The sequence below is a fragment of the uncultured Selenomonas sp. genome (assembly GCF_963528755.1).
Taxonomy (GTDB): domain Bacteria; phylum Bacillota; class Negativicutes; order Selenomonadales; family Selenomonadaceae; genus Selenomonas.
The window spans coordinates 173015-230685 of sequence record NZ_CAURXA010000005.1; the positions used below are offsets into that span (position 1 = coordinate 173015).

At 58.0% G+C, this 57671-nt stretch carries 47 protein-coding genes and 1 tRNA gene (2 of these 48 running past the window's edge); 43 read left to right on the plus strand and 5 right to left on the minus strand.

The genetic code is table 11. The annotated features are described in order from the left end of the window. From RWS31_RS07575 to ilvB, 23 genes are all read left to right on the plus strand, one after another. Window positions 1-362, plus strand: partial view of an NAD(P)/FAD-dependent oxidoreductase gene (locus RWS31_RS07575; RefSeq protein ID WP_314597231.1) — the final stretch only. 901 nt of this gene lie to the left of the window's left edge; only the last 362 of its 1263 coding nucleotides appear in the window; its start codon lies off the left edge, out of view; the stop codon is at window positions 360-362. A gap of 27 nt (window positions 363-389) precedes the next feature. Then, entirely contained in the window at window positions 390-1706 is a 1317-nt protein-coding gene (gene aroA / locus RWS31_RS07580) for a 3-phosphoshikimate 1-carboxyvinyltransferase (protein WP_314597234.1), read from the plus strand. Next, window positions 1703-2368, plus strand: coding sequence for a (d)CMP kinase (gene cmk / locus RWS31_RS07585; RefSeq protein ID WP_314597236.1), 666 nt, complete (start codon window positions 1703-1705; stop codon window positions 2366-2368). The genes aroA and cmk overlap by 4 nt, the downstream gene beginning before the upstream one ends. After that, window positions 2365-2970, plus strand: a complete 606-nt coding sequence (locus tag RWS31_RS07590) for a lysophospholipid acyltransferase family protein (protein ID WP_314597238.1) — start codon at window positions 2365-2367, stop codon at window positions 2968-2970. Before cmk ends, RWS31_RS07590 begins: the two co-directional genes overlap by 4 nt. An 83-nt stretch (window positions 2971-3053) precedes the next feature. Beyond that, the gene (ispH, locus tag RWS31_RS07595; protein WP_314597240.1) at window positions 3054-3884 is read left to right on the plus strand and encodes a 4-hydroxy-3-methylbut-2-enyl diphosphate reductase; all 831 of its coding nucleotides are present in this window, start codon (window positions 3054-3056) and stop codon (window positions 3882-3884) included. Then, window positions 3881-5002: a 30S ribosomal protein S1 gene (gene rpsA / locus RWS31_RS07600; RefSeq protein WP_198003329.1), complete on the plus strand. Its 1122-nt coding sequence runs from the start codon at window positions 3881-3883 to the stop codon at window positions 5000-5002. The genes ispH and rpsA overlap by 4 nt, the downstream gene beginning before the upstream one ends. A gap of 111 nt (window positions 5003-5113) precedes the next feature. Continuing rightward, window positions 5114-6526, plus strand: a complete 1413-nt coding sequence (locus RWS31_RS07605; protein WP_314597242.1) for a DUF512 domain-containing protein — start codon at window positions 5114-5116, stop codon at window positions 6524-6526. After that, complete coding sequence (gene der, locus RWS31_RS07610; protein ID WP_314597244.1) at window positions 6523-7851, plus strand: ribosome biogenesis GTPase Der; 1329 nt, start codon at window positions 6523-6525, stop codon at window positions 7849-7851. Before RWS31_RS07605 ends, der begins: the two co-directional genes overlap by 4 nt. Continuing rightward, a complete protein-coding gene (plsY, locus tag RWS31_RS07615; RefSeq protein ID WP_314597246.1) occupies window positions 7848-8438 on the plus strand; it encodes a glycerol-3-phosphate 1-O-acyltransferase PlsY in 591 nt (196 codons plus the stop codon). Before der ends, plsY begins: the two co-directional genes overlap by 4 nt. A gap of 111 nt (window positions 8439-8549) precedes the next feature. Continuing rightward, the gene (locus RWS31_RS07620; protein ID WP_314597247.1) at window positions 8550-9023 is read left to right on the plus strand and encodes an ACT domain-containing protein; all 474 of its coding nucleotides are present in this window, start codon (window positions 8550-8552) and stop codon (window positions 9021-9023) included. A 14-nt stretch (window positions 9024-9037) separates the two neighbouring features. Next, a complete protein-coding gene (locus RWS31_RS07625; protein WP_314597249.1) occupies window positions 9038-10342 on the plus strand; it encodes a homoserine dehydrogenase in 1305 nt (434 codons plus the stop codon). Next, window positions 10336-11259: a homoserine kinase gene (gene thrB / locus RWS31_RS07630; RefSeq protein ID WP_314597251.1), complete on the plus strand. Its 924-nt coding sequence runs from the start codon at window positions 10336-10338 to the stop codon at window positions 11257-11259. Before RWS31_RS07625 ends, thrB begins: the two co-directional genes overlap by 7 nt. A gap of 34 nt (window positions 11260-11293) precedes the next feature. Continuing rightward, window positions 11294-12520, plus strand: coding sequence for an HD domain-containing protein (locus RWS31_RS07635; protein ID WP_314597253.1), 1227 nt, complete (start codon window positions 11294-11296; stop codon window positions 12518-12520). A gap of 141 nt (window positions 12521-12661) precedes the next feature. Continuing rightward, window positions 12662-13201, plus strand: a complete 540-nt coding sequence (locus RWS31_RS07640) for a gamma carbonic anhydrase family protein (RefSeq protein WP_264919142.1) — start codon at window positions 12662-12664, stop codon at window positions 13199-13201. A 14-nt stretch (window positions 13202-13215) separates the two neighbouring features. Continuing rightward, the gene (gene ndk / locus RWS31_RS07645) at window positions 13216-13635 is read left to right on the plus strand and encodes a nucleoside-diphosphate kinase (RefSeq protein WP_013740821.1); all 420 of its coding nucleotides are present in this window, start codon (window positions 13216-13218) and stop codon (window positions 13633-13635) included. A gap of 52 nt (window positions 13636-13687) precedes the next feature. Further along, window positions 13688-14188, plus strand: a complete 501-nt coding sequence (locus RWS31_RS07650; RefSeq protein WP_314597255.1) for a cob(I)yrinic acid a,c-diamide adenosyltransferase — start codon at window positions 13688-13690, stop codon at window positions 14186-14188. Window positions 14189-14339: 151 nt separating this feature from the next. Further along, a complete protein-coding gene (fusA, locus tag RWS31_RS07655; protein WP_314597257.1) occupies window positions 14340-16418 on the plus strand; it encodes an elongation factor G in 2079 nt (692 codons plus the stop codon). A gap of 85 nt (window positions 16419-16503) precedes the next feature. Further along, a complete protein-coding gene (ilvN, locus tag RWS31_RS07660; RefSeq protein WP_314597259.1) occupies window positions 16504-17034 on the plus strand; it encodes an acetolactate synthase small subunit in 531 nt (176 codons plus the stop codon). Further along, window positions 17015-18028, plus strand: a complete 1014-nt coding sequence (gene ilvC / locus RWS31_RS07665) for a ketol-acid reductoisomerase (RefSeq protein WP_314597260.1) — start codon at window positions 17015-17017, stop codon at window positions 18026-18028. Before ilvN ends, ilvC begins: the two co-directional genes overlap by 20 nt. 101 nt (window positions 18029-18129) lie before the next feature. Continuing rightward, the gene (gene leuC / locus RWS31_RS07670) at window positions 18130-19392 is read left to right on the plus strand and encodes a 3-isopropylmalate dehydratase large subunit (RefSeq protein WP_314597263.1); all 1263 of its coding nucleotides are present in this window, start codon (window positions 18130-18132) and stop codon (window positions 19390-19392) included. Between the two features lies 1 nt (window position 19393). Then, window positions 19394-19888, plus strand: a complete 495-nt coding sequence (locus RWS31_RS07675; RefSeq protein ID WP_006192243.1) for a 3-isopropylmalate dehydratase small subunit — start codon at window positions 19394-19396, stop codon at window positions 19886-19888. Continuing rightward, window positions 19888-20955, plus strand: a complete 1068-nt coding sequence (gene leuB / locus RWS31_RS07680; protein ID WP_314597265.1) for a 3-isopropylmalate dehydrogenase — start codon at window positions 19888-19890, stop codon at window positions 20953-20955. The genes RWS31_RS07675 and leuB overlap by 1 nt, the downstream gene beginning before the upstream one ends. Window positions 20956-20982: 27 nt before the next feature. After that, window positions 20983-22644: a biosynthetic-type acetolactate synthase large subunit gene (gene ilvB / locus RWS31_RS07685; protein WP_314597267.1), complete on the plus strand. Its 1662-nt coding sequence runs from the start codon at window positions 20983-20985 to the stop codon at window positions 22642-22644. A gap of 239 nt (window positions 22645-22883) precedes the next feature. Here the strand turns inward: ilvB and RWS31_RS07690 are convergent. The 3 genes from RWS31_RS07690 to dat form a co-directional block, all read right to left on the minus strand. Further along, window positions 22884-22960: transfer RNA gene (locus tag RWS31_RS07690), tRNA-Pro, on the minus strand. 208 nt (window positions 22961-23168) lie between these two features. After that, window positions 23169-24563: a pyruvate carboxylase subunit B gene (locus tag RWS31_RS07695; protein ID WP_314597269.1), complete on the minus strand. Its 1395-nt coding sequence runs from the start codon at window positions 24561-24563 to the stop codon at window positions 23169-23171. 187 nt (window positions 24564-24750) lie between these two features. Next, window positions 24751-25653: a D-amino-acid transaminase gene (gene dat / locus RWS31_RS07700; protein WP_314597271.1), complete on the minus strand. Its 903-nt coding sequence runs from the start codon at window positions 25651-25653 to the stop codon at window positions 24751-24753. Window positions 25654-25825: 172 nt separating this feature from the next. Between dat and RWS31_RS07705 the strand changes: the two genes are divergently transcribed. From RWS31_RS07705 to rpoC, 9 genes are all read left to right on the plus strand, one after another. Next, the gene (locus RWS31_RS07705) at window positions 25826-26095 is read left to right on the plus strand and encodes an ACT domain-containing protein (RefSeq protein ID WP_006190881.1); all 270 of its coding nucleotides are present in this window, start codon (window positions 25826-25828) and stop codon (window positions 26093-26095) included. A 41-nt stretch (window positions 26096-26136) separates the two neighbouring features. Continuing rightward, entirely contained in the window at window positions 26137-27498 is a 1362-nt protein-coding gene (locus tag RWS31_RS07710; RefSeq protein ID WP_314597273.1) for a PFL family protein, read from the plus strand. Between the two features lie 7 nt (window positions 27499-27505). Continuing rightward, window positions 27506-28135, plus strand: a complete 630-nt coding sequence (nth, locus tag RWS31_RS07715; protein ID WP_314597274.1) for an endonuclease III — start codon at window positions 27506-27508, stop codon at window positions 28133-28135. Between the two features lie 21 nt (window positions 28136-28156). Next, window positions 28157-28630: an N-acetyltransferase gene (locus RWS31_RS07720; RefSeq protein WP_314597276.1), complete on the plus strand. Its 474-nt coding sequence runs from the start codon at window positions 28157-28159 to the stop codon at window positions 28628-28630. Window positions 28631-28649: 19 nt separating this feature from the next. Continuing rightward, entirely contained in the window at window positions 28650-29663 is a 1014-nt protein-coding gene (gene aroF, locus RWS31_RS07725; protein WP_314597277.1) for a 3-deoxy-7-phosphoheptulonate synthase, read from the plus strand. Continuing rightward, window positions 29660-30547 carry a prephenate dehydrogenase/arogenate dehydrogenase family protein gene (locus RWS31_RS07730; RefSeq protein WP_314597279.1) on the plus strand — a complete coding sequence of 296 codons (888 nt, stop codon included), beginning with the start codon at window positions 29660-29662 and terminating at the stop codon, window positions 30545-30547. The genes aroF and RWS31_RS07730 overlap by 4 nt, the downstream gene beginning before the upstream one ends. Before the next feature lie 15 nt (window positions 30548-30562). After that, a complete protein-coding gene (locus RWS31_RS07735) occupies window positions 30563-31000 on the plus strand; it encodes a UPF0158 family protein (RefSeq protein ID WP_314597281.1) in 438 nt (145 codons plus the stop codon). A 329-nt stretch (window positions 31001-31329) separates the two neighbouring features. Next, a complete protein-coding gene (gene rpoB / locus RWS31_RS07740; protein ID WP_314597284.1) occupies window positions 31330-35067 on the plus strand; it encodes a DNA-directed RNA polymerase subunit beta in 3738 nt (1245 codons plus the stop codon). A gap of 17 nt (window positions 35068-35084) precedes the next feature. After that, the gene (rpoC, locus tag RWS31_RS07745) at window positions 35085-39167 is read left to right on the plus strand and encodes a DNA-directed RNA polymerase subunit beta' (protein WP_314597286.1); all 4083 of its coding nucleotides are present in this window, start codon (window positions 35085-35087) and stop codon (window positions 39165-39167) included. A 73-nt stretch (window positions 39168-39240) separates the two neighbouring features. Here the strand turns inward: rpoC and RWS31_RS07750 are convergent, their stop codons facing one another. Together RWS31_RS07750 and RWS31_RS07755 are read right to left on the minus strand one after the other, a co-directional pair. Further along, window positions 39241-40479: an aspartate aminotransferase family protein gene (locus RWS31_RS07750; RefSeq protein WP_314597353.1), complete on the minus strand. Its 1239-nt coding sequence runs from the start codon at window positions 40477-40479 to the stop codon at window positions 39241-39243. A gap of 112 nt (window positions 40480-40591) precedes the next feature. After that, complete coding sequence (locus tag RWS31_RS07755) at window positions 40592-42541, minus strand: U32 family peptidase (protein ID WP_314597288.1); 1950 nt, start codon at window positions 42539-42541, stop codon at window positions 40592-40594. Window positions 42542-42798: 257 nt separating this feature from the next. Here RWS31_RS07755 and pheS point away from each other — a divergent pair, with 257 nt between their 5' ends. The 11 genes from pheS to typA all read left to right on the plus strand — a co-directional run. After that, complete coding sequence (gene pheS / locus RWS31_RS07760; RefSeq protein ID WP_314597290.1) at window positions 42799-43827, plus strand: phenylalanine--tRNA ligase subunit alpha; 1029 nt, start codon at window positions 42799-42801, stop codon at window positions 43825-43827. Between the two features lie 17 nt (window positions 43828-43844). Further along, window positions 43845-46277, plus strand: a complete 2433-nt coding sequence (gene pheT, locus RWS31_RS07765; RefSeq protein ID WP_314597292.1) for a phenylalanine--tRNA ligase subunit beta — start codon at window positions 43845-43847, stop codon at window positions 46275-46277. Between the two features lie 19 nt (window positions 46278-46296). Then, window positions 46297-46545 carry a cell division protein ZapA gene (locus RWS31_RS07770; protein ID WP_314597294.1) on the plus strand — a complete coding sequence of 83 codons (249 nt, stop codon included), beginning with the start codon at window positions 46297-46299 and terminating at the stop codon, window positions 46543-46545. A gap of 179 nt (window positions 46546-46724) precedes the next feature. After that, a complete protein-coding gene (gene cobI, locus RWS31_RS07775) occupies window positions 46725-47426 on the plus strand; it encodes a precorrin-2 C(20)-methyltransferase (RefSeq protein WP_314597296.1) in 702 nt (233 codons plus the stop codon). 14 nt (window positions 47427-47440) lie between these two features. After that, window positions 47441-48397: an ABC transporter substrate-binding protein gene (locus RWS31_RS07780; protein WP_314597298.1), complete on the plus strand. Its 957-nt coding sequence runs from the start codon at window positions 47441-47443 to the stop codon at window positions 48395-48397. Further along, window positions 48394-49404, plus strand: a complete 1011-nt coding sequence (locus tag RWS31_RS07785; protein ID WP_314597300.1) for an iron ABC transporter permease — start codon at window positions 48394-48396, stop codon at window positions 49402-49404. Before RWS31_RS07780 ends, RWS31_RS07785 begins: the two co-directional genes overlap by 4 nt. Continuing rightward, window positions 49404-50186 carry an ABC transporter ATP-binding protein gene (locus RWS31_RS07790; protein ID WP_314597302.1) on the plus strand — a complete coding sequence of 261 codons (783 nt, stop codon included), beginning with the start codon at window positions 49404-49406 and terminating at the stop codon, window positions 50184-50186. The genes RWS31_RS07785 and RWS31_RS07790 overlap by 1 nt, the downstream gene beginning before the upstream one ends. 110 nt (window positions 50187-50296) lie before the next feature. Then, window positions 50297-51202: a LysR family transcriptional regulator gene (locus tag RWS31_RS07795; RefSeq protein WP_314597304.1), complete on the plus strand. Its 906-nt coding sequence runs from the start codon at window positions 50297-50299 to the stop codon at window positions 51200-51202. Between the two features lie 34 nt (window positions 51203-51236). After that, window positions 51237-54782 (plus strand): chromosome segregation protein SMC, encoded by a 3546-nt coding sequence (gene smc / locus RWS31_RS07800; protein ID WP_314597306.1) that lies wholly within the window; start codon window positions 51237-51239, stop codon window positions 54780-54782. A 28-nt stretch (window positions 54783-54810) separates the two neighbouring features. After that, window positions 54811-55734 carry a signal recognition particle-docking protein FtsY gene (ftsY, locus tag RWS31_RS07805; protein ID WP_314597308.1) on the plus strand — a complete coding sequence of 308 codons (924 nt, stop codon included), beginning with the start codon at window positions 54811-54813 and terminating at the stop codon, window positions 55732-55734. A 123-nt stretch (window positions 55735-55857) separates the two neighbouring features. Then, window positions 55858-57671 carry the 5' portion of a translational GTPase TypA gene (typA, locus tag RWS31_RS07810; RefSeq protein ID WP_314597310.1) on the plus strand. 4 nt of this gene lie beyond the right edge of the window, so 1814 of the gene's 1818 nt are visible here — the first part of the coding sequence; its start codon is at window positions 55858-55860; its stop codon lies beyond the right edge, outside the window.

Sequence of the window (57671 nt, forward strand, 5' to 3'; positions counted from 1 at the left end):
ATCTTTTGCCCGGGAAACTCATCGCGCCCGTGCTCGATGCGGCGTACCTGTCTCCCGAAAAGTTCGTGCACGACTTGCGGCGTGAAGAGCGCATGAGAATCTCCGAGGTGATCAAGCATCTCGTGCTCACGATCGAGAAGACGCGGCCTCTCGCCGAGGCCATCGTGACGGCGGGCGGCGTCTCGACGAAGGAGATCGATCCCAAGACGATGGAATCAAAGCTTGTGCCGGGTCTTTATTTTGCCGGCGAGGTCGTCGATGTCGACGGCTTCACGGGCGGATACAACTTGCAGGCGGCGTTTTCCATGGGGGCGGCAGCGGGACGCTGGAGCGCCGCCCGTGTGGGACAGGCAGAAGTTTGAAAGCATGATTTTGAGGGGAAGATGTATATGGCTGAAGGAAAAGAAATCCGTCCGGCAAAGAGGGGGTTGACGGGGAAGATCCGCGTGCCCGGGGACAAGTCCGTTTCACATCGCAGCGTGATGTTTTCTGCCATAGCGAAAGGAAAGGTGCGCGTCCGAAACTTCCTCGAAGCGGCGGACTGCCTTTCGACGGCGGCGTGCATGAGGGCGCTCGGCGCAGGCGTCGAGCGGCAGGCGGACGGCTCCTTCCTCGTCACGGGCGTCGGTCTGCATGGCTTGAAAGAGCCGCAGGGCGTCCTCGATGCGGGAAATTCCGGCACGACGCTGCGTCTTCTACTGGGGATTCTTGCGGCGCAGCCGTTCTTCTCGGCGCTCTCGGGCGATGCGTCGCTCTCGCGCCGTCCCATGGGGCGCGTCGTCGAGCCGCTCACGCGCATGGGCGCGACGATCCGAGGACGCGGTGCGAATCGCTTCCTGCCGCTCGCTGTACTGCCGCATGAGGGATCGCTTCGCGCGATGGACTACGAGAGTCCCGTCGCGAGTGCGCAGGTGAAGTCGGCGGTGCTTCTTGCGGGTCTTTATGCGGAAAGAGAGACTTGTCTAACGGAGCCGGCGCTTTCGCGCGACCATACGGAACGCATGCTCAGCGCATTCGGTGCAAGGATTGAGCGCGAGGGGACGAAGGTGACGATCGAGCCGGCCGACGAACTGTTTGCGCCAGAGGAAATCGTTGTGCCCGGCGACATCAGTTCCGCTGCGTACTGGCTCGTCGCAGCGTCTCTCATCGAGGGCAGCGACATCATCCTGCAGGATGTTGGCGTCAATCCGACGCGCACGGGCATTCTCGATGTATTGTCCGACATGGGTGCGAACATCACGATCGACAACGAGCGTGAGAGCGGCGGCGAGGCGCTCGCTGACATCCGCGTGCGGACGGCGTCGCTTCGTGGTACATCGTTTGGTGGCGAGATCATTCCGTGTCTCATCGACGAGATCCCGATCCTCGCTGTCGCGGCTCTTTTTGCAGACGGCGACACTGTGATTTCAGGCGCGGCGGAACTGCGCGTCAAGGAGACTGATCGACTTGCAGCGGTGACGACAGAGCTCAATCGTCTCGCCTCGGGTGCTGTCGAGGCGAAGGAGGACGGTATGGTCATCCATGGCGGGCGCACGCTTTCGCCCGCTTCCTGCCGCACCTACGATGATCATCGCATGGCGATGTCGCTCGCCGTGGCAGGCGCCGCAGGAGTGGGCGTGACGCTCGATGCGCCATCCTGCGTCAATATCTCATATCCGTCTTTTTATCAGACGTTGGATGGACTTGTGCAACAGGGGGAAAGATGATGGCAAAGAAACTCGTGGTGGCGATCGACGGGCCGGCGGGTGCGGGCAAGAGCACGGTAGCTCAGCTCGCGGCGAAGGAACTGGGCTACACTTACATCGACACGGGCGCGATGTACCGTGCCGTCGCGTGGAAGGCACTCAAGGCAGGAGAGCCTCTAACGGATGAGAAGATTCTCACAGCCGTCGCCGACATCGCGGTCAGTCTGCGCTATGATGGGAAGCGGACGCAGGTTTTCGTCGACGGTGAAGAGGTTACGAACGAAATCCGCACGCCTGCGGTCAGCGCCGTCGTATCGCAAGTGGCGCGCTTGGGTCCCGTGCGCGAGAAGATGGTCGAGCAGCAAAGGCGCATGGCAGATGCGGGCGGCGTGCTCATGGACGGCAGGGACATCGCCACGCACGTTCTGCCGAATGCTGATGTGAAGATTTTCCTCACGGCCTCCTTGGCAGAGCGTGCGAAACGTCGCTGGAAGGAGATGAAGGAAAAGGGCTACGACATGACGCTCGCAGAGCTTGAAACAGACATCGCACGGCGCGACAAGGCGGACAGCGAGCGTGAGATCTCGCCGCTCGTGCAGGCGCCGGATGCAGAGCTGCTCGATACGACGGGCATGGACATCGCCGCTGTCGTGCGTGCTATCGTAGAAAGGTGCGGCAAATGATTTACGCTCTATTGAAAATCAGTTTTGCCATGCTCTTTTCCATTGTTTTTCGTGCCAAGATTGAGGGTAGAGAAAACATGCCGAAAGAAGGGCCTGTGATCTTGGCGGCGAATCACATGAGCAACTGGGATCCGCCGCTCTTGGCGACGTTTCTTGCGCGCCCCGTCAGCTACATGGCGAAGCAGGAACTTTTCTTCAATTTCATCGCGGATTATATCTTAAGGAGCTGTCATTCGTTTCCCGTAAAGCGCGGTGCAGCAGATCGGGGCGCGATCAAGGCGGCTCTCGCCGAACTCAAGAAAGGACATTGCCTCGGTGTTTTCCCGCAAGGAACACGCAGCCGCCATGGGGAGAGGAAGAAGGCGGAACCTGGCGTCGCGCTGCTCGCGGCCATGGCAAAAGCTCCCGTTGTGCCGGCCGCTATCATCGGCACTGATCGTGTTTTTGCCAATGGCGGCTTCCTGCCGAAGCTTCGCGTCATTTACGGAAAACCCCTGATTTTTCAAGGAGAAAAGCAGGATAAGCAGGCGCTGCAGGATTTTTCGCAAAAAATAATGGATGAAATTTACGCAATGATAAAAAATGATAGCATAAGCGATTGATTTTATGCTATAATATAGAATAGATTGCAGAAATGGGGAGAAACTGCCTTTCTGCGATACATTGGATATTTGGTGGTAGATATATGGAAGTATTTCTGGCAGAATCCCTCGGCTTCTGCTATGGCGTGAAGCGTGCGATCAAACTTGCGCGTGAACAAGCCGCACCTGACGGGACTTCCTGTACGCTCGGTCCCATCATTCACAATCCTCAGATGGTTTCGCGTCTGGCGGAGGAAGGCGTCGGCATGGTCAATGCCTTGCCCGAATTGGAGAAGGGGACGGTCATCATACGCTCGCACGGGGTTGGCCCTCTCGTCTATGATGAAGCGAAGGAGCGCGGGCTTTCTCTCGTCGATGCGACGTGTCCGCATGTGAAGAAGGCACAGTCCACGGCGCATGAGCTTTTTCAAGAAGGGTATTCTGTCGTTATCGTAGGGGAGAAATTTCATCCGGAGGTCAGGAGCATCTTCGAATGGGCAGGCGGCGATGCCGTCATCGTGGATTCCGTCGAGGGAGCCGAAGCTGTCGCACCGTGTGCGCGCTTGGGCATCGTCGCGCAGACGACATTTTCCGGCGCGAAGTTCAAGGAAATCGTGCTCCATCTGTTGGACAAGTCGAACGACGTTCGTATCGTCCGCACGATCTGCACGGCTACGGATCAGCGTCAGGAGGCGGCGGTCAAGCTTGCGCAGCAAGTTGATCTGATGCTCGTCATCGGCGGCAAGAACAGTGCGAACACGACGCGCCTCGCGCAGTTGTGCGCCAAGGAATGCCAAACCTATCATATCGAGACTGCGGCGGAGCTGCAGGACGAATGGTTTGATAAAATCAAAAAAATTGGTATTACAGCTGGGGCTTCAACTCCGGACTGGATTATCAAGGAGGTATATCAAAAGTGCAAGAACAGGACATGAAGAGTTTGCTTGAGGCTGAAGAGGAGTCCATGCAGGAGGTAAGGGAACACGATGTCGTGAAGGCTACGGTCGTCGCTGTCGACGATGGTCAGGCTTATGTCAACATTGCTGGCCTCAAGGCGGATATTCCCATCTCGAAGAGGGAGCTTGCCTCACCTGAGCCGGATTCCGCCAAGGATGTCGTGAAGGTCGACGACGAGATCGAGGTCTTCGTCGTGAGCCTCGGCGGTGAGAATGGCGCTACGGTTTCCAAGGTTCGCGCTGACCGCATGGTCGCATGGAAGGAGATCGAGGCGCTGAAAGAAGAAGGAAAGACTGTGCAGGCGCAGGTCACGCAGGTCGTCAAGGGTGGTCTCGTCGCATCCGTTAACGGTCTGCGAGGCTTCATTCCCGCGTCGCAGATGGAGCTTCACTTCGTCAAGGATCTTTCCATCTATGTCGGCCAGACGGTGGAAGCTCTGCCGATCGAGATCGACATCCGCAAGCAGCGTCTCGTTCTTTCGCGCCGCAGCCTCCTGGAGGAAGAGCGCGAGAAGAAGCAGGAAGAGGTCTTCTCGAAGCTTGAAGTCGGGCAGATCATCCGCGGTACGGTCAAGCGTCTTGTCGAGTACGGCGCCTTCATCGACATCGGTGGCGTCGACGGCCTTGCGCATATCTCGGATCTCGCATGGCATCGCGTGAAGCAGCCGTCGGACGTTCTTTCCGTCGGCGATGAGGTCGACGTCTATGTGAAGAACTTCGATCCCGAGACGAAGCGCATCTCTTTGTCCGTCAAGGACACGATGCGCGACCCGTGGCTTGACAAGGCGGAGCGTTATGCAGAGGGAACGCACATCAAGGGCAAGATCATCAAGCTCACAGATTTCGGTGCCTTCATGGAGATCGAGCCAGGCTTCGATGGCCTGATTCCGATGGGCGAGCTTGCCGACCGCCGCATTGCGCGTGCCGATGAGGCTGTGCAGCTCGGCGACATCGTGAAGGTTAAGATTCTGCACATCGACATGAAGCGTAAGCGCATTTCGCTCTCCATCACGAGGGCACAGCGTGATGCCGAGGTTTCGGACGTTTCCTACTACAAGGATGAGCCTGTCACTCACGAAGAGGGCGGCGAGGACTGAAGAATCAAGCCTCATAGCTGAATAAGTAAAAAAGTCGGGGAGTGATGAATATTCATCACTCCCTTATTCATCAGAGCGGGGCATATCCCCGGAGAAAGTCAGAGGAACAGCATGTTGTCAGGGGAAATCATACGCGTAGCGCCGGGAAGTCTGGCGGAAGAATTGGAACTTGCGGCGGGAGACAAGATCCTTGCTGTCAACGGGCAGGAACTGCGCGACATCATCGATCTGAGCTTTGCTTTCGCCGAAGAGGAGATCGAGCTTCTCGTCGAACATGCAGACGGTGAGCAGGAATTGCTTGCCTTCGACAAGGACTATGATGAAGAACTTGGCGCAGAGTTCGCTTCCGCCGTTTTCGATGGCATACGTTCGTGCGGCAATCGCTGTTACTTCTGCTTCGTCGATCAGGTGCCGCCTGGCATGAGAAAGAGCCTGTCGGTCAAGGATGATGATTATCGCATGTCTTTCCTCTATGGCAACTTCGTCACGCTGACGAATATGCGCGAAAAGGATTTCCAGCGGATCGAACGCTATCACCTGTCGCCGCTCTTCGTTTCCGTCCATGCGATGAATCCCGATCTGCGCGCCGCCATGCTCAATACGCGGCGGGCGGCTGAGATTGCAAACCATCTCGATCGCTTGGAAGCGGCGGATGTCGAGTACCATACGCAGGTCGTGCTTTGCCCGGGACTCAATGATGGCGGGGAGCTTGACCGCACGGTGGAGGAATTGATGGCCAGGCGGCCGCACGCGCTGTCGCTCGCCATCGTGCCCGTCGGACTCACGCGCTTTCGCGAGGGATGCTACCCGCTGCAGATGTTCGATCGTAAGGGGGCGGCCGCCGTCATTCACCAGATTGAGGTTTGGCAGCGGCGTGCGCGAGAGGAAACGGGCAAGAGTTTCGTCTACCTCGGTGATGAATTCTACTTTCTCGCAGGGCTTCCCGTGCCGCCCGTGGAGGAATACGACGGTTTTCCACAGCTCGACAATGGCATTGGGCTTGCGCGAAGCTTCATCGAGGAGTGGAAGAACACTTTGCAGAAGCTGCCTGCGCCCGAGGGATATGAAGAGCCACTGCATCTCGTGATCCTCTCGGGCACATCGGTTGTACATCTCTTTGAAAAGCTCATGGCGGAGCTTTCCGTGCCCGGACTCCATATCGATTGTCTTGGCGTGGAAAACGATTACTTTGGCAGGACAGTCAATGTTTCGGGACTCCTGACGGGTGAGGACATGCTGCGCGCTCTTGACACTCTGCCCGTTGTGCCGCACGGCGTCATCGTGCCTGAATGCGCCCTGCGTACGGGCGAGAACGTCCTGCTCGACGATATGACACTCGATGCATTTCGCAGCGCCGTGCCGCACCTTCGCGTTGAGACGGCGCAGGGGGGCGGCGATCTCGCGCGCGCCCTTCTCGATTGGGAACATTATCGAGGGGCGTCGGATGATGAGGCTTCGTATATGTGGCAGAGCAACGCAGCGTATACGAAACCGAGGAAAGAGGAAAAGGAGAGGATGGAATGAGCAAGCCGATCGTAGCGATCGTGGGACGCCCGAACGTAGGCAAGTCCACGCTCTTCAATAAATTGGGCAGGAAGCGCGTGTCCATCGTCGATGATCTGCCGGGCGTCACGCGCGACCGCATCTACCTTGATGCCGAATGGCTCGGTAAGGAATTCACGATGATCGATACGGGAGGCATCGAACTCGATACGAGCGATGTCATCTTGCGCTCGATGCGCCAGCAGGCGCAGATCGCCATGGAGGAGGCGGATGTCATCCTCTTTCTCGTCGACGGCCGTACGGGCCTGACGCTTGCTGATGAGGAAGTCGGCAAGATGCTGCGCACGACGAAGAAACCCGTGCTCTTGGCCGTGAACAAGATCGATTCCCCCAAGCAGGAGGCGGACGTCTACGAGTTCTACAACCTCGGCCTTGGCGATCCCGTGCCGATTTCTGCTACGAACGTCATGAATCTCGGCGATCTGCTCGATGCTCTCGTGGCGCTCTTTCCCGAAGGGGCGGAGGAAGAGAAAGAGTCGGATGAGATCAGCATCGCCGTTATCGGCCGTCCGAACGTCGGCAAATCCTCGCTTGTCAATGCACTCATGGGTGAGGAGCGCGTCATCGTCAGCGACGTCGCGGGCACGACGCGCGATGCCATCGACACGCACTTTATGGCGGAGGACACGAAGTTCATCCTCATCGACACGGCGGGCATGCGACGCAAGGGAAAGATCGATGCGCCAATTGAGCGCTACAGCGTCATGCGAGCGCTTCGCGCCGTCGACCGCGCCGACGTCGTGCTCGTCGTGCTCGACGCCACGGCGGGCATCACCGAGCAGGACAAGAAGATCGCAGGCTATGCCCACGAATCGGGCAAGGCGGTCGTGCTCATCGTGAACAAGTGGGACATCTATGAAAACAAGGATGAAAAGTCTACGCTGCGCTTCACGGATGAACTGCGCATAGAACTTGGCTTCCTGCAGTACGCGCCCGTCCTTTATACTTCGGCGCTCACGCATCAGCGCGTCGCGCGCGTCACCGATCTCGTCAAGTATGTGGCAGATCAGGCGTCGATGCGCGTCAAGACGAGCATCCTGAATGACCTCGTGCGCGATATGATCGCCGTGAATCCACCGCCTGCTCACAAGGGCAAGCAGCTCAAGATTCGCTATATGACGCAGGCGGACATCCGTCCGCCGAAGTTTATCGTTTTTGTGAACGAGCCTGAGCTTATGCACTTCTCGTACCTGCGCTACATCGAGAACAAGCTGCGCGAGAGCTTCGGTTTCGAGGGAACGCCGCTGCGTCTCATCGTGCGCGGCAGGGAGGAGGAAGAGATATGACGCTTTTCGCCTGCATCATTGCCTACCTTCTGGGCTCTGTGCCGAACGGTCTGCTTCTTTGCCGCGCCATCTGGCACATCGACATCCGCGAACACGGCAGCCGCAACATCGGCGCGACGAATGTCTACCGCACGCTGGGCAAGGGGCCGGGGGCGCTCGTCTTCGCGCTCGATTTCCTCAAGGGCTTCCTCGCCGTCTATATCGCCATGCTTCTCGTCGGTACGCCGCTTTCCATGGTCTTGGGCGGTATCGCCGCCATTCTCGGACACTCGGCGTCCGTCTTTTTGCGCTTCAAGGGAGGCAAGGGCGTCGCTACGGGTCTGGGCGTCATAGCGATGCTCATGCCGGTGGTGACGGGCGTCGTCTTCTTTGCATGGCTCGTCATCGTCCTCGTCACGCGCTACGTTTCGCTCGGCTCCATCGTCGGCGCGGCGCTCGTGCCCGTGCTCGCATTCTTCTTCGGCTGCCCAACGGAATACACAGTCTTCGGCGTCCTCGCCGCCGTTCTCGTCATCGTGCGTCACCATACGAACATCACGCGCCTCTTGAATGGCACGGAGAGCAAGATCAAGGCGGGGCATCGGTGAAAGGGAGTATTTGAGAATTCTTTTCTCGTAAAATGTCTATAGGGACTGTACAATAGTGTTGGACAATGGTATAATTCCAAGCGTGGAATTTATGCGGCAGGAGGAATTTTTATGCCAAGAGAACGCAAAGAAAACACGGAACGAAAGGTGCAGAGCGGATTCTTCCTCGTGCAGGAGCAGATCCTGCCCGAGGCGATCAAGAAGACAATCCGCGTGAAGGAGATGCTCAAGCGCGGCGACGCACGCACAATCAACGAGGCGGTCGACAGTATGGGATTGAGCCGCAGTGCTTATTACAAGTACAAGGATTATGTCTTTCCCTTCTACGAAGCGAGTCGCAACAAGATCATCTCGCTGACGCTCCTCTTGGAGCATAAGAAGGGCGTCCTTTCGAGCGTGCTCAATACGATCTCGGCGGATTCGGGCAGCGTTCTGACGATCAATCAGGGCATCCCCCTGCAAGGTGTGGCGAATGCGACGGTTTCCATTGAGACGGCGAACCTCGCGGTGGATCTTGAAGCGCTTCTCGACAAACTGCGCATGGTGGACGGTGTGAAGCGTCTCGAAGTCCTCGGACAGGCATGATGAAAGGTGAAGAGATGAAAGAGATCAAGATCGGCATGCTGGGCTTCGGCACGGTCGGCACGGGCGTCGTGCGCGTGCTTCGCGAGAACGAGCGCGAGATCACGGCGAAGGCGGGGGTGAAGCTCACGCTGAAGTCCGTGCTCGTGCGCGACGCGAAGAAAGAGCGCCCCTATATGGAGGGGCTGCATCTGACCGAGAATGTGGATGAAATCCTAAACGATGAGGAAATCGACATCGTCATCGAACTTCTTGGCGGCATCCATCCGGCGCGCGAGTACATGCTGGTCGCGATGGAGAAGGGCAAGAACGTCGTGACGGCAAATAAGGACGTCGTGGCGCAGTTCGGCAAGGACATGTTCGAGGCGATGGAAAAATACGGCGTGGACTTCCACTTTGAAGCGAGCGTCGGCGGCGGCATTCCCATCGTCATGCCGCTGAAACAGTGCCTGACGGCGAACCGCGTCACGGAAATCATGGGCATTATCAACGGTACGACGAACTACATGCTCTCGCAGATGGCGAAGAACGGCTCCGACTACGACAGCGTGCTCAAGGAAGCGCAGGCGAAAGGCTATGCCGAGGCGAACCCTGCGGCCGATGTCGAGGGGCTTGACGCGGCGCGCAAGATTGCAATCCTCGCGTCCATCGCCTTCAATACGCGCATCCGCTTCGAGGATGTCTCCGTCGAGGGCATCACGAAGGTCACGCCCGAGGACATCGAGTACGCAAAGGCTCTCGGCTATGTCGTGAAGCTCCTGGCTATCGGACGCGACTGTGGAGAGGCGGGCGTCGATGTGCGCGTGCATCCCGTATTTTTGCCGAAGGCGCATCCGCTCGCCTCCGTCAATGACGTCTACAACGCGATCTTCGTGCGCGGCAACGCCATCGGCGAGGCGATGTTCTACGGACGCGGTGCAGGCTCTTTGCCGACAGCTTCAGCCGTCGTCGCCGACGTCATCGACATCGCACGCGACATGCAGCTCGATACGTTCGGGCGGCTGCACTGCACGTGCTATGCGCACAAATCGCTTTGCCCCGTGGAGGAAACGAAAGCGTCCTACTATGTGCGCCTTCTCGTCGATGATGAGCCGGGCGTTCTCGCTGCCATCGCGACGGCATTCGGCAACCACAAGGTCAGCCTGAAGTCCGTCATTCAGACGAGACGATATAAGGAGCGTGCGGAAATCGTCGCGGTCACGCATGTCGTCAAGTATAGAAAGATGCAGGAGGCGGCGGCGGATCTTGAGAAGCTTGCCGTCGTCAGTGAGATCCGCAGCATCATCCGCGTGGAAAATCCGCAGGAGGACGGCGCATGCTGAATCGAACGATCTGCGTTCGCGTGCCGGGTACGAGTGCGAACTGCGGGCCTGGCTTCGACGCCATAGGGGTCGCCTGCACGATCTATAACGATCTGGAGCTTACGCTGAAAGGGGAAGAGGGGCTCGTCATCGAAATCGAGGGAGAGGGTGCGGCCAATATCCCCGCCGATGAGCGCAACATTGTCCTTCGCGCCATTCGCACGATCTTGAAGCGCGCGCATCGGGAAGATGAGGTCAAGGGCTTCCATATCCGCATGACGAACCACATCCCTTTATCGCGCGGTCTTGGCAGCAGTGCAGCGGCGATCGTTGCAGGACTCAAGGCGGCGAACGCCCTCTTAGGCAACCGCTTTTCCAGGCGCGAGCTCCTGCAGATGGCGACGAACATCGAAGGTCATCCCGACAATGTGGCGCCCGCCATTTTTGGCGGCTTCACGATCAGCGTCGTCAAGCGCGGCAGAGTCGAATGCTTCTCCCTGATGCCTCGCATGCCACTGAAGCTCGTCGTCGCCGTGCCGGAGTTTCCGCTTTCGACGCGGCTTGCCAGAAGCGTTCTGCCCGAGCAGGTGAAGATGAAGGACGCCGTTTTCAACCTCAGCCGTGCGGCGCTCCTTGTCGCTGCATTGACGAAGGGGCAGCCGCGTTTTTTGCGCAACGCCTTCGCCGATGCCCTGCACCAGCCGTACAGAGAAAAGCTCATCCCCGGCATGAAGGACGTCTTTCGTGACGCATGCCGGGCAGGTGCGCTCGGCGCAAGCCTCAGCGGCGCGGGGCCGTGCCTCATCGCCTATACGCTGGAGAATGAAGAGGCGGTGGGACAGGCGATGGTCGAAGCCTTCAAAGAGCATGAAATCAAGGCGCACGCACTGCAGCTTTCTCTCGATGCACATGGTGCGAGAATTTTGAAACATCGCTGACGCAGGAAAGGCGTCGCAGGTGAAGGAGTCGTGTATGCGTGAGGAGGAGTTCGTCAAGGCAGTGGAAGGGGCGGGCGGTACGGTCTACCTCGTCGGCGGCTGGGTGCGCGATCATCTTAGAGGCGCGAAGCCGCGAGATAGGGACTTCGTTATCACGGGGCTGGAGAGGGATGTTTTCGCAAAGCTTTTCCCTGCCGCCTCCCTCATCGGTCACGCCTTTCCTGTCTATCTCGTGGAAATCGATGGCGTACGGTCGGAAGTTTCCTTCGCGCGTCGCGAGAGGAAGTCGGGGCATGGATATCGCGGCTTTGCCGTAGATTTTGGGGCGGAAGTCACGATCGAAGACGATCTCTTTCGCCGCGATACGCGCATCAACAGCATGGCTTATCGCCTGCCCGCGATGGAACTCATCGATCCCTACGGTGGACGGGGCGACCTTGCGCATTGCGTGATTCGCGCGACGTCGCATCATTTTTCCGAAGACCCCGTGCGGGCCCTTCGTGCAGCGCGTCAAGCGGCGGAACTGGGATTTGTCATCGACGAGGGTACTCAGGTGCTGATGGCGGATTGTGCGGCAGAGCTTGAGGAAGAACCGACAGAGCGCATCGTGCACGAGCTTTCGCGTGCGCTTGCCGCGCCGCAGCCCTCGCTTTTTTTTGAAGCTCTTGCGCACGCGAGCCTCTTGGAATCGGTGTTCCCGGAAATCTTCGCCTTGAAGGGAAAGACGCAGCCGCCCCAGTATCATCCTGAGGGCGACGCCTACTGCCATACGATGCAGATCGTCGATGTCGTAGCACGAAAGACGCGGACGATCGAAGCGCGCTTTGCCGCTCTCGTGCACGACATCGGCAAAGGGAAGACGCCTGAGGAAATGCTGCCTCATCATTACGGGCACGAGCAGCGCGGACTCCTCGTACTCGATGCGTGGAACGAGCGCATGACCTTGCCAAAATCGTGGCTTATGGCGGCGCGCTTCGTCATCAAGGAGCACATGCGTGCACCGCTTTTGAAGAAGACGGGAAAGATCGCCGATCTTTTGCTTGCGGTCGAAAAATCGGGGCTTTCGTTTGCCGATTTTCGTCGTATCATCTGTGCCGACCATGGCACTTTGCCGTACTATTTGGTGCATGGGGAAGAGTTGTTGCGGAAAATGCTTCAAGTGCGCGGTACGGAGGCACCGCCCGAACTTCGTGGCGCGGCGGTGGGAAAGTGGCTGCGTGAAGAAAGAGTGCGACGCTTGGCGCATCTGCTTCCAACATGAGGTCTGCTATGAAGTGCGCTTTTGAAATGGATTTGTCTGAGGTCTGAGTCAGCATGGATATGGGCGTCTCCTTTACAAGCGCGAGAAAATTCCTTATAATAGTTCTGTCCGATAAGGGAAGAAGGAAAGGGAGGGGTTCGCATGGCAGTCATCCTGCCTTACAAAGGCAAAGTGCCGAAGATCGACCCGACGGCGCTCATTGCACCGAACGCTACGATCGTCGGCGATGTGACGATCATGGAAGGGGCGAACATCTGGTTCAATGCGGTCATCCGCGGTGATCTGCAGCCCGTCGTCATCGGCAGGTACACGAACGTTCAGGACAATGCGACGATCCATGTCATGGGCGATGCGCCGACGATTGTCGGCGATTATGTGACGATCGGTCATAACACGCTGATCCACTGCAGCAAGATTGGCAATAACTGTCTGATCGGCATGGGATCCACCTTGCTCGGCTACACGGAGATCGGTGAAAATACGATCATCGGGGCAGCGACGCTTCTGACGCAGCACAAGAAGATTCCGCACGATTCCCTGGTCTACGGCAATCCTTCGCGCATCATCCGTGCGCTGCGCGAGGACGAGGTCGAGGCGGTTCATGCCTCGGCGATGAACTACTGCAAGCTGGCCCGAGTCTATCGGGAGGAGCGCGAAGCGCGGGAACATCAAGGGAAGTAAAAGGAGATATGAAGATGCAGGAAAAGACTTTGGTACTCATCAAGCCGGATGCTTTCGAGAAGCAGCACACGGGCGACATCATCGCCATCTATGAAAAGGCGGGACTCAAGATCCTCGCGATGAAGCTCATGCAGATGACACCGCGCGTGGCGCAGAAGCACTACGCCGAGCATATCGGACGCCCCTACTATGCGGAGCTTGAAGAATTCATGACGTCGGCACCGCTCGTCGCCATGGTGCTCGCAGGTGATGACGCCATCGCACGCGTGCGCGAAATCAACGGCAAGACGAATCCGGCGGAGGCCGCCGAAGGAACGGTTCGCAAACTCTACGCCGAAAGCGTTGGCAAGAACGCCGTCCACGCTTCCGACAGCCCTGAGAGCGCGGCGCGCGAAATCGCCATTTTCTTCAGCGCGATCGAAGTCCTCGACTGATATTTTCCTGCCGCATGATTTCTGAAAGTTTAACAGCATTGAGGTGAAAGAGATGGGCGTTTATACGAAGACAGGTGACAAGGGGCAGACGAGCCTATATACGGGCGAGCGCGTCGATAAGGATGCGCTGCGCGTCGAGACGTACGGTTCGGTTGATGAAGCGGGATCGGCGCTCGCCATGGCGCGCGCTTTTGCGACAAAGGAAGCGGTGCGGGAGAAGGTTCTCGTGCTGCTCAAGAAGCTGCCGCTTCTCATGGCCGATATCGCGAGTCTTGGTGAAAAGCCGATGATCACGTGCGAGGATTCGGAGATGATGGAGAAGGACATCGATGCCATCGATGCGAAGCTGCCGAAGCTCGCTCACTTTCTCATCCCCGGCGATACGCAGGCGGGCGCGATGCTCGATCTTGCACGCACGTCCGTGCGCCGTGCTGAGAGACGCTTCTGCGCCTTGGCGAAAGAGGCCGATCTCCATGAGGAAGACCGCGTCTTTCTCAACCGCCTCTCCGATTACTGCTTCATGCTGATGCGCTTGGAGGAAGCGGAAGATTGAGCAGAGGAACGTGAAGGAAGAAGAGATGCCGCCATCAGGCAAAGGCCGCTTGATGGCGGTATTTTTTTGGAAAATTATCTCGCTGTAAAAAGCAGGATATATCTCATTTTCAGAGAATAAAGAAAACATAAAATAACGAGGAGTTGATCAAATGAAAGAGTACGCAAGCACGAATATCCGCAATATCGCCCTTGTTGGGCACGGCAAGTCGGGGAAGACGAGCATCGCGGAGGATTGCCTTTTCAATACGGGGGCGATCAAGAGGCGCGGCAGCATCGCCGACGGGACGATGGCTTCGGACTATGAGCCGGAAGAGACGCGGCGCGAGCTTAGCATACAGACCTCGCTGCTCGCCTGTGAATGGCTCGATCATAAGCTCAATATCCTTGATACACCGGGCTACCCGGACTTCGTCGGCGAGGTGAAGAGCGCCTTACAGGCGGCGGACAGTGCTCTCGTCGTCATCTCGGCCGTCTCGGGCATCGAGGTGGAGACGGAGAAAGTCTGGCGCTATGCGGAAGCGCTGGATTTGCCGCGCGCCTTCTTCGTCAATAAGATTGATCGCGAGCACGCCGACTTCCAAAACGTCGTCAATGAGCTGCGCCTGCGCTTCGGTACGGGCGTCGTGCCAATCCAACTGCCTGTCGGCAAGGAAGCGGCTTTCCAGGGTGTCGTCGATCTCCTTGCCATGACGGTTCGCATCAAGGAGCGCGACAGGAACAACTGCGTGGCGCTCGATGAGATTCCCGAATATATGAAGGATGAAGTAGAAGAGGCGCGGCAGACACTCATCGAGGGTGTTGCTGAAATAAACAATACTCTTCTTGAAAAATACATCGAGGGTGAGACGCTCGATGAGCGCGAGGTGGCAGAGGCTCTGATCGAAGGCATCGAGACGGGGAAGATTTTTCCCGTACTCTGCGGCTCAGCTTCCTTGAACGTCGGCATGCACGCGCTCCTCAACGATATGGTCGAATATCTGCCGGCGCCGACGGATCGAACGGTCGTGGGAACGCTGCCCGGTGGCGAGGAATTGGCGGAGCGCACGCCTGGCGATCCCTTTTCCGCGCAGGTTTTCAAGACGATCGTCGATCCGTTCGTTGGACGCTTGAGCTTCATCCGCATCTTTTCGGGTGAGATGAAGAGTGACGCCTCGTATTGGAATATCTCGACGCAGCAGATGGAGCGCGTGAGTACGCTTTACACGATGCAGGGCAAGAAGCAAGTCGCTGTTGCCAAGGCGCACGGCGGCGACATCGTCGTCGCGGCGAAGCTGCAGAATACGCGCACCTCGGATACGCTCGTGGCGAAGGAAGCGCCGCTCTCCTACGATGCCATCGAATTCCCCATGCCGATGCTTGCACAGGCCGTTTATGTAAAGAAGAAGGGCGAGGAGGATAAGGTTTTTGCGGCGCTTGCCAAGGAGTGTGAGGAAGATCCGAGCCTCAAGCTCGAAAAGGATGCGGAGACGAAGGAGACATTGATTCGTGGCATCGGCGAGGTTCACCTTGAGGTCCTACAGGAGAGGATGAAGCGCAAGTTCGGCATCGAGGCGATCTTTGCCGAGCCGCGCATCGCCTATCGCGAGACGATAAGGAAGAGCGTCAAGGCGGAAGGAAAGCACAAGAAGCAGAGCGGCGGACACGGCCAGTACGGTCACGTCATGCTGGAGATTTCGCCGCGCGATGCGGGCACGGGCAACGAGTTCACGGAGAACATCTTCGGCGGCAGCGTGCCGCGCCAATATGTGCCCGCTGTGGAGAAGGGGACAGCGGAGACGCTTGCTGCCGGCATCCTCGCAGGCTACCCCGTCGTCGATGTGCGGGTAAACCTCTACGACGGTTCGTACCATACGGTCGATTCGTCGGAAGTCGCCTTCAAGACGGCGACGGCGATCGCCCTTAGAAAGGGCATTATGGAGGCCTCGCCCGTGCTTCTTGAACCGATTTACGAGATGTGCGTCCAGGCGCCCGAATACTATATGGGTGACGTCATGGGGCAGCTCAATGCGAAGCGCGCGCGCATCCTTGGCATGGAGATGATCAGCAAGGATACGAGCGAGGTGCGCGCGCAGGTGCCGCTCGCCGCGCTGCACAAGTACGCGACGGAACTGCGCTCCCTGACGCAGGGGCGCGGCACCTATACGCTGCGCTTCTGCCACTATGAGGAAGTGCCGGAGAAGACGGCGCGCCAGCTCATCGAAGCGGCAAGGGAGCGAAAGGAAAAGTAAGGAAAAAATCTTGTTGACAAACCGAAGCGATGTTGCCATAATGTATACATGTTTACACTAGGGTTATGCGTTGGGAGGATTTCAGATGCGACATGTGCTTTCCATACTCGTGAGGAATCAGTCCGGCGTACTTGTCCGTGTTGCAAGCATGTTTTCGCGGCGGGAGTTCAATATCGACAGCCTGTCTGTCGGTGTGACCGAGACTGCGGAGTTTTCCAGGATCACCGTCGTCGTGCATGGCGATGAGGAAATGGTCGACCAGATGATGAAGCAGCTCGAAAAGCTGCCCGATGTCGTCGAGGTGCAGGCGCTCCTTTCCGCCGCCTCGGTTTTCCGCGGCATGACGCTTATCAAGGTAAGGGCGGACGACACGAATCGTCTCGACGTGCTCAAGATGGCGGAGATTTTTCGCGCACGCGTCGTCGATGTGCAGCCGACAACCCTGATTTTTGAAATCACAGGGGATGATGCGAAGGTCACGGCATTCCTGCAGCTTCTTTCGCCCTACGGCATCCTGGAAACGATCCGCACGGGTCTCATCGCTCTCGAACGCGGTGAGCATACCATTTATCAAGATTGTGAGGAGAGAGAGTATTATGGCAAAAACTTATTATGATCAGGACGCGAACTGGGAGGTCATGAAGGGCAAGACCGTTGCCATCATCGGCTACGGCAGCCAGGGACATGCGCATGCGCTGAATCTCAAGGAGAGCGGCGTCGACGTCGTCGTCGGTCTTTACGAGGGCTCGAAGTCCAAGGCTGCTGCCGAGGCTCATGGTCTCAAGGTTCTGACGGTCGCCGAGGCGGTCAAGCAGGCGGACATCACGATGGTTCTGATTCCGGATGAGAAGCAGGCGGACGTCTACAAGGAAGAGATTGGTCCGAACCTCAAGCCGGGCAGTGCTCTCGCCTTCGCACATGGTTTCAACATCCACTTCAAGCAGATTGTTCCGCCGGCTGGCATTGACGTTTTCATGGTTGCACCGAAGGGCCCCGGTCATCTCGTTCGCCGCACCTTCGAGGAAGGGTCGGGCGTTCCGGCGGTCTTTGCCGTTGAGAAGGATGAGACGGGCAAGTGCTTTGACATCGCGCTCGCTTATGCGCGTGGTCTTGGCGCAACGCGTTCCGGCGTCCTTCAGACGACGTTCCGCGATGAGACGGAAGAGGATCTTTTTGGCGAGCAGTGCGTGCTCATGGGCGGCGTATGCCAGCTCATGCAGACGGGTTTTGAGGTTCTTGTTGAGGCAGGCTATCCGCCCGAGATGGCATATTTTGAGTGCTTCCACGAGATGAAGCTCATCGTTGACCTCTGCTATGAGGGCGGCATGACGAAGATGCGTCAGTCCTGCTCCGACACGGCTGAGTACGGCGACTACATGATCGGACCGCGCATCATCACGGAAGAAACGAAGAAGGAAATGAAGAAGGTTCTGAAGGAGATTCAGGACGGCACGTTTGCCCGCAATTGGCTGTTGGAGAACCGTGCCGCCGGTCGCGCGAACTTCCTCGCACAGCGTCGTCTTCATCAGGAGCATCCGATCGAGAAGGTCGGCGCAGAGCTCCGCAACATGATGCCTTGGCTTCGTGACAAGAAAGAGCTGAAGTTCTGATTTGAGCAACAACAAACGTTGAATCTTGGAACGGCTTACACTCCTTTATGGTATAATGAGGTGTAAGCCGTTTTCTTTCGACTTATCCAGGAGGAAATTTCATGGGAATGAATATGACGGAGAAGATTCTCGCGCGTCATGCAGGACTTTCGCATGTCGAACCAGGACAGCTGATTACCTGTCAGCTTGACATGGTGCTCGCGAATGACATCACGGCGCCGCCGTCGATCAAGGAGTTCGAACGCATCGGCCGCCCTGTGTTCGACAACGAGAAGATTGCGCTCGTGCCCGATCACTTCCAGCCGGCGAAGGACATCAAGGCGGCGGGACTCGGCAAGATCGTGCGCGACTTCGCGAGAAAGCATAAGATCAAGAATTACTTTGAGATCGGCCGCGTGGGCATTGAGCATGTCATCCTGCCTGAGTTCGGTCTTGTGGGACCGGGCATGCTGACGATCGGCGCGGATTCGCATACCTGCACGTATGGCGCCTTGAATGGCTTTTCGACGGGCGTCGGCACGACTGATCTCGCCGTCGGCATGGCGACGGGGCGGGCTTGGTTCAAAGTGCCCGAGACGATCGAGGTGCATCTGACGGGAGAGAAGCCTGCCGATGTCAATGGCAAGGACGTGATTCTGACGCTCATCGGCATGATCGGTGTCGACGGCGCACTCTACAAGTCACTGGAATTCACGGGCGAAGGAGTCGCCGCACTGACGATGACGGATCGTTTGACGATTGCCAACATGGCCATCGAGGCAGGTGCGAAAAACGGCATCTTCCCGTTCGATGAAAAGACGAAGGAGTACGTTGAAGGCCGCGTCAAAGGCGCGTATGAGCCTGTGACCTCGGACGCTGACGCGAAGTATTGCCGCACCATCGAAATTGACCTCTCATCTCTGCGTCCCGTCGTTGCTTTCCCGCATCTGCCGGGCAACACGAAGCGCGTCATGGACATCGCTGAGCCGATCAAGATCGATCAGGTGGTCATCGGCTCCTGTACGAACGGGCGCTTGGAAGACCTTGAAATTTCCGCAGGGATATTGAAAGGGCACGAGGTGCATCCCGATGTGCGCTGCATCGTGATTCCGGGCAGTCAGGCGGTTTATCAGGAGGCGATGCACCTCGGCTACATCGACGTCTTCATCGATGCGGGCTGTGCCGTCGCTGCGCCGACGTGCGGTCCTTGCCTCGGCGGCTACATGGGTATCTTGGCGGCGGGCGAGCGCTGCGTTTCTACAACGAACCGCAATTTCCGCGGGCGCATGGGGCATGTCGACAGCGAGGTCTATCTGGCAGGCCCGCATGTGGCGGCTGCGAGCGCCATCTTGGGCAGGATCGCCGCGCCGGAGGAGGTAAAGTGAGATGAGTTTGCAAGGAAAAGTCTGGCGCTACGGCGACAATATCGATACGGATGTCATCATTCCCGCGCGCTATCTGAACAGCTTCGATCCGAAGGAGCTGGCGGAGCACTGCATGGTTGACATTGATGAGAGTTTCGCGAAAAACGTGCAGGAAGGCGACATCATGGTCGGCGGCAAGAACTTCGGCTGCGGCTCGTCGCGCGAGCACGCGCCCGTCGCCATTAAGGCTTCAGGCATCCCCGTGATCATCGCGGCAGATTTCGCGCGCATCTTCTATCGCAACGGCATCAACATCGGTTTGCCGCTCCTGGAAATCGGCGATGATGTGGAGAAGATCAGCGCAGGCGACGAACTGCGCGTCGATACGGAAACGGGCAAGATCGAGAATCTCACGACGGGCGACGTCTTTCAGGCGCATCCTCTGCCGGGCTTCGTGCAGGAGATCGCCGAAGCGGGCGGTCTGATCAACTACATCAAGGAAAAGGGGGCGCTCTGATGGCAAAGAAGATCGTGGTGATACCGGGCGACGGCATCGGCAGAGAAATCACGGATGCAGCCGTCGCCGTGCTCAAGAAGACGGCGGAAAAGTTCCATTTGGCGCTCTCCTATGAGGAGCATGATGCGGGCGGCACGGCTTACGACAAGTGTGGCACGCCGCTGCCGGAGGCGACGCTCGCCGCCGCGCAGGCGGCGGACGGCGTGCTCTTCGGCGCTGTCGGCGGCGATAAGTGGGACGCGGTAGAGCCTGCTCTGCGCCCTGAGAAGGCGATCTTGGGTCTTCGGAAAGGTCTCGGCCTTTACGCGAATCTGCGTCCCGTGAAGGTCGCTGATGCGCTCGTCGAGTATTCGCCGCTGAAGCCCGAGCTTGTCAAGGGCGCTGACCTCGTCATCGTGCGCGAGCTGATCGGCGGCATCTACTTCGGCGAGAAGTGCGAGTCGGAGCTCAAGGACGGTCACGAGAGGGCATGGGATCTCGAAAACTATTCCGTGCCCGAAGTCGAGCGCATTGCAAAGCTCGCGTTCGAGACGGCGAAGCTGCGTCGCAGCCATGTCACGAGCGTTGATAAGGCGAACGTGCTCGCGACTTCGCGCCTCTGGCGGCGCACGGTGGCTGAGGTCGCGAAGGACTACGCGGACGTCGAGCTTACGAATCTCTATGTCGACAACTGTGCCATGCAGCTTGCCGTGCGTCCGACGCAGTTCGACGTCATCGTCACGGGCAATCTTTTCGGCGACATCCTGTCGGACGAGGCGGCAGTCGTTGGCGGCTCCATCGGCATGATGCCGTCCGCGAGCATCGGCGAAAAGACGAGTCTCTTCGAGCCGATTCACGGCTCTGCGCCCGATATTGCGGGCAAGGGTATCGCCAATCCCGTCGGCACGATTCTTTCGGCGGCGATGCTGCTGCGCTATGCACTCGCCGAAGAAGAAGCGGCGCAGGCGATCGAAACGGCCGTCGATGCGGCTCTCGCCGACGGCTGGCGCACGGCAGACCTCTGGAAGGACGGTTTCAAGAAGGCAACCACCGAGCAGATGGCGGAAGCGGTGCTCGCGAATATATAAGCGCGGGCAGGAAAGGAGAGGCTTTGCATGAGAGGCGCGAAAGCAGTTGTCGAATGTCTGAAAGAGCAGGGCGTCGACACGATCTTCGGCTATCCGGGCGGCATGAACTTGCCGCTCTACGATGCGCTTTACGATGAAAGAAATATTCGTCAGATCGTCACCTCGCACGAGCAGTGCGCAGCGCACGCCGCCGACGGCTATGCGCGTGCGACGGGCAAGGTAGGCGTCTGTCTTGCGACATCAGGGCCTGGCGCGACGAATCTCGTGACGGGCATCGCCACGGCGTTCATGGATTCCATCCCCATGGTAGCGATCACGGGGCAGGTCGATACGGGGCTTCTGGGGCGCGACGCCTTTCAGGAAACGGACATCCTCGGCATCACGATGCCCGTGACGAAGCACAATTTCAAGGTCAAGGACGCGGCGAAACTCATACCGACGCTGCGCGAGGCGTTTGACATCACGCGCAGCGGCAGGCCTGGACCTGTGCTCGTCGACATTCCGCGAGACCTCTTCTTTGCCGACGTGAAGTACGAAAGTTGCATCTATGAGGAGAAGACGCCCGGAAAACCCGACGCAGACTTCCTGATATGTGCGGCGGAGGCGGCGGAAGCGATCCGGCAGGCGCGAAAGCCCGTCATCATCGCGGGTGGCGGTGTCATCTATGCAGGAGCTTCGAAAGAGCTGGCCGCTCTTGCTGAGCACTACGGCATCCCTGTCGTGCAGACCTTGATGGGGCTTGGTTCTCTGCCGCAGTCGCATCCCCTGTGCGTCGGCTTTGCCGGCATGCATGGACACAAGGCGGCAAATCATGCGATTGCTGAGTCCGACGTTGTCATTGCGCTCGGCAGTCGCTTCGGCGACCGCCAGACGGGCAATGTCGTCAAGTACATGAAGGGCACGACGTTCATCCATGTCGACATCGACCCGGCGGAGATCGACAAGAACATCCCCAGCTCCATCGGTCTTGCGGGCGACATGAAGACGATTTTGCATCTCTTGATGAAGCCCGAATCCCTGCACCATACCGAGGAATGGCTTAAGAGCATCCGTCAATGGCGTACGAAATACGCCTACGACTACGACGCGGGAGATCTGAGCGTGCCGTGGGCAATGCATCATGTAGCGCTCGCTACGGCAGGCAAGCCGTACTCGTTTGCGACCGATGTCGGACAGCATCAGATGTGGGCGGCGCTTCACCTGCGGATTGAGGAGCCGAGATCGTGGCTGACCTCGGGCGGTCTCGGCACGATGGGCTTTGGCCTGCCCGCCGCCATGGGGGCGCAGGTCGCCTATGGCAGGAGCCGTCGCGTCATTCATATCGCAGGCGACGGCGGCATGCGCATGACAGGAAACGAGCTGTATACGATCGCGAGGCTCAAGCTTCCCGTGATTTCACTTGTCATGGACAACTGCGCTCTCGGCATGATCCGTCAGCTGCAGAAGGTCATGTACAAGGAGCGCTACATTGCCTGCGAACTCGCACATCCGATGGATTTTGTCGCCTACGCCAAAAGCTTCGGCATAGAAGCCGAAGCCGTGCAGACGCAGGAGGAGTTTATCCGCGCGTTCAGCCGTGCCATGCAAGCCAACGAGCCCCGTGTCATCGTGCTGAAACTTGCGAAGAGCTTCGTCGAGCCGATGATTAAGGGCGGCGCCAGACTCAATGAATTTGTCGAATTTAAATAGAAGAAGCCTCATCCCTTATGCTACACGGGATGAGGCTTTTTTTGACTTGATCGAGAAATATTTCGTTTTTACTACTGCTATCTATAATGTCAAAGGAGAGAAATATGTACGAGAAGAAGTCTATCTATGTGAAGATTGTACGAGGCATCCTTATGCCGTGTAGTGTAAAAACGGTACGAAAAAAGAGCCGTGACAAAATGCTTTCGCACTATGTCATGGCTCCTTCCTTTTCTGAAGAATGGTCGGGATGACAGGATTCGAACCTGCGACCTCATCGTCCCGAACGATGCGCTCTACCAAGCTGAGCCACATCCCGACAACAGTATTTATTATACTATGAGGCTTTAAGAAATGCAATAGGAAATAGGAAAAATTTTAGGGGTAAATTTCCAAGGTGAATTTCTAAAATAAAATCAAAATTGGCATGAAAAAGGGGCTGTGACAGAATGTGAGAGCATTCTGCCACAGCCCCTTTTTGTGTGTGCCTCCTCCCATAGGAAGGGAGGAGTGCTGACAGTTTTGGCTTATGCCTTGTGAGACATATCGTAAGCGTTCATCGGTGCATAGTGCTTCTTGAAGAACTCTTCTGCGACCTGCGGGAAGAGGGCGTAGGAGAGGACATCCTCTTCCGTCGGGTTGAGGAAGCCCTTTGCCTTCATTTCCTTCTCGAAATCTGCAAGCTTCGGAGCCTTCGCATCCTCGGCAACGATGTCCGTGATGATCTCGCTCTCGGGGATGCCGAGCGTCTTCGTGAGGTACTCGTGGCTGACTTCCACCGGCGGCTTGCCGAACTTGCCGCGTGCGAGGTCTTTGAATTCCTTCGGAACGATCTTGTAGCGCTCGCCCGTCATGACGTTGAACGTCGCCATCGTGCCGACGATCTGGCTGGACGGCGTGACGAGCGGCGGATAGCCGACATCGGCACGCACGCGCGGCATCTCGTCGAGGAGATCCTGGAACTTGTCTTCCATGCCCTGTTCCTTGAGCTGGTTCGCAAGGTTCGAGAGCATGCCGCCAGGAATCTGGAAGTCGATGACGTTCGGGTTGACGTCGAAGTAGCCCTTGAGGTTGAATTCCTTGATGAGATCCTGCTTGACCTGCAGGAAGTGCTTGGCAATCGGCGTCATGGCCTGACGGTCGAGACCCGTGTCATACGGCGTGCCTTCGAGAGCAGCGACCATCGTCTCCGTGCAGGGCTGGGACGTATCGAGAGCGAACGGCGAGAGCGCGCAGTCAACGGTGTCGACGCCTGCCTCGATCGCCTTGAGGTACGTCATGCTGCCGAAGCCGGACGTATAGTGCGTGTGGAGCTGGATGGGGATGTCGAGCGCAGCCTTGAGCTTCTTCACGAGGTCTTCTGCGACATACGGCTTCAGAAGGCCGGACATGTCCTTGATGCAGACGGAATGGCAGCCCATTTCCTGCAGCTTCTTGGAAAGGTCGACGAAGACTTCGTTCGTATGATAGGGGCTGAGCGTGTAGACGAGGCAGCCCTGTACATGCGGCTTTTCCTTGCAGCCGAGAGCAGCGTTGATCGCCGTCTTGAGGTTGCGAACGTCGTTCAGCGCATCGAAGATGCGGAATACGCCCATGCCGTGCTCGGAAGCCTTCTCGACGAACTTCTTGACGACATCGTCCGAATAGTGGTTGTAGCCAAGGAGGTTCTGACCGCGAAGCAGCATCTGGATCGGGGTCTTGAGACGAGCCTTGAGCTTGTCGAGCCTCTCCCACGGATCTTCGTCGAGGAAGCGGAGGCACGTATCAAAGGTCGCACCGCCCCAAGCTTCCAACGAGTTGTAGCCGATCTTGTCGAGCGCTGCAAGCATGGGCTCCATCTGGGAGTAATGCATGCGCGTCGCACACAGGGACTGATGCCCGTCGCGAAGTACTGTTTCGGTGATCTTTACCTTTTTTGCCATAAAAAAACACACTCCTTCGGGTTATACTACCATAAACATGATGTATTTGCTTCACTACAAGTATAGGTACTATTTTGGATATTGTCAATGAAAAGTTGCGATTTTTGCAGGTTTTTTCCAATACGCGAAAAATTCTGCCAACACGAGACAAAACGGCTGATGTACAGCCGCTTTTGTCTCGTGCATTTCAGTTGAAGCACTCTTTTTTTATCAATCCTTGGAAGGATTCCATGATCTTTTTCGTGATCTCGCCGGGAGCGCCTGAGCCGATCTTCTTGCCGCCGATCTTTATGACGGGCGTGACTTCGAGGCTTGTGCTCGTTTCAAATGCTTCATCCGCCTTCTGAGCGAATTCCGGCGTGAAGGTCTTTTCGATGACGGTCAGACCGAGTTCCTTGGCGCATTCTTCGACGACGACGGCACGCGTGACGCCAGGCAGTACGAGATGGTCAAGCGGATGCGTCCAGACGACGCCGTCCTTGATGAGGAAGAAGGTGCTGCTCGCGCCCTCGGTGACGAGTCCCGTATCCTTGCGGTAGAGAAGAGCCTCTTCGCAGCCTTCCGCCTTCGCCTTTTCCTTGGCAAAGACGGCGCCGAGGAGGTTCAGAGACTTGATGTCGCAACGCAGCCAGCGGATGTCTTCGGCGAGCGTGAGCGAGATGCCGCGTTCTTGCTGCTCACGGTTCGGCGTGCTCTCTCGGATCGTCATCGAGAGATTCGGCGTGGCACGGCCGGGGAAGGGGAAGGCGCGCGCTGCCGCGCCGCGCGTGACTTGGAAGTAGATCGCGCCGCTCTTGATGCCGCTCTTTTCGATGAGGTCGTTGTGAATGGCGGTGAGTTCCTCGTCCATATAGGTGATGGGGATGTGCATTTCGCGCATGGAGCGGCGGAAGCGTGCGAGGTGGCGGTCGAAGGCGAAGAGCTTGCCGTTGTAGACGTGCGTGACCTCGTAGATGCCGTCGCCAAACTGATAGCCGCGGTCCTCGATGTCGACCTGCGCCTCGCCCGGTGCATAGAAATGATCGTTGAAAAAGCTGAGTTCCTTCAAAAGAATGGCCTCCTTGATGATGTAAGGATGAATTTTTTGCATTGTATCAGGAAATGCTCCTCTCATTATAACGGAAACGGATGCAAAAAACAATTTGGGAGACGCGCCCTCTTGGATTTTCAGCATTTGACTGATATAATGAAAAAACATAGCATTTCAAACAGAAAACTGCGGCAGTGCATATCGCATTGTCGGAAAGAATGAGGGGTTGCAAATGAAAATCGTGGTTACGATCGTCGGCAAGGACAGTGTGGGCATCATCGCGGCAGTCAGCACGCTCTTGGCTGAAAACGGCGTCAACATTCTGAGTATCAACCAGAATATCATGGACGGCTTTTTCAATATGGTCATGATCGCTGATATGGCGGGCAGCAAGATCGAGCTCGCTGCTGTGCGGCAACTTTTGCAGGAGAAGGGCGAAGCGCTCGGCGTCGAGATCAAGACGCAGCATGAGGATATTTTCAACGCGATGCACAAGGTTTGAGGACTTGGACGATTTTTTTACATGCTGCAGGAGGTCTTTCTGTGATTACCATTGACGATATATTAGAAACAAACCGCATGATTACGGAGAACAAGCTCGACGTGCGCACGATCACGATGGGCATTTCGCTCCGCGACTGTGCGCATCCGAACATCGAGCAGTTCTGCCGCAACGTCTACGACAAGGTCACGAAATCGGCGGAATTCCTTGTGCAAACGGGCAAGGACATCGAGGCGGAGTACGGTATCCCCATCATCAACAAGCGCGTTTCCGTCACGCCGATCGCCATAGCGGCGGACGCCTGCAAGACGGATTCCTACGTTCCCGTAGCCGAAGCGCTCGATCGTGCGGCGAAGGAGATCGGCATCAACTTTATCGGCGGTTTTTCCGCGCTCGTGGAAAAGGGATATACGCACGGCGATCAGGTGCTCATCTCGTCCATCCCGCAGGCGCTTTCTTCAACAGATCTCGTCTGTTCCTCGGTCAACCTCGGTTCGACGAAGGCGGGCATCAACATGGACTGCGTGCGCGAGATGGGCGAGGTCATTAAGCGTACGGCGGAACTGACGCGCGATCAGGCGGCCATCGGCTGCGCGAAGCTCGTCGTTTTCTGCAATGCGCCGGGGGACAATCCCTTTATGGCGGGCGCTTTCCACGGCGTTTCCGAGGCGGATAAGGTCGTGAGCGTCGGCGTCAGCGGGCCTGGCGTCGTCAAGCGCGCCTTGGAGGACATCAAGGGTGCGGATTTCTCCGAGGTGGCGGAGATGATCAAACGCACGGCGTTCAAGATCACGCGCGTCGGACAGCTCGTGGCACGCGAGGCGTCGAAGCGGCTCGGCGTACCCTTCGGCATCATCGACCTCTCGCTTGCGCCGACGTCGGCAGTCGGCGACAGTGTCGCGCACATCTTGGAGGAGATGGGACTCGAAAGCTGCGGCGCTCCCGGCACGACGGCGGCGCTCGCGCTCTTAAACGATGCGGTCAAGAAGGGTGGTCTCATGGCGTCTTCGCATGTGGGCGGTCTGTCGGGCGCGTTCATCCCCGTCAGCGAGGATGCGGGCATGATCGACGCTGTGGCACGCGGCAGCCTCTCGCTGGAAAAACTTGAGGCGATGACGTGCGTCTGCTCCGTCGGCCTCGACATGATCGCGGTCGCGGGCGATACGTCGGCGGTGACAATTTCGGGAATCATCGCGGACGAGGCGGCGATCGGCATGATCAACAACAAGACGACGGCGGTGCGCGTCATCCCCGTGCCTGGAAAGAAGGTCGGTGATGAGGTGGAGTGGGGAGGCCTCTTGGGGCGCTGCCCGATCATGCCCGTCAAGGACGCCTTCAGCTCGGAGGCCTTCGTCGCTCGCGGCGGACGAATTCCCGCGCCCGTGCGCAGTCTGACGAACTGAGGACGCGATGCGAGTCACGAAGAAAATACGCGAAAAGCAGCTGGAAATCCTCGAAGAGACGTATCGCGGCGCCAAGCCTGAGCTGCATTTCAACAATCCCTTCGAGCTCCTGATCGCCGTCATCCTGTCGGCGCAGTGCACGGACAAGCGCGTGAACATCACGACGGCACGGCTCTTCAAGAAGGCGGCGACGCCTGCGGCCATCGTCGCCTTGGGGCTTTCGGGCCTTGAAGAGGAAATAAAGGACTGCGGACTTTTCCGCAATAAGGCGAAGAATATCATGGCGACGTGCCGCACGCTCGTCGAGGAGTTCGGCGGCGAGGTGCCGTCCGACTATGATACACTCCTCAAATTGCCGGGCGTCGGCAGGAAGACGGCGAACGTCGTGACGAGCGTCGCCTTCGGCCGCCCCGCCATCGCCGTCGATACGCACGTTTTTCGCATAGCGAATCGCTTGAAGCTCGCTGTGGGCGAGACGCCGCTCGCGGTGGAGAAGGGGCTGATGAAGGTGATTCCGCGCGAAAAGTGGAGTGCGGCGCACCACTGGCTCATCTACCACGGCAGACGCGTATGCAAGGCGAATCGCCCGCTCTGCAGCGAGTGTCCGCTCGTGGATGTCTGCCCAAGCCGTGAGTGAGCAGCGAATGGGGGAAAGATTTTGAAATACAGAAAGGCTGTGTTCGCTGATGTGGAGAGCATCTTTCATCTCGTGAACGACTATGCGGCGGACGGCGCGATGCTCGCACGTTCGCGCAACACCCTCTACGAGACGCTGCGCGATATGATCGTTGCCGAAGATGACGGGGGCAAGATCGTCGGCGTCGGCGGCCTGCACATGATGTGGGACGGTCTCGCAGAGGTTCGCACGATGGCGGTCGACCCTGCGCTTGCACGCTGCGGCATCGGATCGGAAATCGTGCATCGACTCATGGAGGAAGGGCGTGCGCTCGGCGTGCGGCGATTCTTCACATTGACGTACAAGCCGGGCTTCTTCAAGACGCTCGGTTTCCATATCGTTGCCAAGGAAGAGCTGCCGCAGAAGGTCTGGAAGGAATGCATCGACTGTCCGAAGTTTCCGAACTGTGACGAGATCGCCATGGTGCGGGAGGCTGCGGACGCGAACAGTCATTGATTTTGCAGGAGGTTGTGTCATGATCATTGTAATGAGTCCGACGTCGACAAAGGAAAATCTTGAGAAAGTGGAGCAGAAGATCACGCAGGCTGGCCTCAAGTATCATCTTTCTACAGGCGATGACCGCACGATCGTTGGCGTGATCGGCGACAAGAAGATCATTGCAGGACTGCAGATGAATTCTCTCGACGGGGTGGAAAAAACGGTGCGCATCACGGAGAAGTACAAACTTGTAAGCCGCGAGTTCAAGCCCGAAGACACCGTCATCGACGTCGGGGGCGTGAAGATCGGCGCGGGGCACTTGACGGTCATGGCGGGACCGTGCGCTGTCGAGAGCATGGAGCAGCTCATGGAAGCGGCTGAGTGCGTGAAGAAGTACGGCGCCAAGTTCCTGCGCGGCGGCGCCTTCAAGCCGCGCACTTCGCCCTACGATTTCCAAGGACTGGCGGAAGAAGGGCTGAAGATGCTGCGCGAGGCGGCGGACAAGACGGGGCTCAAGGTCGTGACGGAGATCGTGAACATCAACGACGTCGAACTGATCACGAAGTATGCCGACATGATCCAGATCGGTGCGCGAAACATGCAAAACTTCCAGCTGCTCAAAGAAGTCGGCAAGGTGCATACGCCCGTACTCTTGAAGCGCGGCCTTTCCGCGACCATCAGCGAGTGGCTCAACGCGGCGGAGTACATCATGGCCGGCGGCAACGACAACGTCGTGTTCTGCGAGCGCGGCATACGCACTTACGAGACGTATACGCGCAATACGCTCGACTTGAGCGCTGTCGCTGCCATCAAGGAGATCTCGCACCTGCCGATCATCGTCGACCCGAGCCACGGCACAGGGCGTTGGCAGATGGTGCCCGCGATGGCGCGTGCAGCGATCGCGGCCGGCGCGGACGGCCTCATCATCGAGGTTCATCCGCATCCTGAAGTCGCGCTCTCGGACGGCGATCAGTCTCTGACGCCTGAGAACTTCCAGAAGACGATGGAAGAGGTGCGTGACATCGCACGCTTCATGGGGCGCGAGGCATGAAGATGAAGCTGGCTATTATCGGCGTCGGACTCATCGGCGGCTCTTTGGGACTTTGCTTAAAGGAGAAGCTCGGAGCGGACATCTTCATCACGGGACTCTGCCGCACGCAGAAGTCCATGGATCTTGCCGTAAAACGCGGCGCTGTTGACATGGCGTCACCCGATGTCCGCGAGGTCGTCGAGGGTGCTGACATCGTGTTTCTGGCGACGCCCGTGCTGCAGATGACGCCGATGCTGGAACGAATCGTGCCGTATCTCAAGAAAGGCGCGATCTTGACGGATGCGGGAAGCACGAAGGCGTATCTTTGGCAGCACATCCAGGGCATTCTGCCCGCGGGCGTCCACTACATCGCAGGGCATCCGATGACGGGGCGCGAGAAGAGCGGCGTCGAGGCGGCGTCCGCCGATCTCTTCCGGCACAAGGCTTACGTTATCGTCGAGGATACAGGAGCGCCGCCCGAGGCGCACGAGAAATTGATGTCGGTGCTTTCGCATACGGAGGCGAACTTCCTGCGCCTCGATATACAAAAGCACGATCGCTGCGCTTCAATCATCAGCCATGTGCCGCATGTGACGGCAGCGGCGCTTGTGACGCTCCTCAATCAGAGCGAAGGCGATATGGAATCATGCCTGAAGCTCGCGGGCGGCGGCTTCAAGGATACGACACGCATCGCATCTTCGAACGCCGATATGTGGGCGGATATCTGCATGACGAACCGAGAGGCAATCACGGGTCACTTGCGCGATCTGCAGGCGATCCTCGGAACGGTCATCGCTTCCATCGAAGCGGGCGATCGTGAAGCCGTGCATCGCTACTTTGCCGTGAGCAAAGAGCGGCGTGACGCCATCCTCGACCGCACGGAAAAGATGTACGATCTCGTATGACGGGGAGGGACATTGTTGGAAATTTCTTTGCAGGAGCTGGCCGCTGCACTGGAAAAGACAGATGTATTGCAGGGCTATGCCGATACGCGTGACGGGCGCATCATCTTGATGGGAGAAGACGAATCCGACGCGCGAACCGAAGCGGCGTCTCGGGAGGAAGAACGCATGGAGCGGCTGCTTTCCATTGAGGAGGATTGGCAGCGCTATGTGCCGCTGCCTGACATCTACGATGCAGAGATTCGCTCCATCATGCAGACTTTTGCAGAAAAGGTGCCTCAGGAGGCGCGTGTTGCCCTTGAGGAAACCCTGCGCGGCGCTTCTGCCCGGCTGCGCTTTGGACGTGCGGTGCAGAGCCTTTCCTTGGCGGCGGCCTGGCAGGCACATCTTTCGTCGAGTCTTTTCGCGCTTGCGCGGGATTGGTGCGAGGAGAATGCGATCGCCTATCGTGAATAAATCTGTGAAAAATTTCCTTAAGGGAGAAAAGACCCATTGAATATTGAACAATCCCATGCTAGAATTGCTTATTACAGCGTGTATGTTCTTCTAACTATGCGCATTTGCGCGTTTAACGCATTGTTGGACGCATGAGAACTGAATAAACGTAAAGGAATCGCTGCATTTATCAGCGCTTCCCGAATGATAGCGAGCAAGATGGGAGAGAGCGGACAAGGTATCAAGCGACAGTTTTATGCCTTGTCTTTTTTTGGCTTTCCTGTCCTTCGTTGTCTTTTTTGCGTGCTTTTGGTTATAGACCGATATTTGGCTAAGGGGTGAGGGATTTAATGTTTAGTCCTGTGCCGGTGGGCAAGAGAAACAGGTATACCTATGCAAGGATCAAGGAAGTCATGGATATGCCGCATCTTTTGGATATTCAGAGGAACTCCTACGAATGGTTCTTGAAGGAAGGCCTGCGGGAGATCTTCCAGGATATTTCACCGATTCAAGATTTTACTGGAAATCTTGTGCTGTCCTTTGAAGACTTCTCGCTCGGCGAGCCGAAGTACGAGCTTGATGAGTGCAAGGAGAGGGACGTTACGCTCGCAGCGCCGCTGCGCGTCAACGTGCGCCTGATCAATCGCGAGACGGGCGAAATCAAGGAACAGGAAGTGTTCATGGGTGATTTCCCGCTCATGACTGATACAGGAACCTTCATCATCAACGGCGCGGAGCGTGTCATCGTCAGCCAGCTCGTGCGTTCACCAGGCGCTTACTATGGTGAGACGATCGACACCACGGGCAAGAAGCTCTACAACGCGACGATCATTCCGAACCGCGGCGCGTGGATTGAGCTGGAAACGGATGCGAACGACGTCATTTCCGTACGCATCGACCGCACGAGGAAACTGCCCGTGACCATCCTTGTGCGTGCGCTCGGCTACAGTTCCAACAGTGCGATCGCCGAGCTGTTCAACTACGATGAGCGCATCCAGGCGACGCTGGAACGCGATGGCGCAAGCTCCAAGGAGGAGGCGCTCGTCGAGATATATAAGCGTCTGCGTCCCGGCGAACCGCCGACGGTCGACAATGCACAGCAGCTCCTCGACAGTCTTTTCTTTGATCCCAAACGTTACGACCTCGCGATGGTCGGCCGCTACAAGCTGACGAAGAAGCTTGGCTGGAAGCGCCGCATTCTCGGCAGGGTGCTCGCGCAGCCCATCGTGGACAAGGAGACGGGCGAGGTCGTCGTGCCGGCTGATGTCGTCGTTGACGAGGCGATGCTTGAAAACATCACAGCAGAGCAGGAGGATGCTCTTTTTGGCGAGGATAAGCCCGCCGTCTTTTTTGCGCGCACGCAGACAGGCGACGGCAAGAGCATGAAGGTTTTGTGCTCGCGCACACTTCCCTACAATCATCGCACGATCACGTGCAACGACGTCATGGCGTCCATCAACTATCTGCTGAACCTCATGGACGGTGTCGGCACGACGGACGACATTGATCATCTGGGCAACCGCCGCGTGCGCTCTGTCGGCGAACTTTTGCAGAACCAATTCCGCATCGGACTTTCGCGCATGGAGCGCGTGGTCAAGGAACGCATGACGATCCAGGATGTCGACGTCATCACGCCGCAGGCGCTCATCAATATTCGTCCTGTCGTCGCGGCGATCAAGGAGTTTTTTGGCTCGTCTCAGCTCTCGCAGTTTATGGATCAGCATAATCCGCTGTCGGAGCTTACGCACAAGCGCCGCCTCTCAGCGCTCGGCCCCGGCGGCCTCTCGCGCGAGCGCGCAGGCTTCGAGGTGCGAGACGTCCACAACTCCCACTACGGACGCATGTGTCCGATCGAGACGCCGGAAGGTCCGAACATCGGCCTCATCGGTTCGCTGTCGAATTACGCGCGCGTCAACCAGTTCGGCTTCATGGAAACGCCGTACCGCAAGGTGGACAAGACGGCACACCGCGTGACGGACGATGTGCGCTACCTGACGGCAGATGAGGAGAACAAGATCGTCATCGCGCAGGCGAACGAACCGCTCGACGAAAACGGTTGGTTTGTCAACGAGCGCGTCACGGCGCGTTACAATGAGGAGACGGTTCTTGTGGCGCGCGATCGCGTCGACTACATGGACGTTTCGCCGAAGCAGGTCGTCTCTATCGCCACAGCGATGATTCCGTTCCTCGAAAACGATGATGCGAACCGCGCCTTGATGGGAGCGAACATGCAGCGTCAGGCCGTGCCGCTTCTGCGCACGCAGGCGCCTCTCGTCGGCACGGGCATGGAGTACAAGGCGGCGTGCGACTCGGGCGTCATGATTCTCGCGAAGCGTGCGGGCGTCATCGAGAAGGTCACGGCCGATCAGATTCAGGTGCGCACGCACGAGGGAGACCTCGACATTTACAAACTTCAGAAGTACCAGCGCTCAAACCAGGGAACATGCATCAACCAGGTGCCGATTGTTGAGAAGGGCGAGGAGGTCTTCGAGAAGCAGCCGATCGCCGACGGTCCTGCGACGGATCATGGCGAGCTTGCGCTCGGGTACAATATCATCGTTGCCTATATGCCGTGGGAAGGTTACAACTACGAGGATGCTATACTCCTTTCGGAGAACCTTGTAAAGCGCGACCTCTACACATCCATCCACATCGAGGAGTACGAGTGTGATGCACGCGATACGAAGCTCGGTTCGGAAGAGATCACGCGCGACATCCCGAACGTTTCGGGCGATGCACTGAAGGATCTCGACGAGAATGGCGTCATTTCCATCGGCGCCGACGTGCTGCCGGGCGACATCCTCGTCGGCAAGGTCACGCCGAAGGGAGAGACGGAACTGACGGCGGAAGAACGCCTCCTGCGGGCCATATTCGGCGAGAAGGCGCGCGAGGTGCGTGACACATCGCTTCGCGTGCCGCATGGTGAGGCGGGAAAGATTGTCGACGTCAAGTCGTTCAGCCGTGAGAACAACGACGAGCTGCCGCCGGGCGTCAATCATCTCGTGCGCGTCTACATCGCGCAGAAGCGCAAGATCTCGGTTGGCGACAAGATGTCCGGTCGTCATGGCAACAAGGGCGTCGTCTCGCGCATCATGCGTCAGGAGGACATGCCATTCCTGCCGGATGGCACGCCGGTCGATATTGTGCTCAACCCGTTGGGCGTACCTTCACGCATGAACATCGGACAGATCCTGGAAACACATCTGGGCATGGCGGTGCGCGCCCTCGGTATGCAGATCAAGGCGGGCGACCCGACGGTGGGTGAGCGCCTGCGCTCGATCGGCTACGATGTCGAGGCGCATGGCGTGCCGAAGCCGGACGTCGCGGGTATCCACATCGCGACGCCCGTCTTTGACGGTGCGGGTGACGCCGAAGTGTTTGGTACGATTCGTGCTGCAGGGCTGCCCGAGGATGGCAAGACAATCCTCTACGACGGACGCACAGGAGAGCCGTTTGAAAATCGTGTGACGGTTGGCTGCGTCTACATGCTCAAACTGCATCATCTCGTCGACGACAAGATTCATGCGCGTTCGACGGGTCCGTACTCGCTTGTCACACAGCAGCCTCTGGGCGGCAAGGCGCAGTTCGGCGGTCAGCGCTTCGGCGAGATGGAGGTCTGGGCGCTTGAGGCCTACGGCGCGGCTTACACCCTGCAGGAAATCCTCACGGTGAAGTCCGACGACGTCGTAGGGCGCGTCAAGACGTACGAGGCTATCGTTAAGGGAGAGAATATCCCGGAACCGGGCGTGCCCGAATCGTTCAAGGTGCTTATCAAGGAACTGCAGAGCATCGGCCTTGACATCAAGGTGCTTACGGAGGATGCGCAGGAGATCGTCATCCATGATGATGACGACGATATCAATACGACGGCGCACGAACTCGATCTCGACGTCGCGGGAGTTGCTGCGCAAAAAGATAAGGAACAGCTGCCTGCGGACGCTGAAGCGGGTGAAGAAACCGAGGAAGAATCCTCCGAGGAGTTGAACGGCGATGAGATTATTGCCGATTTCAGCAGCTTCGAGACTTTGGGGGAGATGGATGACATCGCGGACGATGTGATACGCGATGACGATTTCTCGGATAAGTAGAAGGGAGTGAACCCTCGTTGTTGGATGTAAACGAATTTGACTCGATGCGCATCGGTCTGGCATCGCCGGACAAGATCCGCGAGTGGTCCTATGGTGAGGTCAAGAAGCCGGAGACAATCAACTACCGCACGCTGAAACCTGAGCGCGACGGGCTCTTCTGCGAGCGCATCTTCGGACCGACGCACGATTGGGAATGCCACTGCGGCAAGTACAAGAGGATTCGCTTCAAGGGCGTCGTCTGCGACCGCTGCGGCGTCGAGGTGACGCGCGCCAAGGTGCGCCGCGAGCGCATGGGGCACATTGAGCTTGCTGCTCCCGTTTCCCATATCTGGTATTTCAAGGGAATACCGAGCCGCATGGGACTCATCTTGGACATTTCCCCGCGCGCGTTGGAAAAGGTTCTCTACTTCGCTTCCTACATCGTCCTTGATCCAGGCGATACGCCGCTCATCAAGAAGCAGCTCTTGACGGAGAGCGAGTACCGCGACAATCGAGCAAAATATGGAGAATCCTTCCGCGTCGGTATGGGTGCTGAGGCCGTGAAGGAACTTCTCGTGGAACTCGATCTCGACAAGATGAACGAGGAGCTTCGCAAAGATTTGCGCGAGGTCAGCGGACAGCGTAAGATTCGCGCGATTCGCCGCTTGGAGGTCGTCGAGGCGTTCCGCAAATCGGGCAATCAGCCATCGTGGATGATCCTCGATGCTGTTCCCGTCATCCCGCCTGAGCTTCGCCCCATGGTGCAGCTTGACGGCGGACGCTTTGCGACGAGCGATCTGAACGACCTCTACCGCCGCGTCATCAACCGCAACAACCGATTGAAACGTCTCCTCGATCTCGGTGCACCGGACATCATCGTCCGCAACGAGAAGCGCATGCTGCAGGAGGCCGTCGACGCCCTGATTGACAACGGCCGCCGCGGCCGCCCTGTCACGGGACCGGGAAATCGCCCGCTGAAGTCGCTTTCCGACATGCTCAAGGGCAAGCAGGGACGCTTCCGTCAGAACCTTCTCGGCAAGCGCGTCGACTACTCGGGACGCTCCGTTATCGTCGTCGGCCCTGAGCTCAAGCTTCACCAGTGCGGTCTGCCAAAGGAGATGGCGCTCGAACTCTTCAAACCTTTCGTCATGAAGAGGCTCGTGAGTTCCGCTCTCGCACAGAACATCAAGAGCGCCAAGCACATGGTTGAGCGCGCACGTCCAGAGGTCTGGGACATGCTCGAAGAGGTCATCAAGGAGCATCCGGTCCTCCTGAACCGCGCCCCGACGCTGCATCGTCTCGGTATCCAAGCGTTTGAGCCTGTGCTGACGGAAGGCCGTGCACTGAAGCTCCATCCGCTCGCCTGCACGGCGTATAATGCGGACTTCGACGGCGACCAGATGGCGATTCATCTACCACTGTCGGCAGAGGCGCAGGCAGAGGCGCGCATCCTCATGCTCGCTGCGAATCACATCCTTGCGCCGAAGGACGGCAGACCGATCATCGTGCCGACACAAGACATGGTGCTCGGCTCCTACTATCTGACGATCCTGCGTCCCGGCGCCCTAGGCGAGGGCAAGATCGTCACGGGCATCGAGGAAGCTCTTCTGATGTACCAGCATCAGGAGCTTGCGCTGCAGGCGGAGATCCAGGCGCGCATCGAGGGATACGGCCTTGTCAAGACTTCGCTCGGGCGCATGATCTTTAACGAGATTCTGCCGCAGGAGCTTCGCTATTACCACAAGGATGAAGAGACGGGACAGTGGTGCCTCGGTATCCGCATGGACAAGAAGCAGCTCGGCAAGCTCGTAGCAAACTGCTTTGACCACTTCGGAGCTGCACGCACGGCCGTCGTCATTGACGACGTCAAGAACCTCGGATATCACTACGCGTGTCTTGCGGGCATGACGGTTGCGATTTCCGACATCATCGTGCCCGAGAAGAAGCAGGACATTCTCGCGGCGACGAAGAAGCAGGTCAACGGCATCGAGCGTCAGTTCAGCCGCGGTCTCATTACGGATGAGGAGCGCTACAACAAGGTCATCGCGCTTTGGACGCAGGCGACAGATGATGTGACGGACGCCATGATGGACAACATGGACGCCTTCAACCCCATCTTCATGATGGCGGATTCGGGCGCACGCGGCAACAAGCAGCAGATGCGCCAGCTCGCTGGTATGCGTGGTCTTATGGCCGACCCGTCGGGCAAGATCATCGACCTGCCGATCACGGCGAACTTCCGCGAAGGTCTTACGGTTTCCGATTACTTCATCTCCTCGCACGGCGCAAGAAAAGGTCTTGCCGATACGGCGCTTCGCACGGCGGACTCGGGCTACCTTACGCGCCGCCTCGTCGATGTCGCACAGGATGTCATCGTGCGCGAGGACGACTGCGACGTGGAGAGCATCAACTTGCTGCGTGAGCGAGCGAGGTTGGCGGAGTCGGCGGCGGATGCCATCGAGATCCTTGACGAGCAGCTTGTCGGCCGCCTGACGGCAGCGGATATCATGAGTCCTGCGACGGATGAACTGCTGCTGCCGAAGGACACGGTGCTGACGGAAGGCGATTTGGAACTTCTTGCCGAGGAAGATGTGCATGAGATCGTCCTGCGCGGCTCTTCCCTGACCTCGGAAGCCATCATCAGCAGCACGATGGTCTCGGAGAAGATCGCTCTTGGTGAGCCGGATGAGGCGCGCCGTGCGGAGATCAAACACGCTATGGTTCACGAAATGCTCGGCAAGGAAACGCGCTATGCCGTCGTGGACAGCGAAGGCACGGAGATCGTTCCTGCCGCCGTCGATTTGACGGAAGCGCAGATCGAGGCCATCCTTGCGAGCGACGCTAAGGAGCTCAAGGTGCGCAACAACAACGTGCGCGGCATCGAGGTCGAAGCCATCAAGGAGGGCAACGGCATCATTGAGTCGTTGGAGGATCGCATCACAGGCCGCGTGCTGGCAGAGGACATCTTCAATCCCGAGACGGGTGAGAAGGTCGCTTCGCTCAACGATGCGATCGACGAGGCGCTTGCCAAGAAGATCGCGGCGGTGCGCGAGCGTGTGTCCATCCGCAGCGTCCTGACGTGCAAATCGCAGTTTGGCGTCTGCGTCAAATGCTACGGACGCGATCTCGCGAACCAGACGGAGGTCGAGGTCGGCGAGGCTGTCGGCACGATTGCCGCGCAGTCGATTGGCGAGCCAGGCACGCAGCTCACGATGCGCACGTTCCATACGGGCGGCGTTGCGGGTGAGGACATCACGCAGGGTCTGCCGCGCGTTGAAGAACTGTTCGAAGCGAGAAAGCCCAAGCACCATGCGATCATCGCTGAGATCGAAGGAACGGTCGAGATCACGGATACGGGCAAGGGCATGAGAAAGCTCCTGATCGTTCCTGAATCGGGCGAATCGCGCGAGTATGCGATTCCCTACGGCGCACGCCTCGCCCTGCATGACGGCGACCATCTCATGCCGGGTGACCGCCTGACGGAGGGATCGATCAATCCGCACGACATCCTGCGCGTCTGCGGTCTGCGCGACACGCAGCGCTACCTTGTCTATGAGGTGCAGAAGGTCTACAAGTCGCAGGGCGTTGAGATCAACGACAAGCACATCGAGGTCATGGTACGCCAGATGTTGCACAAGGTGAAGATCGAGGAGGCGGGAACGACGAGCTTCTTGCCCGGCGAATACGTCGACATCAATTCCTTTGAAGCGGCGAATGCCATCGCCATCGAGGCCGACGGCGAGCCTGCCGTCGCGAAGCCGATTCTCCTCGGTATCACGAAGGCGTCGCTCGCGACGGATTCCTTCCTGTCGGCAGCCTCCTTCCAGGAAACGACGCGTGTTCTCACGGACGCTGCCATCAAGGGCAAGGTCGATCCTCTGATCGGTCTGAAGGAAAATGTCATCATCGGCAAGCTGATTCCTGCAGGAACGGGCATGGGACGCTATCGTAACATCGCGGTCGTTGATCCGAATCCGCCCGTTCCCGAGCCGCCCGAAGGCGACGGCGAGGAAATGGAGGCTGAGTCCGAGGAGACGTTGACGGAAGAGCCGACGCTCAATGCGGAAGAAGCTGTCGAAGAGAAGGAAGACAAAGCGACAGAAGAAAATATCGGCGCTTGAGAGCGATTTTCCTGTAAAAAAATCCCGCGAGTTTTGGCACTCGCGGGATTTTTTATGTGGAAAACTGCTGTTTTTACAGCTTGAACTTCACCAACACTTGCTCAAGGGCGTCGAGCACGTCGTTGATATTCTCGTCCGTGATGATGAGCGGCGGCTGGAACGCCATGACGTTTCTGGCGACGCCGTTCTTGCCGACGATGAAGCCGCGATCTTTAAGTTCTTCGAGCACCATGTCCAGCTCTTCGGGGGCGGGACTCTTGTCGCTGTGGACGAATTCTGCGCCCGTCATGAGGCCGAGGCCGCGGATGTCGCCGATGATCGGGTGGCGTTTCTGGATCTCGGCGAGTCCCTTGCGCAATTGTTTGCCGCGCGCCTCAGCATTTTCGGCGAGGCGATGCTCCTCGATGTAGTTGAGGACAGCGAGTCCGGCCGTGCTTGAAACGGGGTTGCCGCCCAAGGTCGAGGCGCCGGGCTTCGTGTAGCTATCGGCAACCTTGGCGCTCGCGATGAAGGCGGAGATGGGCTGCCCGTTGCCGAGCGCCTTGGCGACGCACATGATGTCGGGCACGACGCCCGAGTGCTCGATGGCGAACATCCTGCCCGTGCGAGCAAATCCCGTCTGTACCTCGTCCGCGATGAAGAGACCGCCGTAGGCTGAGATGATTTCTTTGACGCGCTGGAAGTAGCCTTCAGGTGGCACGATGATACCGGCGTTGCCCTGAATGCTCTCGGCGATGAAGGCGGCGGGCCTGCCGCTCGTCGCCGTCCGAATGATCGTCTCGACCTCATCGGCGCAGGCAAGGCCGCATTCGGGATGGGTCTTGCCGAGCGGACAGCGGTAGCAGTAAGGATTCGGTGCAAACTGTATGCCGCCTACAGGGTTCGGATCGGTGCGCCACATGCCGATGCCCGTAAGGCTCATCGTGAGCTTTGTGCGCCCGTGCAGACCATTTCGGAGTGCGATGAACTCGCTGCTTCCCGTGTGAATGGTCGCGAGCAGCGCTGCGCCCTCCGTCGCTTCTGTGCCCGTCGAGCAAAAGAAGCTCTTCTGCAGGTCGCCGGGCGTGACCTCGGCGAGTTTTTCGGCGAGGTTCACGAAGTTCTCCGTCAAGTAGATGTTGCAGACATGCTGCAATGTTTCGACCTGTTTTGTGACCTTTTCCGTAATCTCGGGATTACAGTGGCCGCAGTTGATGACGGAAACACCCGCGAAACAGTCGAGATACTTTCTGCCCTCGCTGTCGAAAAGGTACTGCATGGAGCCGCGCACGATTTGGCGCGGCTCACGGTAGAAGTGGCCGAGACAGGGCATGATGTACTTCTTCTTCTTTTCGAGGATGGCTTCAGCGCCGATGTATTCTTTCAAATAATGACCTCCTTAGGGGAGCGTGGATGAAATGAGTGTTGGATTCATCCGCGCTTTTTTAGATCGAATCCTTCGACTCGCGGAAACGGTAGATGCCGAGACCGAAAGCGCGCGGACTCTTCGCGGCGAGTGCGGCGAGCGCGGATTCATCGAAGGCCTTTTCCCCGCGTGAGAGCGCATCGAGCGCCTCGCGGTACGTTTTCGTGACGAGAGCGATAAGCGCAGGCGCGTAGTCCTGCGCCTCAATGCGGTAGGAGGCGATGCCGTTGAACTTCTCAAGGTACGGATAAAGACACAGATCCTTCGCGAAGTAGAGGTGGTTGCGCCCGAACTGGTCGATGCGGATGGAATGAACCTCGCCCGCCCTGTCGCGCAGTGCATAGCGGCGATCGAGAAATTCGGGATTCTTCAGCGGGTCGTAGTTGCCCAAGGACATCTCGGGCAGATTGTGATCGAGGATCATGGATTCGTAAGAGCCGTGCACGACCGTTTCGATGGGAAGCTCCGAGGCTTCGACGAGACATCTAAGCTGCTCGAAGGAAAGTTCGAAGGAGGATGCCGCCATGGCAAGACCGTTTTCCTTGAGGAATTTTGCGGCGAGATGGTTGAAAAGGTTGAACGAGAGATCAGCCTGTACGGGCAGGTTTGTGATCGTCTGGGCGAGACGCAGGGAGCCGAGGTTGCTGACGAGAACGCCTGCGGGCTGTAGGCGTTCAAGCGCCGCGAAGAATTGCTCAAGCTCGCCGCACTCGCGGCGCATCGTCGTGCGCGGCGTATTGACGAAGACCTTTGCGCCCGATTCATTCGCCGTTTCGATGACGGATTCGATGTCCGTGAGCCGCCACGGCTTCTGGGGGCGGAATGCCTCGCCGCCGACGTAGACGGCATCGGCGCCGCTCTCGATGGCGGCGCGTGCGCCTTCGATGTCGCCGACGCGTACCGAGAGGCGGTGATGGGGCGCATTCTCGCGTGCGATGGGGCGCTCCGCCTTCAGAATGTCGTCCTGGAAGCCCGGCTCCTTCACGGCCTCGCTGAAGAAGCGAGGTTCGCGCGTGCCGTCAAAGCCGATGTCGCGTGCCGTCGTCGGACCTAAGGCGAACGTCGTCGTGAAGTCGCGCGCACGGTTGTCGAAGAGGTCATGCCAGCCCGCCTCGTCGACCTGGTAGCCGAAAGGATCGGCAATGTAGCTGTCGATCGCCTTGCGGTAGGTGCGCACGATGCGGCGGATGAACTCCGCCGGGCGCATGCGTCCCTCGATCTTGAAGGAGTGAACGCCTGCCTGAATGAGCTCGGGGATGTTGCGATACATGCACATGTCCTTCAAGGCGAGCTTGTACGGGCCTTCGCTCTCGGCGTCCAAGACCTCGCCCGTTTCTTCGTCGATCAGTTCATACGCCCAGCGGCAGGGCTTCAGACAGCGGCCACGATTGCCGCTCTGACCGAAGAGCACGCCTGAATGGATGCACTGGCCGCTCTCGGACATGCACATGTCGCCGTGCATGAAGTATTCGACTTCGAGCCCCGTACGTTCCTTGAAGAGGCTCAGTTCAGAGAGCGTCATCTCGCGCCCGACGACGATGCGCGTGATGCCGTATTCCTTGAGTTTTTCAATCGCTGCCTCGTTGTGCGTGTTCATCATGACCGAGGTGTGCAGCGGGATGTCGATGCCCAGTTCCTTTTTCAGATCAAGTACGGCGAAGTCTTGCACGAGGATCGCGTCGGGGCGGATCTCCTGCAGGTAGAGCAGATATTCGCGCAGGGCGGGAAGTTCTTCCTCGCTAATGAGATTGTTCAATGTGATATAGAGCTTGACGCCGTGCTCGTGCGTAAAGTCGACGGCTTTTTTCAGCATTTCGTTGTCGAAATTCGTATCGCCGTGGTGCATGCGCATGTTGAAGTGCTTGCCGCCCAGATAGACGGCATCCGCGCCCGCCTCGACGGCGGCGACGAGGGCATCCCAGGTGCCAGCCGGTGCGAGAAGCTCCACGCAATTACGGGTTAATAGCATATTTTTTTCATGCTCCTTTGCTCATAATTTTTCCGTTTAGCGTATAGTATACCATATTTCTAGCCTTTCTGGCGAATTTCCGTAAAAGATTTGCCTTTTCTTCCCTTCTGTAATATACTTTTATCGGTATTGCAACAATAATGAACGGCTGGGCGCAATGCCTCGAAGTGCTTGGGGTGGCGACACGAACCTTCGCCCCTTGGCGGGGGCGGAGGTTTTTGCTTTGCCGTTTTGCAGTTTGGGAGGTCATTTCATCTATGGAAGGCAAGATAGCAAAGATTCGCGAGGACGCCGTCGCAGCCATCGAAGCGGCGGGCGTGACACTCGCAGATCTTGACGGCATCCGCGTCAAGGTGTTCGGCAAGAAGGGCGAACTGACGGCGATCCAGCGCGGCATGGGAAAGCTCGACCCTGCGGAGAGGCCGCGTCTCGGGCAGATCGTCAATGAGGCACGCGCGGCGATCGAAAGCGCGTTGGAGAAGAAGCGTGCGGCGCTTGCCGAAGAGGCGCTTGTCGCAAAGCTTGCAGGCGAGAAGATCGACGTGACGCTTCCTGGGCGGCGCGCGCCTCTGGGGCATCTGCATCCTCTGACGGTCACGATGGAGCGCATCAAGAGCATCTTCATGGCGATGGGCTACAGCGTCGAAGAGGGGCCGGAAATCGAGCGTGACCACTACAATTTCGAGGCGCTGAACCTGCCGAAGGATCATCCGGCGCGCGATATGCAGGATTCCTTCTACATCACAGAGGACATCCTCATGCGCACGCACACCTCTCCCGTGCAGGCGCGCACGATGCAGGCGCACGAGCCGAATTCGCCGATCCGCATGATCGCTCCCGGCAGGGTCTATCGCCGCGACGATTACGACGCGACGCATTCGCCGATGTTCACGCAGGTTGAGGGTCTTGTTCTCGACAAGGGCATTCGCTTCTCCGACCTCAAGGGAACGCTCGAAGACTTCCTGCGTCAGATTTTCGATGAAAAGGCTCGCGTGCGCTTTCGTCCGAGCTTCTTCCCGTTCACCGAGCCGAGCACGGAGGTTGACATCTCGTGCGTCATGTGCCACGGCGAGGGCTGCCGCGTCTGCAAGGGCACGGGCTGGCTGGAGATCCTCGGTGCGGGCATGGTGCATCCGAACGTCCTCAAGATGAGCGGCTACGATCCTGAGAAGGTCACGGGTTTCGCCTTCGGCATGGGGGTCGAGCGCATCGCCATGCTTTCCTACGGCATCGACGATCTGCGGCTCTTCTATGACAACGATGTGCGTTTCTTGCATCAGTTCTGAGGGGGAGGAAAAGTTTCATGCAGGTATCGATCGAATGGCTTCATGACTATATAGACTTCAAGGAGACGGCGGAAGAACTCGCCGACAAATACACGATGGCGGGCGTGCCCGTGGAGAATGTCGTGCGTGCGGACAGCGGACTGGACAAGGTCGTCACGGGACGCATCGAAAAGCTTGAACCGAATCCCGACTCCGACCATCTTCTCGTCTGCCAGATGAATGTCGGGCAAAAGGAACTCGTCACGATTCAGACGGGCGCGGACAACGTGCATGAAGGCGACATCGTTCCCGTCGCGCTCGTCGGCGCGCATCTGCCGAACGGTTTGAAGATTGCGAAGGGCAAACTGCGCGGCATCGTGTCGAACGGCATGCTTTGCTCCGCCGGCGAACTGAAGCTCGATGAATCGAAGCTGACAGAGGAGCAAAAGAACGGCATCTACATCCTGCCGCCCGATACACCCGTAGGGATTCCGGCGAGCAAGGTCTTGGGACTCGACGGCGTCGTCCTGGAATTCGAGCTCACGGCGAACCGCGGCGACTGCTTCAGCGTCTTGGGGCTTGTGCGCGAAGCCGCCGTGCTCACGGGAGGCGAGGCGAAGTTCCCTGAGATTCGCGTCGAAGAAGACGCCTCCGTCAAGGCTTCTGACCTCATCGAGATCGGCATAGCGGCGCCCGAGCTTTGCAGTCGCTTCTCCGCGCGCGTCCTGCAGAACGTCAAGATCGCGCCGTCGCCCGCATGGATGGCGAAGCGGCTGGAAGATGCAGGCATCCGCGCCATCAACAATGTCGTCGACGTCACGAACTTCGTCATGTTGGAACTCGGCCAGCCAATGCACGCCTACGATTGGGCGCAGATCGCGGGGAAGAAGCTCACGGCGCGGCTTGCGGCAAAAGACGAGGAGCTTCATACGCTCGACGATTCCTCGCGCCGCGCCAAGGGAACGGAACTCGTCATTGCCGATGCGGAAAAGGCTGCGGGTCTTGCCGGCGTCATGGGCGGTCTGGAATCGGAAGTCACCGACGCGACGCAGACCGTCGTCTTGGAGGCTGCCGCGTTCAACGGCGCGAGCATCCGCCGCACGAGTCGCGCCCTCGGCCTTCGTTCCGAGGCGTCGGGGCGCTTCGAGCGCGGCGTCGACGTCGCGCATACGGTGCGTGCGCTTGATCGTGCAGCGCAGCTCCTGCAGCAGATGGGCGCCTGCACGGTTGCCTCGGGCGTTGTCGACGTATATCCGACGCCCAAGGCGCCTGTGGAAGTCACTTTCACTGCGGCGGCGGTCAATGCGCGTCTCGGCACGGAGATTGAAGGTGCGGAGATGAAGCGCATCCTCGAAAAACTTGGCTTCGTCGTGCGCGAGGAGGGCAGCTCGTACATCGCAGGCGTGCCCTCGTGGCGCAGCGATGTGACCTTGATGGAGGACATCTCTGAAGAAGTCGCGCGCATCCACGGCTACGACAAGATTGCCGCGACGCGCCCGCGCGGCGAAGCCGTGCAGGGACGCCAGAGCGAGCGGCTCGCATTCATCGGCCGCATCAAGGAGATTCTCACAGGACTCGGCATGACGGAAACCGTGTCCTTCAGCTTCACGCATCCGAGCATGTTCGACAAGATGCAGGTGCCGCAGGCGAGCGCCCTGCGCCGCGCCGTGCCCATCATGAATCCGCTGACGGACGAATATCCGCTCGTGCGCACGACGCTCCTTTCAAGTCTCTTGGAAAACGCACAGCGCAACTTCTCGCGCAAGAACGAAGATCTGCGCCTCTTCGAGGTCGCGCCGATCTTCGTGCCGAAGGAATTGCCCGTGACGGAGCAGCCCGAGGAAATCATGAAGCTCGCAGGGCTTCTTGCAGGCAGGCGTCATCCGATCGGCTGGAATCAGGACAATGAAGCCGTCGACTTCTACGACGTCAAGGGCGTCGTGGAAGAACTCCTCGCACGCCTTTCCATTGCCAACTATACGGTGGAAAGCGGCGAACACTTCGCGCTGCATCCGGGGAAGACGGCATTCTTCAAGAAGGGCAGGGAGGTCATCGCCGTGCTCGGTGAGGTGCATCCCACCGTCCTGAAAGCGCTCGGCATCCACAAGAAGGCATACATCTTTGAGATGGACGTCGAGACCTTGCTCAAGTATCGCGCGAAGAACTTCCGCTATGAGCCGCTGCCGCGCTTCCCCGCGATCTCGCGCGACCTCGCACTGCTCGTCGACGAGCAGACGGATGCGGCGCGACTCGCACGCACCATCGAAAAGAGTGCGGGCAAGTTCTTCAAGGATCTGCACCTCTTCGACGTTTACACGGGCGAGCAGGTCGCCGAGGGAAAGAAGAGCATGGCATTCAGCGTCGACTTCCAGTCGGCGGACAAGACATTGAAGGACGAAGAAGCCGACGAAGCCGTAGCGAAGATCTTGGCGGCGCTCCAAAAAGAATGCGGCGCTGAGCTTCGCGCCTGAAGAGACAGCGGGTGAAACAATGGAAAAGAAGAAGGTAGTCGTGGAGATATTCGGCGAAGTGTATCCGCTCAAGAGCGATGAACCTGCCGACTATGTGCGCCAGCTTGCCAAGCTCGTGGATGACAACATGCGTGATGTCGCCAAAAAGACCCGCAGTTTCTCGGGCACGAAGATCGGTGTGCTCGCCGCCCTGCAGATTGCCGATGAATACTACAAGCTGAAGAAGGACTACGACGAATTGCTCGCTCTTTTGGAAGAGCCGAAATAAGCGAAGGATGAATGTTTGTGATGCCTCTGCAGTCTCCTAAACATGACCTTGCCATTCCTTGAAGGAATGGTATATAATGGCGAGAGGGAATTGCCCCAGAGGCGAATATGAACCGCTCGAAGCTGGTGCAGTTGTGCCCGCTCGGGCGGTTCTTTTGTGAAAGCAATAGGAGGTACGGTATGAAAGGAACATTTTTCGGCATTGGCGTGGGACCGGGTGACCCAGAGCTTTTGACGGTCAAGGCAATTCGTGCGATGGAGAAGGCGGATGTGCTCATCGCGCCTAAGACGGAGAAGAAGGACGGCAGCGTCGCGCTTTCCATCGCGCGTCCTTACTTGAAGAAGGATATCGAGATCGTCTATCAGGTCTTTCCGATGGTTGCGAATTTTGCCGAGTCCACGAAAGCCTGGGAGGAGAACAAGGCAGAGATTCTCGCACTCCTGGAGGCGGGAAAGAATGTGGCGTTCCTGACCTTGGGTGATCCGATGTTTTACAGCACTTACATCTATGTCTATCGTCTGCTTGAGCATGAGGCGGTGACGATCGAGACGATTCCGGGGATTCCGGCGTTCTGCGCCATCGGCAGCAAGCTCGGCTATCCGATCGTCGAGGGCAACGATATTCTTTCCATCATTCCGGCGACGGCTTCGCTCGAGAAGATTGCCAAGATCCTGCCTGTGACGGACAATGCTGTCCTGATGAAGGTATACAAGAACTTCCCCGAAATCGCTGATATGCTCAGCGAAAGCGGCTTGGCGAAGGATGCCGTGATGGTGAGCCGCTGCGGCCTGCCCGATGAGGAACGCATCGATGATATCGAGGCGCAGAAGGATAAGAAGGTCAATTACCTGTCGACGATTCTGACGCGACGCAATGCTTGAAGGAGGTCTTGAACATGTGCGGAAATTTTTATAGGGCATGCGCTCTTTCCCTTTTGGTCGTGATGCTTGCGCTTCTTGCCGGCTGCGGCGCGAAGGAAGCGGCGAAGACGGAGCAGGGCGCAAATTTTGCCGTAATCAAGGACGATATGGGGCGCGAGGTCGTACTTAGAAAGAAGCCCCAGCGCATCGTCGTGCTGTCGGCGTCGTTCCTTGAGCCACTTCATGCCGTGGGCGGCGATGTTGTTGGCCGGCCGGATTCCAAGACGAAGATGCCCGATTATGCCAAGGATAAGGCAAGCGTTGGCGAGGTCTACCAGATCGATGTGGAAAAGGTGCTCGCTTGTCAGCCTGATCTCGTCATCGTCAACAAGGGCATGAACGAAAAGCTCCTGTCGACGCTTGAGGCAAATGGGATTCCGTCCATCGTCATCGACATGAAAAGCTACGAGGACGTGAAGCGCGAGGTCAGGATTTTTGCGCAGGTCACAGGAGAAAAGGAGAAGGGCGAGACGCTTATCAAGGAAATGGACGAGAAGATTCAAGGCGTCCTTGCACGCGTGCCAAAGGAGAAGAAGCGTGTCGCCATCCTGCACAGCACGTCGCAGGGCTTGAGCGTGCAGCTCGACGGAAGTATCGCAGGCTCCATCGTCAAGCTGCTCGGCTGGGAGAATGTGGCGAGCGGGATGACGCCGCTGGAGAAGAATCCTGATGCTGCACCATACAGCATGGAAACTCTCGTCGAGCAGAATCCGGACATCATCTTTGTCACGAGCATGGGCAAGATGGACGAGATTAAGAAAAATATGGAAAAGACGATCGCTGAAAGTCCCGCGTGGCAGAGCATTCCTGCAATCCAGCAGGGAAAGCTCTATTACCTGCCGCAGGATCTCTTCCTTCTGAGTCCCGGACTGCACTATCCTGAAGCCTTCGAGATGATGGCGAAGCTCATCTATCCTGAGGTATTTCCATGAGCGGTGCGGAGGCTGCAGAAACAAAATTCAGCGCTTTCAGGCGGCGAATATCCATCGTGGTGATATTCGCCGCTTTGGCGTGCGTCGGCTTCGTCTTGAGCATCATGAAAGGATCTGTCGAAATTCCCGCAGCGGAAATAGGACAGGCACTCACAGAGGGCGCCGAGGGCATACACGCGCAGATCCTCATGAATATCCGTCTGCCGCGCACAATCGTGGCGGCGCTCGTCGGCGTCCATTTATCGCTTTCAGGCGCTATTTTGCAGGCGATCATGAAGAATCCCCTCGCCGACCCGCACATCATTGGCATCTCGTCGGGGGCGGGACTTGCGGGCATCTTCGTCATGCTCGTCTTCCCCGGGCACGAGGCCTTCGTGACGCCTGCCGCCTTCCTCGGCGCGATGGCGGCCGCTGTCGCCATCTACTTGCTCGCATGGAAGAATGGCATCCGCCCGATCCGCATCATCCTGGCGGGCGTTGCCGTCTCGGCTTTTCTCGGCGCGGGCATCTCCGCCCTGATGATCTTTTACAGTGACCGCGTGCACGGCGCCTTGATGTGGATGGTCGGCGGTCTGTCGGCGCGCAGCTGGCCGCAGGTCGACATGATCTTCCCGTATACGATTGTCGGTCTCGTGCTCGCCCTCGCCTTCTCGCGCAAGCTCAATATCCTGCTCCTGGGTGATGAGATTGCGCGGAGTCTCGGCCTTCGCGTCGAGGTCACGCGCCTTTTGCTCACGGCGATCGCGGCTCTTCTGGCAGCGAGCGCCGTCGCTGTCGTTGGACTCTTGGGCTTTGTCGGACTCATCGTGCCTCATGCGGCTCGGCTCCTGGTCGGCTCGGACTATCGCTTCCTTCTGCCCGCGTCAGCGCTCTTGGGGGCGGCTGTCGTGACTTTGAGCGATACGTTCGCACGCACGGCGTTTGCGCCTGTCGAACTGCCCGTCGGCATCCTCATGGCTGTCCTCGGTGCGCCGTTCTTTTTGTTTCTGTTGAGGAGGGAACTTTGATGTCTGTGACGGTTCGCCATCTTTCGGTGGCGCTCGCAGGAAAAACGATCCTGCACGATCTGAACGTCGAGTTTCCCGTCGGCAAGCGCACGGCGATCATCGGCCCGAACGGCGCGGGAAAGTCGACGCTTCTGCGCGTGCTTGCCGCCTTGAATCCCAAGTATGAGGGTGAGGTGCTGCTGGACGGTACGGACATCCATGCCATCCCTCGAAAATCGTTGGCGAAGCGCCTCGCCATCCTGCCGCAGGGACTTGCCGCTCCGCCTGATCTCACGGTGGAGGCTCTCGTCGACTATGGCCGCTACCCGTACCGCAGCTGGCGCACGATCAGCCGCTCGAAGGAGGATCGCGAGGCTGTCGCACAGGCGCTGGCCGAGACGCGGCTGGAAGCGATGCGCACCCGTCAGGTCATGTCGCTTTCGGGCGGCGAACGTCAGCGCGCCTGGATCGCCATGGCGCTGGCTCGCCAGCCCGAATACCTGCTGCTCGATGAGCCGACGACATACCTCGACATTGCGCATCAGCTTGAAGTCATGGAAATCATCAAGCGGCTCAATCGAGAGCATGCGATGACCGTCATCATGGTGCTGCATGACATCAACCATGCTTTGCAGTATGCGGACGAGATCGCCGTCATCAAGGATCGGCAGATTTTCAGCACGGGAACGCCGCACGATGTGCTGAACGTCGCGATGCTCGCTGAGGTCTTCGGCGTGCGCGCCGACATCTTTACGAACAGTCAAGGAGCGCAGGTGCTGTCGCCTGTTTCGCTCGTGCGGTAAATGTCGTGTCAGGATTTTAATGACGACGTGTCGTTTCCTATGGAATTTTCTCTATAAGATTCCTCACAGTTATGGTATAATACCTAGTGAGAACTGGAGGAGGGAATAGCTTGGAAATTCGACAATTGGAATATTTTTGCACGCTCGCCCATCTCGAAAACTTCACGCGCACGGCGGAGGCTCTCCACGTTTCCCAGCCGTCTGTCACGAAGGCGATCAAATCGTTGGAGTCCGAGATTGGTCTGATGCTCGTTGATCGTCGGCAGAAGCGTGTGTCTTTGACGATGGAGGGAAGGGCGTTTCTGCTTCATGCGGAGGAGATCATGCAGGCGGTCGAACGTGCGGAGCAGGATATGCTGCGCTTTCGCCCCGATGCCAGGCGGACGGTTCACTTCGGTCTGCCGCCGATGCTTGAGGCGTATCTTTTTCCGGACTTTTTTACGAAGTTTATGGCGGCACATCCCGACATCAATCTCGATGTTTGCGAATACGTCGATTCCGTCGAGGTCAGGGCGAAGGTGGAGGAAGGGCTTCTCGACTTCGGTGTCGTTCTTGCGCCCGCAGTTAAGACGCACCGCAATGAGATGGCTGTGCTCAAGGATAAGATGGAACTGTGTCTGCCGCTCGACCATCCGCTGACAGCGCGTGAGCATGTGGCCGTCGCCGATCTCCGTCGGGAGAAGTTCATCATGCAGCAGCCGAATACGTATCAATACGATACGGTCTATCGCAGTTGCGTGGAAAACGGTTTTACGCCCGAGATTTTGCTTTGTACGTCGCAGCTCAAGACGATCAAACAGCTCGTCGCGAACAGCCTCGGCATATCGATTTTGCCGGATTTTGTGACGCGCAGCGAGACGATCTTTGCACGTCGTCCCCTTGTGCCGGAAATGGAAATCCAGGTCAATCTTTTCTGGAGTCCGCAGAAGCGCCTGAGCGAGACGGGGCGCAAGGTCGTTTCCTTCATGGAGGAGTACACGACGACGGATGAGTTCAGGGAACGTTTTCGCCAGTGAGGCGATGTAAGAAATATGGGCTGGTGAAAAAGTTTTGCAGTTGAAACGCCTCGAAGCCTACGGCTTCAAATCGTTTGCCGATAAAATCGAGATCGAGTTCCATGCGGGCGTTACGGCGATTGTCGGGCCGAACGGCAGCGGCAAGAGCAACGTCACAGATGCGGTGCGCTGGGTGCTCGGCGAGCAGAATGTGCGCGCCCTGCGCGGTTCGAAGGCCGAGGACATCATCTTTACGGGCAGTGCGACGCGGCGTGCCATGGGCGTTGCAGAAGTCTCTCTCTTCTTTGAAAATGAAGGGGATATGCCCGTTGATTACCATGAAGTCGTCGTGACGCGCCGTCTTTTCCGCTCGGGTGAGAGCGAGTTCTTCATCAATAAATCGCGCTGTCGCCTGAAGGATATCAGCAACCTTTTCGCCGATACGGGACTCGGGCGCGATGGCATGAGCGTCATCGGTCAGAACCGCATCGATGAGATCCTGAACAGCAAGCCTGAGGAGCGCCGCCTTTATTTTGAAGAAACGGCGGGCATCACGAAGTACCGCAACCGCAAGCGCGAGTCGATGCGAAAGCTGGAAGACATGCAGGGGAATCTCGTGCGCGTCAGCGACATCATGCAGGAGATCGAAGGGCAGCTCGAACCGCTTGCCGAGAGCGCAGAGAAGACGCGCCGCCACGATGAGCTGCAGACGGTCTACAGGCGCTGCGCCTTGACGGAACTTTTCCAGCGTGAGGGTCAGCTCAAGAAAGAGCGTGCAGACAGCGCGGGCAAGATCGAGGCGATGCGCGATGAGGCTCTGGCTGCCGAGACGCAGGTGCGCTTGCTGGATGTGAAGAAGGAAGAACTCGATCAGGCGATCCTCGTTCTGGAAGAAAAACTGCAGGAGCAGGCGGAGAAGAACAACGCGCTGAGGACGCAGATCGAGCAGGCAAACAGCGAAATCGCCATCTTGGAGGAGCGAGCACATCAGCATGACGCCTTGAAGGCGCGTCTCCTCCAACAGCGTGCGGATTTCGAGAGCACTGCCGGAGAAGCTGCTGCTGAGAAGCAGCGGCTCTTTGCTGTCGAGAAGGAACTTCTTGAGAAGCATGCGGCGATTGATGACGCCATAGCGAAGGATCGCGGCTCGCTCAAGGCTCTGGGCGAGAAGCTGCGCGAGGTCAAGGAGAAGCATCGCACGCTCGCGGACAAGAAGGATGCGGCGCAGCGCGACATGCTCGCGCGGGAAAATGAGCTTCTGCTCATTGAGCATGAGTTGGAACGGTATTCGACGAGCGGCACGGAACGTGCCGATGAGCTGGAAAGAGCGACAGCGGCAGTTGACGCTCTGACGACTGAGGCGAAGGCAATCGGCGAAGAGCGACGCCGGCTCGAAGAAGAGCGCAGAACACTCGAAGAAGAACGCACGAAGAAGACGCAAGAGAAGGAGCATTTGGACGAGAAGCTCCGCACGCTGCTTCATGCGGAGAATCGTACGAAAGAAGAGCTGCACGCCGATGAGAACAAGCTCAAGTTCCTGCGCAACATGCAGGCGTCGTACGAAGGTTTCGCGCGCGCACCGAAGGCTGTACTGCAGGCGAAGGAACCTTGGCAGAAGGGCGTCGCGGGCGCTGTCGCCGAGCTTGTTTCCGTGCCGCATGAGTACATCCGCGCCGTCGATGTCGCCTTGGGCAGCAGTCTGCAGAACATCGTGACGGAGGATACGGATACAGCGAAGGCCGCCATCGCCTTTCTGAAACGCGCACGTTTGGGACGCGTGACGTTCCTGCCGCTTTCGACGCTCGTCGTGCGCCGCTCGCAGGATGAAGCGGCGAAGAGGGAAGCGGGCGCCATAGGCTTTGCCAATGAGCTGGTCGGTGCGGATGCGAAGTACCGGAAAGTCGTGGACTTTCTGCTGGCCCGCACGCTCGTCGTCGATACGCTCGATCACGGTCTTGCCATCGAGAAGAAGATGGGGTGGCGGCTGCGCATCGTGACGCTTGACGGCGAGTTGCTGAATCCCGGCGGCTCGCTTTCGGGCGGCGGCAGGCAAGGGCAGGAGACGAGCTTTCTCAATCGCGGCGGTGAGATCGAGCGCTTGGAAAAGAGCGTGCGGGACGCGGAAGAAAAGCTTGCTGCGCTTTTGAAAGAGCGCACGCTTTTTGACAAGGCGGCGAAGGAAATGGCCGAGGTGCTGGAATTTATTGCCCGCTCTTTGCAGCAAAAGGATGTGTATGCAGCGGAACTGCGCGTCAAGGATGAACGCATCGCCGAGGCGCGAAAAGAGAAGGAAAAGGCGAGAGAGACGCTCAAGAAGCTTGCAGAAGAGGCTGAAATGACCTTTTCCAAGGCGCAGGCGAAGAAGAATGACGCCGTGCAGCAGGCGAAGGCCGCGCGCCGCCTGTACGAGAAGATGGAGCGGGAGACAAAGGAGAGCGAGGAAGAGCTCGACGATCTTGAGCAGGATGCTGATGACCTCAGCAAGTATATCAACGAGCGGGAGCTAAAGCGCGCCGTCCTTGAGCAGGAGAAAATCCGTGCGCGTGAGCAGGCGCTCCTAAAAGAGAAGGAAGAGACGAGAGCGAAGGAGCAGGCGGAAAAAACGCGCGAGGAAGAAATTGCGTTGGATGAAGAACAGAGCAACGGCGGCACGAAGCGCGAGGAAATCGCCGCGCGGGTTGCCGCCTGGCAGGAAAAGCATGCCGAGGGAAAAGCCGCCTACGACAAGCAGTATCAGGAAAAGCTCGAACGTCATGCGGAAAACCAAGAGAATGACAAGGCGGCGAGGGCAGCAGGACAGCGACTCTCAGAGATGCAGGGCAAGCTGCATCAAATGGAAATTGCTGCCGCCGAGGTGCATGTGAAGATTGAGCAGGTGCAGGCGGAGCTTTTGGAGCAGTATGGGCATACATGGGAAACGGCAGCGGAAGAGGCGCTCGATCTGACGGGCACGGAGCTTAAGAAGAAGATGCAGGACATCTCCCGTGCGCTCGCGGAACTCGGCCCCGTCAATCCCAACGCCATACGCGAGCATGAAGAGCTTGTGGAGCGTCATGCGTTCATGGGCAAGCAGGCGGCGGATCTCGAAGCAGCGCGCGAAAATCTCATGGCGATGATTCATGAGATGGACGTGACGATGACGCGCCAGTTCAAGGCGGCGTTCGAAGAGATTCGCGGCTATTTTGCCGACATCTTCGTGCGCCTCTTCGGCGGCGGCAAGGCGGAGCTTTTTCTGACCGATGAGAAGGATGTGCTCCATGCTGGTGTGGAAATCGAGGTGCAGCTGCCGACGAAGAAGCGCCAGAATCTCTCCGTGCTCTCGGGTGGTGAGCGTGCCCTGACGGTCATCGCACTGCTCTTTTCCTTTTTGCGCTACCGTCCCGCGCCGTTTTCCGTGCTCGATGAGATCGATGCGCCGCTCGATGAGGCGAATGTCGCTCGTTTCGGCAAGTTCCTCGGTGAATTTGCTGAAAATACGCAGTTCATCGTCGTCACGCACCGAAAAGGGACGATGGAAGCAGCTGATTTCATGTACGGCATCACCATCGAGGATGCGGGCGTGTCGCGCGTTCTTTCCGTGCGCCTCGACGAAGCGATTTGAGGGAGCACGTTGATAATTTGGAGGTATTATGGGATTTTTTGACCGATTGAAAAAGGGGCTTGCCAAGACGCGCGAGACCTTTACGAACAAGATTGAAAAACTCATCATCGGCTATGCGGATATCGATGACGATCTGCTCGATGAGCTGGAGGAAACTCTGATCATGTCCGATGTCGGCGTGAAGACGACAGAAAGACTCATGGCAGATGTGCGAAAGGGCATCAAGAAGAAAGACATCAATACGCCGGAAGATTTGAAGCCCTTCCTCGCTGAGAAGATTTCCGAAATCCTTTCAACAGGTTCGGACGAAACGCGGATCGCTTCCGCAGGGCCTACGGTGCTCCTCGTCATCGGCGTCAACGGCGTCGGCAAGACGACGACGATCGGCAAGCTCGCCGCCTACTATAAGGAGCAAGGCAAGTCCGTCATGCTCGCTGCCGCCGACACCTTCCGCGCTGCCGCTATCGATCAGCTGCAGATTTGGGGCGATCGCACGAGTGTTCCTGTCATTCGCCACGAGGAAGGCTCCGATCCTGCCGCCGTCGCCTTCGATGCGGTCAAGGCGGCGAGGGCGCGCAGCATCGACGTCTTGATCATTGATACGGCGGGGCGTCTGCATACGAAATCGAACCTGATGGAAGAGCTGAAGAAGATCAACCGCGTGATCCGGCGCGAGATTGCTGAGGCGCCGCATGAGACGCTGCTCGTCCTCGATGCGACGACGGGGCAGAATGCGATCAGTCAGGCAGATCTTTTCCAAAAAGCGGCGGCAATCACGGGCATCGTTCTGACGAAGCTCGACGGAACGGCGAAGGGCGGTGTCATCATCGGCCTGAAATCGGAGCTTTCCATGCCGGTGAAATGGATTGGCGTCGGCGAGGGAGTCGACGATCTGCGCCCGTTTATCGCCAAGGATTTCGCGCGCGCCCTCTTCGGGCTGAATGCGGAATGAATCACTGCAGGATGCAGAAAGCAAACGTATTTTCGGCAGGGAAAATGATTTGACATTGCAGGACAACTATAATAAAATTGTACTGCTATAGGTGAAACGTATTTAGGAGGACATCGGACAAAAATGAGTGTAAATGAAAAGTTGAGGAATATCGCGATCATCGCCCACGTCGACCATGGAAAGACGACGCTGGTTGACGCCATGCTGCGGCAGAGCCATGTTTTCCGCTCGAACGAGCAGGTGGCAGAGCGCGTCATGGATTCCGGGGATTTGGAGCGCGAGCGCGGTATTACGATTCTTTCCAAGAATACCTCGATCCTCTACAATGACGTGAAGATCAATATCGTCGACACGCCGGGTCATGCGGATTTCGGCGGCGAGGTGCAGCGTGTGCTCAACATGGTGGACGGCGTGCTGCTGCTTGTTGACGCCTTCGAGGGTCCGATGCCTCAGACGAAGTATGTCTTAAGGAAGGCGCTTGAGCAGAAACTTAAGCCCATTGTCGTCATCAACAAGATCGATCGCCCTGATCAGCGTGTTGATGATGTTTATGATGAAGTTCTTGAGCTGTTCATGGAGCTTGATGCGGACGATGAGCAGCTGGACTTCCCTTGTATCTACGCAACGGCGCGCGAAGGTATTGCGAAGTACAACATGGAAGACGAGAGTGACAACCTCGTCCCCTTGCTGGAAACCATCATTAAGGACATTCCTGCCCCTTCGGGTGATGCAGATGGTGCGCTGCAGATGATGGTTACGACGCTCGAAGCCGATGAGTATGTCGGCAAGGTTGCCGTCGGCAGAATCATTCGCGGCAGTGTGAAAGCGAACCAGAGTGTCGCTCTCTTGAGCGGCGACCATGAGTCGAAGGCGCGCGTCGGCAAGATCTTCGTCTATCAGGGGTTGAAGCGTGTCGAGGTGCCTGAGGCACAGATGGGTGATATCGTTGCTCTGACGGGTCTTGGTGATGTCAGCATCGGCTATACGGTGGCGGATGCGGAAAATCCCGAAGCTCTGCCGACGATCAATATCGACGAGCCGACGCTTTCCATGACCTTCGGCGTCAATACGAGCCCCTTTGCCGGCAGGGAAGGGCAGTTTGTGACCTCGCGCCATCTGCGCGACCGTCTCTTCAAGGAAGTGGAGACGAATGTCAGCCTGCGCGTTGAGGAGACAGATTCCGCCGATGTCTTCAAGGTGTCGGGACGCGGCGAACTGCATCTTTCCATCCTCATTGAAACGATGCGCCGCGAGGGCTATGAACTTCAAGTCGGCAAGCCCGAGGTTGTCTACAAGACGATCAACGGGCAGAAGTGCGAGCCGATGGAAAACTTGACGATCGAAGTTCCCCAGGAGTATATGGGTGCGGTCATGGAGTCTCTGGGCACGCGCAAGGCGGAGCTTTCCAATATGACGGAGGTTTCGGGCTACATGCGCATGGAGTTCGTCATTCCTGCACGCGGACTCATCGGTTTCCGCTCGGAACTTTTGACGAATACGAAGGGCAACGGCATCATGAACCATGTGTTCTGCGGCTACGTCCCTTTCAAGGGAGACATTCCCGGGCGCACGCGCGGCTCGCTCGTGGCGTTCGAGCAGGGTGAGACGACGGGCTACGGCATCTACACGCTGCAGGATCGCGGCACGATGTTCATTTCGCCGGGTCAGCAGGTCTACGAAGGCATGATCGTCGGCGAAAATTCGCGCGAACTCGACATCGACATCAATCCGTGCAAGAAGAAGAATGTTTCCAACATGCGCACGTCTTCTTCCGATGAGGCAATCCGTCTCGTGCCGCCGCGCATCTTGAGTCTTGAGCAGGCGCTTGAGTACATCAACGAGGACGAACTTGTCGAGGTCACACCGGAAAATATCCGCTTGCGCAAGGCGATACTCGATCGTACAGCTCGCGGACGTGCGAATAAAAATGCACGAAA

Excerpts from the sequence above, each read along its gene's own strand:
- aroA (WP_314597234.1), top strand. The coding sequence starts at position 390 with ATGGCTGAAGGAAAAGAAATCCGTCCGGCAAAGAGGGGGTTGACGGGG.
- cmk (WP_314597236.1), top strand. The coding sequence starts at position 1,703 with ATGATGGCAAAGAAACTCGTGGTGGCGATCGACGGGCCGGCGGGTGCG.
- RWS31_RS07590 (WP_314597238.1), top strand. The coding sequence starts at position 2,365 with ATGATTTACGCTCTATTGAAAATCAGTTTTGCCATGCTCTTTTCCATT.
- ispH (WP_314597240.1), top strand. The coding sequence starts at position 3,054 with ATGGAAGTATTTCTGGCAGAATCCCTCGGCTTCTGCTATGGCGTGAAG.
- rpsA (WP_198003329.1), top strand. The coding sequence starts at position 3,881 with ATGAAGAGTTTGCTTGAGGCTGAAGAGGAGTCCATGCAGGAGGTAAGG.
- RWS31_RS07605 (WP_314597242.1), top strand. The coding sequence starts at position 5,114 with ATGTTGTCAGGGGAAATCATACGCGTAGCGCCGGGAAGTCTGGCGGAA.
- der (WP_314597244.1), top strand. The coding sequence starts at position 6,523 with ATGAGCAAGCCGATCGTAGCGATCGTGGGACGCCCGAACGTAGGCAAG.
- plsY (WP_314597246.1), top strand. The coding sequence starts at position 7,848 with ATGACGCTTTTCGCCTGCATCATTGCCTACCTTCTGGGCTCTGTGCCG.
- RWS31_RS07620 (WP_314597247.1), top strand. The coding sequence starts at position 8,550 with ATGCCAAGAGAACGCAAAGAAAACACGGAACGAAAGGTGCAGAGCGGA.
- RWS31_RS07625 (WP_314597249.1), top strand. The coding sequence starts at position 9,038 with ATGAAAGAGATCAAGATCGGCATGCTGGGCTTCGGCACGGTCGGCACG.
- thrB (WP_314597251.1), top strand. The coding sequence starts at position 10,336 with ATGCTGAATCGAACGATCTGCGTTCGCGTGCCGGGTACGAGTGCGAAC.
- RWS31_RS07635 (WP_314597253.1), top strand. The coding sequence starts at position 11,294 with ATGCGTGAGGAGGAGTTCGTCAAGGCAGTGGAAGGGGCGGGCGGTACG.
- RWS31_RS07640 (WP_264919142.1), top strand. The coding sequence starts at position 12,662 with ATGGCAGTCATCCTGCCTTACAAAGGCAAAGTGCCGAAGATCGACCCG.
- ndk (WP_013740821.1), top strand. The coding sequence starts at position 13,216 with ATGCAGGAAAAGACTTTGGTACTCATCAAGCCGGATGCTTTCGAGAAG.
- RWS31_RS07650 (WP_314597255.1), top strand. The coding sequence starts at position 13,688 with ATGGGCGTTTATACGAAGACAGGTGACAAGGGGCAGACGAGCCTATAT.
- fusA (WP_314597257.1), top strand. The coding sequence starts at position 14,340 with ATGAAAGAGTACGCAAGCACGAATATCCGCAATATCGCCCTTGTTGGG.
- ilvN (WP_314597259.1), top strand. The coding sequence starts at position 16,504 with ATGCGACATGTGCTTTCCATACTCGTGAGGAATCAGTCCGGCGTACTT.
- ilvC (WP_314597260.1), top strand. The coding sequence starts at position 17,015 with ATGGCAAAAACTTATTATGATCAGGACGCGAACTGGGAGGTCATGAAG.
- leuC (WP_314597263.1), top strand. The coding sequence starts at position 18,130 with ATGGGAATGAATATGACGGAGAAGATTCTCGCGCGTCATGCAGGACTT.
- RWS31_RS07675 (WP_006192243.1), top strand. The coding sequence starts at position 19,394 with ATGAGTTTGCAAGGAAAAGTCTGGCGCTACGGCGACAATATCGATACG.
- leuB (WP_314597265.1), top strand. The coding sequence starts at position 19,888 with ATGGCAAAGAAGATCGTGGTGATACCGGGCGACGGCATCGGCAGAGAA.
- ilvB (WP_314597267.1), top strand. The coding sequence starts at position 20,983 with ATGAGAGGCGCGAAAGCAGTTGTCGAATGTCTGAAAGAGCAGGGCGTC.
- RWS31_RS07695 (WP_314597269.1), bottom strand. The coding sequence starts at position 24,563 with ATGGCAAAAAAGGTAAAGATCACCGAAACAGTACTTCGCGACGGGCAT.
- dat (WP_314597271.1), bottom strand. The coding sequence starts at position 25,653 with ATGCAAAAAATTCATCCTTACATCATCAAGGAGGCCATTCTTTTGAAG.
- RWS31_RS07705 (WP_006190881.1), top strand. The coding sequence starts at position 25,826 with ATGAAAATCGTGGTTACGATCGTCGGCAAGGACAGTGTGGGCATCATC.
- nth (WP_314597274.1), top strand. The coding sequence starts at position 27,506 with ATGCGAGTCACGAAGAAAATACGCGAAAAGCAGCTGGAAATCCTCGAA.
- aroF (WP_314597277.1), top strand. The coding sequence starts at position 28,650 with ATGATCATTGTAATGAGTCCGACGTCGACAAAGGAAAATCTTGAGAAA.
- RWS31_RS07730 (WP_314597279.1), top strand. The coding sequence starts at position 29,660 with ATGAAGATGAAGCTGGCTATTATCGGCGTCGGACTCATCGGCGGCTCT.
- rpoB (WP_314597284.1), top strand. The coding sequence starts at position 31,330 with ATGTTTAGTCCTGTGCCGGTGGGCAAGAGAAACAGGTATACCTATGCA.
- RWS31_RS07750 (WP_314597353.1), bottom strand. The coding sequence starts at position 40,479 with ATGCCCTGTCTCGGCCACTTCTACCGTGAGCCGCGCCAAATCGTGCGC.
- RWS31_RS07755 (WP_314597288.1), bottom strand. The coding sequence starts at position 42,541 with ATGCTATTAACCCGTAATTGCGTGGAGCTTCTCGCACCGGCTGGCACC.
- pheS (WP_314597290.1), top strand. The coding sequence starts at position 42,799 with ATGGAAGGCAAGATAGCAAAGATTCGCGAGGACGCCGTCGCAGCCATC.
- pheT (WP_314597292.1), top strand. The coding sequence starts at position 43,845 with ATGCAGGTATCGATCGAATGGCTTCATGACTATATAGACTTCAAGGAG.
- RWS31_RS07770 (WP_314597294.1), top strand. The coding sequence starts at position 46,297 with ATGGAAAAGAAGAAGGTAGTCGTGGAGATATTCGGCGAAGTGTATCCG.
- cobI (WP_314597296.1), top strand. The coding sequence starts at position 46,725 with ATGAAAGGAACATTTTTCGGCATTGGCGTGGGACCGGGTGACCCAGAG.
- RWS31_RS07780 (WP_314597298.1), top strand. The coding sequence starts at position 47,441 with ATGTGCGGAAATTTTTATAGGGCATGCGCTCTTTCCCTTTTGGTCGTG.
- RWS31_RS07785 (WP_314597300.1), top strand. The coding sequence starts at position 48,394 with ATGAGCGGTGCGGAGGCTGCAGAAACAAAATTCAGCGCTTTCAGGCGG.
- RWS31_RS07790 (WP_314597302.1), top strand. The coding sequence starts at position 49,404 with ATGTCTGTGACGGTTCGCCATCTTTCGGTGGCGCTCGCAGGAAAAACG.
- ftsY (WP_314597308.1), top strand. The coding sequence starts at position 54,811 with ATGGGATTTTTTGACCGATTGAAAAAGGGGCTTGCCAAGACGCGCGAG.